Annotated in this window: 55 protein-coding genes and 1 pseudogene (2 of these 56 running past the window's edge); 28 read left to right on the top strand and 28 right to left on the bottom strand. The window is 71.0% G+C overall.

All coding sequences use genetic code 11. From position 1 onward, the window contains the following. Nucleotides 1-434: the start of a lipase gene (locus ABZ459_RS27590; RefSeq protein ID WP_357975884.1), read on the bottom strand. Its footprint begins 799 nt before the window's first position; the window shows 434 of its 1,233 coding nt (coding positions 1-434); its start codon is at nt 432-434; its stop codon lies beyond the left edge, outside the window. A 180-nt stretch (nt 435-614) separates the two neighbouring features. Here ABZ459_RS27590 and ABZ459_RS27585 point away from each other — a divergent pair, with 180 nt between their 5' ends. From ABZ459_RS27585 to ABZ459_RS27575, 3 genes are read left to right on the top strand one after another with little or no spacing between them, the layout of a single operon-like run. After that, nucleotides 615-746, top strand: a complete 132-nt coding sequence (locus tag ABZ459_RS27585) for a hypothetical protein (RefSeq protein WP_357975881.1) — start codon at nt 615-617, stop codon at nt 744-746. Nucleotides 747-781: 35 nt separating this feature from the next. After that, complete coding sequence (locus tag ABZ459_RS27580) at nt 782-2,029, top strand: histidine kinase (RefSeq protein WP_357975878.1); 1,248 nt, start codon at nt 782-784, stop codon at nt 2,027-2,029. Then, nucleotides 2,026-2,685 carry a response regulator transcription factor gene (locus tag ABZ459_RS27575; protein WP_357975875.1) on the top strand — a complete coding sequence of 220 codons (660 nt, stop codon included), beginning with the start codon at nt 2,026-2,028 and terminating at the stop codon, nt 2,683-2,685. Before ABZ459_RS27580 ends, ABZ459_RS27575 begins: the two co-directional genes overlap by 4 nt. Here the strand turns inward: ABZ459_RS27575 and ABZ459_RS27570 are convergent. Continuing rightward, nucleotides 2,682-3,587, bottom strand: coding sequence for an alpha/beta hydrolase (locus ABZ459_RS27570; RefSeq protein WP_357975872.1), 906 nt, complete (start codon nt 3,585-3,587; stop codon nt 2,682-2,684). The genes ABZ459_RS27575 and ABZ459_RS27570 overlap by 4 nt on opposite strands. 57 nt (nt 3,588-3,644) lie before the next feature. On the opposite strand from ABZ459_RS27570, the gene ABZ459_RS27565 reads away from it, so the two are divergent. Beyond that, nucleotides 3,645-5,891, top strand: a complete 2,247-nt coding sequence (locus ABZ459_RS27565; protein ID WP_357975869.1) for an excinuclease ABC subunit UvrA — start codon at nt 3,645-3,647, stop codon at nt 5,889-5,891. A gap of 61 nt (nt 5,892-5,952) precedes the next feature. On the opposite strand, the gene ABZ459_RS27560 is transcribed toward ABZ459_RS27565, so the two are convergent. Further along, nucleotides 5,953-7,443 carry an alpha/beta fold hydrolase gene (locus ABZ459_RS27560; protein ID WP_357975866.1) on the bottom strand — a complete coding sequence of 497 codons (1,491 nt, stop codon included), beginning with the start codon at nt 7,441-7,443 and terminating at the stop codon, nt 5,953-5,955. Nucleotides 7,444-7,701: 258 nt separating this feature from the next. Beyond that, a complete protein-coding gene (locus ABZ459_RS27555) occupies nt 7,702-9,156 on the bottom strand; it encodes an alpha/beta hydrolase (RefSeq protein WP_357975863.1) in 1,455 nt (484 codons plus the stop codon). A 185-nt stretch (nt 9,157-9,341) separates the two neighbouring features. Here ABZ459_RS27555 and ABZ459_RS27550 point away from each other — a divergent pair, with 185 nt between their 5' ends. Continuing rightward, a complete protein-coding gene (locus ABZ459_RS27550) occupies nt 9,342-10,676 on the top strand; it encodes a hypothetical protein (protein ID WP_357975860.1) in 1,335 nt (444 codons plus the stop codon). A 12-nt stretch (nt 10,677-10,688) separates the two neighbouring features. On the opposite strand, the gene ABZ459_RS27545 is transcribed toward ABZ459_RS27550, so the two are convergent. Next, nucleotides 10,689-11,483: a MerR family transcriptional regulator gene (locus tag ABZ459_RS27545; protein WP_357975858.1), complete on the bottom strand. Its 795-nt coding sequence runs from the start codon at nt 11,481-11,483 to the stop codon at nt 10,689-10,691. Between the two features lie 32 nt (nt 11,484-11,515). On the opposite strand from ABZ459_RS27545, the gene ABZ459_RS27540 reads away from it, so the two are divergent. Next, nucleotides 11,516-12,271 carry a MerR family transcriptional regulator gene (locus ABZ459_RS27540; RefSeq protein WP_357975855.1) on the top strand — a complete coding sequence of 252 codons (756 nt, stop codon included), beginning with the start codon at nt 11,516-11,518 and terminating at the stop codon, nt 12,269-12,271. A gap of 70 nt (nt 12,272-12,341) precedes the next feature. Here the strand turns inward: ABZ459_RS27540 and ABZ459_RS27535 are convergent, their stop codons facing one another. Next, nucleotides 12,342-13,268 (bottom strand): DUF4037 domain-containing protein, encoded by a 927-nt coding sequence (locus ABZ459_RS27535; RefSeq protein WP_357975852.1) that lies wholly within the window; start codon nt 13,266-13,268, stop codon nt 12,342-12,344. A gap of 216 nt (nt 13,269-13,484) precedes the next feature. Here ABZ459_RS27535 and ABZ459_RS27530 point away from each other — a divergent pair, with 216 nt between their 5' ends. After that, entirely contained in the window at nt 13,485-14,081 is a 597-nt protein-coding gene (locus ABZ459_RS27530; RefSeq protein ID WP_357975849.1) for a dihydrofolate reductase family protein, read from the top strand. A 29-nt stretch (nt 14,082-14,110) separates the two neighbouring features. Here the strand turns inward: ABZ459_RS27530 and ABZ459_RS27525 are convergent, their stop codons facing one another. Then, nucleotides 14,111-14,380 (bottom strand): GNAT family N-acetyltransferase, encoded by a 270-nt coding sequence (locus ABZ459_RS27525; protein ID WP_357975846.1) that lies wholly within the window; start codon nt 14,378-14,380, stop codon nt 14,111-14,113. Here ABZ459_RS27525 and ABZ459_RS27520 point away from each other — a divergent pair. Then, the gene (locus ABZ459_RS27520; RefSeq protein ID WP_357976059.1) at nt 14,296-14,643 is read left to right on the top strand and encodes a hypothetical protein; all 348 of its coding nucleotides are present in this window, start codon (nt 14,296-14,298) and stop codon (nt 14,641-14,643) included. The genes ABZ459_RS27525 and ABZ459_RS27520 overlap by 85 nt on opposite strands. A gap of 226 nt (nt 14,644-14,869) precedes the next feature. Here ABZ459_RS27520 and purB read toward each other — a convergent pair whose 3' ends face one another. Beyond that, nucleotides 14,870-16,300, bottom strand: a complete 1,431-nt coding sequence (gene purB / locus ABZ459_RS27515) for an adenylosuccinate lyase (protein WP_357975843.1) — start codon at nt 16,298-16,300, stop codon at nt 14,870-14,872. Between the two features lie 194 nt (nt 16,301-16,494). Between purB and ABZ459_RS27510 the strand changes: the two genes are divergently transcribed. Further along, nucleotides 16,495-16,689 carry a CsbD family protein gene (locus tag ABZ459_RS27510; protein WP_352350685.1) on the top strand — a complete coding sequence of 65 codons (195 nt, stop codon included), beginning with the start codon at nt 16,495-16,497 and terminating at the stop codon, nt 16,687-16,689. 151 nt (nt 16,690-16,840) lie between these two features. Here the strand turns inward: ABZ459_RS27510 and ABZ459_RS27505 are convergent, their stop codons facing one another. After that, entirely contained in the window at nt 16,841-17,236 is a 396-nt protein-coding gene (locus tag ABZ459_RS27505) for a hypothetical protein (RefSeq protein WP_357975840.1), read from the bottom strand. Nucleotides 17,237-17,496: 260 nt separating this feature from the next. Next, a complete protein-coding gene (locus ABZ459_RS27500) occupies nt 17,497-23,214 on the bottom strand; it encodes a LamG-like jellyroll fold domain-containing protein (RefSeq protein ID WP_357975837.1) in 5,718 nt (1,905 codons plus the stop codon). Between the two features lie 365 nt (nt 23,215-23,579). On the opposite strand from ABZ459_RS27500, the gene ABZ459_RS27495 reads away from it, so the two are divergent. Together ABZ459_RS27495 and ABZ459_RS27490 are read left to right on the top strand one after the other, a co-directional pair. After that, a complete protein-coding gene (locus tag ABZ459_RS27495) occupies nt 23,580-24,032 on the top strand; it encodes a hypothetical protein (RefSeq protein WP_357975834.1) in 453 nt (150 codons plus the stop codon). Between the two features lie 512 nt (nt 24,033-24,544). Beyond that, the gene (locus tag ABZ459_RS27490; RefSeq protein ID WP_357975831.1) at nt 24,545-24,958 is read left to right on the top strand and encodes a hypothetical protein; all 414 of its coding nucleotides are present in this window, start codon (nt 24,545-24,547) and stop codon (nt 24,956-24,958) included. A gap of 706 nt (nt 24,959-25,664) precedes the next feature. Here ABZ459_RS27490 and ABZ459_RS27485 read toward each other — a convergent pair. Next, nucleotides 25,665-25,850, bottom strand: coding sequence for a hypothetical protein (locus ABZ459_RS27485; RefSeq protein WP_357975828.1), 186 nt, complete (start codon nt 25,848-25,850; stop codon nt 25,665-25,667). Between the two features lie 1,380 nt (nt 25,851-27,230). Here ABZ459_RS27485 and ABZ459_RS27480 point away from each other — a divergent pair. Next, nucleotides 27,231-27,803, top strand: coding sequence for a hypothetical protein (locus tag ABZ459_RS27480; RefSeq protein WP_357975825.1), 573 nt, complete (start codon nt 27,231-27,233; stop codon nt 27,801-27,803). Between the two features lie 713 nt (nt 27,804-28,516). On the opposite strand, the gene ABZ459_RS27475 is transcribed toward ABZ459_RS27480, so the two are convergent. Next, on the bottom strand, nt 28,517-29,281 hold the full coding sequence (locus ABZ459_RS27475) for a hypothetical protein (protein ID WP_357975822.1): 765 nt from the start codon (nt 29,279-29,281) through the stop codon (nt 28,517-28,519). 1,026 nt (nt 29,282-30,307) lie between these two features. On the opposite strand from ABZ459_RS27475, the gene ABZ459_RS27470 reads away from it, so the two are divergent. Together ABZ459_RS27470 and ABZ459_RS27465 are read left to right on the top strand one after the other, a co-directional pair. Next, nucleotides 30,308-30,805 (top strand): hypothetical protein, encoded by a 498-nt coding sequence (locus ABZ459_RS27470; protein WP_357975819.1) that lies wholly within the window; start codon nt 30,308-30,310, stop codon nt 30,803-30,805. An 87-nt stretch (nt 30,806-30,892) separates the two neighbouring features. After that, complete coding sequence (locus ABZ459_RS27465) at nt 30,893-31,336, top strand: hypothetical protein (RefSeq protein ID WP_357975816.1); 444 nt, start codon at nt 30,893-30,895, stop codon at nt 31,334-31,336. 81 nt (nt 31,337-31,417) lie between these two features. On the opposite strand, the pseudogene ABZ459_RS27460 reads toward ABZ459_RS27465, so the two are convergent. From ABZ459_RS27460 to ABZ459_RS27450, 3 genes and pseudogenes are all read right to left on the bottom strand, one after another. Continuing rightward, nucleotides 31,418-31,570: pseudogene (locus ABZ459_RS27460) on the bottom strand (IS5/IS1182 family transposase); the annotation flags it as partial. A gap of 360 nt (nt 31,571-31,930) precedes the next feature. Continuing rightward, nucleotides 31,931-32,290, bottom strand: a complete 360-nt coding sequence (locus ABZ459_RS27455; protein WP_357976053.1) for a recombinase family protein — start codon at nt 32,288-32,290, stop codon at nt 31,931-31,933. Nucleotides 32,291-32,359: 69 nt separating this feature from the next. Next, the gene (locus ABZ459_RS27450) at nt 32,360-35,620 is read right to left on the bottom strand and encodes an efflux RND transporter permease subunit (protein ID WP_357975813.1); all 3,261 of its coding nucleotides are present in this window, start codon (nt 35,618-35,620) and stop codon (nt 32,360-32,362) included. Between the two features lie 103 nt (nt 35,621-35,723). On the opposite strand from ABZ459_RS27450, the gene ABZ459_RS27445 reads away from it, so the two are divergent. After that, nucleotides 35,724-36,170 carry a MarR family transcriptional regulator gene (locus ABZ459_RS27445; RefSeq protein ID WP_357975810.1) on the top strand — a complete coding sequence of 149 codons (447 nt, stop codon included), beginning with the start codon at nt 35,724-35,726 and terminating at the stop codon, nt 36,168-36,170. A 72-nt stretch (nt 36,171-36,242) separates the two neighbouring features. Here the strand turns inward: ABZ459_RS27445 and ABZ459_RS27440 are convergent, their stop codons facing one another. Beyond that, nucleotides 36,243-38,540 carry an ATP-binding domain-containing protein gene (locus ABZ459_RS27440; RefSeq protein ID WP_357975807.1) on the bottom strand — a complete coding sequence of 766 codons (2,298 nt, stop codon included), beginning with the start codon at nt 38,538-38,540 and terminating at the stop codon, nt 36,243-36,245. A 139-nt stretch (nt 38,541-38,679) separates the two neighbouring features. Between ABZ459_RS27440 and ABZ459_RS27435 the strand changes: the two genes are divergently transcribed. After that, the gene (locus ABZ459_RS27435; protein ID WP_357975804.1) at nt 38,680-39,441 is read left to right on the top strand and encodes an SDR family oxidoreductase; all 762 of its coding nucleotides are present in this window, start codon (nt 38,680-38,682) and stop codon (nt 39,439-39,441) included. Between the two features lie 45 nt (nt 39,442-39,486). Here the strand turns inward: ABZ459_RS27435 and ABZ459_RS27430 are convergent, their stop codons facing one another. Both ABZ459_RS27430 and ABZ459_RS27425 read right to left on the bottom strand, forming a co-directional pair. Then, the gene (locus ABZ459_RS27430; RefSeq protein ID WP_357975802.1) at nt 39,487-40,002 is read right to left on the bottom strand and encodes a CGNR zinc finger domain-containing protein; all 516 of its coding nucleotides are present in this window, start codon (nt 40,000-40,002) and stop codon (nt 39,487-39,489) included. A 104-nt stretch (nt 40,003-40,106) separates the two neighbouring features. After that, nucleotides 40,107-40,448, bottom strand: a complete 342-nt coding sequence (locus ABZ459_RS27425; protein WP_357975799.1) for a VOC family protein — start codon at nt 40,446-40,448, stop codon at nt 40,107-40,109. A 65-nt stretch (nt 40,449-40,513) separates the two neighbouring features. Between ABZ459_RS27425 and ABZ459_RS27420 the strand changes: the two genes are divergently transcribed. Continuing rightward, on the top strand, nt 40,514-40,849 hold the full coding sequence (locus ABZ459_RS27420; RefSeq protein ID WP_357976050.1) for a metalloregulator ArsR/SmtB family transcription factor: 336 nt from the start codon (nt 40,514-40,516) through the stop codon (nt 40,847-40,849). Continuing rightward, the gene (locus ABZ459_RS27415) at nt 40,846-41,271 is read left to right on the top strand and encodes an SRPBCC domain-containing protein (RefSeq protein ID WP_357975796.1); all 426 of its coding nucleotides are present in this window, start codon (nt 40,846-40,848) and stop codon (nt 41,269-41,271) included. The genes ABZ459_RS27420 and ABZ459_RS27415 overlap by 4 nt, the downstream gene beginning before the upstream one ends. Here ABZ459_RS27415 and ABZ459_RS27410 read toward each other — a convergent pair whose 3' ends face one another. Genes ABZ459_RS27410 through ABZ459_RS27400 form a run of 3 tightly spaced genes read right to left on the bottom strand, consistent with a single transcriptional unit; the run spans nt 41,272 to nt 43,169 of the window. After that, nucleotides 41,272-41,484 (bottom strand): hypothetical protein, encoded by a 213-nt coding sequence (locus ABZ459_RS27410; RefSeq protein ID WP_352328267.1) that lies wholly within the window; start codon nt 41,482-41,484, stop codon nt 41,272-41,274. A 41-nt stretch (nt 41,485-41,525) separates the two neighbouring features. Continuing rightward, on the bottom strand, nt 41,526-42,137 hold the full coding sequence (locus ABZ459_RS27405) for a LysE family translocator (RefSeq protein ID WP_357975793.1): 612 nt from the start codon (nt 42,135-42,137) through the stop codon (nt 41,526-41,528). A 60-nt stretch (nt 42,138-42,197) separates the two neighbouring features. After that, nucleotides 42,198-43,169, bottom strand: a complete 972-nt coding sequence (locus ABZ459_RS27400) for a YafY family protein (RefSeq protein ID WP_357975790.1) — start codon at nt 43,167-43,169, stop codon at nt 42,198-42,200. A 44-nt stretch (nt 43,170-43,213) separates the two neighbouring features. On the opposite strand from ABZ459_RS27400, the gene ABZ459_RS27395 reads away from it, so the two are divergent. Both ABZ459_RS27395 and ABZ459_RS27390 read left to right on the top strand, forming a co-directional pair. After that, nucleotides 43,214-43,966, top strand: coding sequence for a DeoR/GlpR family DNA-binding transcription regulator (locus ABZ459_RS27395; protein WP_357975787.1), 753 nt, complete (start codon nt 43,214-43,216; stop codon nt 43,964-43,966). After that, the gene (locus tag ABZ459_RS27390; protein WP_357975784.1) at nt 43,963-45,084 is read left to right on the top strand and encodes an MFS transporter; all 1,122 of its coding nucleotides are present in this window, start codon (nt 43,963-43,965) and stop codon (nt 45,082-45,084) included. The genes ABZ459_RS27395 and ABZ459_RS27390 overlap by 4 nt, the downstream gene beginning before the upstream one ends. Before the next feature lie 31 nt (nt 45,085-45,115). Here ABZ459_RS27390 and ABZ459_RS27385 read toward each other — a convergent pair whose 3' ends face one another. Together ABZ459_RS27385 and ABZ459_RS27380 are read right to left on the bottom strand one after the other, a co-directional pair. After that, nucleotides 45,116-45,877: a TSUP family transporter gene (locus tag ABZ459_RS27385; protein WP_357975781.1), complete on the bottom strand. Its 762-nt coding sequence runs from the start codon at nt 45,875-45,877 to the stop codon at nt 45,116-45,118. A 77-nt stretch (nt 45,878-45,954) separates the two neighbouring features. Continuing rightward, on the bottom strand, nt 45,955-46,992 hold the full coding sequence (locus tag ABZ459_RS27380; protein WP_357975778.1) for an FAD-dependent monooxygenase: 1,038 nt from the start codon (nt 46,990-46,992) through the stop codon (nt 45,955-45,957). An 80-nt stretch (nt 46,993-47,072) separates the two neighbouring features. Here ABZ459_RS27380 and ABZ459_RS27375 point away from each other — a divergent pair, with 80 nt between their 5' ends. Both ABZ459_RS27375 and ABZ459_RS27370 read left to right on the top strand, forming a co-directional pair. Continuing rightward, a complete protein-coding gene (locus ABZ459_RS27375; protein ID WP_357975775.1) occupies nt 47,073-47,687 on the top strand; it encodes a TetR family transcriptional regulator in 615 nt (204 codons plus the stop codon). 14 nt (nt 47,688-47,701) lie between these two features. Then, on the top strand, nt 47,702-48,130 hold the full coding sequence (locus ABZ459_RS27370; RefSeq protein WP_357975772.1) for a MarR family winged helix-turn-helix transcriptional regulator: 429 nt from the start codon (nt 47,702-47,704) through the stop codon (nt 48,128-48,130). 40 nt (nt 48,131-48,170) lie between these two features. Here the strand turns inward: ABZ459_RS27370 and ABZ459_RS27365 are convergent, their stop codons facing one another. Continuing rightward, nucleotides 48,171-48,344 (bottom strand): hypothetical protein, encoded by a 174-nt coding sequence (locus ABZ459_RS27365; protein ID WP_357975769.1) that lies wholly within the window; start codon nt 48,342-48,344, stop codon nt 48,171-48,173. Nucleotides 48,345-48,748: 404 nt separating this feature from the next. On the opposite strand from ABZ459_RS27365, the gene ABZ459_RS27360 reads away from it, so the two are divergent. Both ABZ459_RS27360 and ABZ459_RS27355 read left to right on the top strand, forming a co-directional pair. Further along, complete coding sequence (locus ABZ459_RS27360; RefSeq protein ID WP_357975766.1) at nt 48,749-49,279, top strand: hypothetical protein; 531 nt, start codon at nt 48,749-48,751, stop codon at nt 49,277-49,279. A 2-nt stretch (nt 49,280-49,281) separates the two neighbouring features. Further along, nucleotides 49,282-49,545, top strand: a complete 264-nt coding sequence (locus tag ABZ459_RS27355) for a hypothetical protein (RefSeq protein ID WP_357975763.1) — start codon at nt 49,282-49,284, stop codon at nt 49,543-49,545. A gap of 154 nt (nt 49,546-49,699) precedes the next feature. Here the strand turns inward: ABZ459_RS27355 and ABZ459_RS27350 are convergent, their stop codons facing one another. Next, a complete protein-coding gene (locus ABZ459_RS27350; protein WP_357975760.1) occupies nt 49,700-50,317 on the bottom strand; it encodes an ATP-dependent Clp protease proteolytic subunit in 618 nt (205 codons plus the stop codon). A 2-nt stretch (nt 50,318-50,319) separates the two neighbouring features. Further along, on the bottom strand, nt 50,320-50,883 hold the full coding sequence (locus ABZ459_RS27345) for an ATP-dependent Clp protease proteolytic subunit (RefSeq protein WP_357975757.1): 564 nt from the start codon (nt 50,881-50,883) through the stop codon (nt 50,320-50,322). A gap of 144 nt (nt 50,884-51,027) precedes the next feature. Here ABZ459_RS27345 and ABZ459_RS27340 point away from each other — a divergent pair, with 144 nt between their 5' ends. After that, on the top strand, nt 51,028-52,311 hold the full coding sequence (locus tag ABZ459_RS27340; RefSeq protein ID WP_357975754.1) for a histidine kinase: 1,284 nt from the start codon (nt 51,028-51,030) through the stop codon (nt 52,309-52,311). A 186-nt stretch (nt 52,312-52,497) separates the two neighbouring features. Beyond that, on the top strand, nt 52,498-53,136 hold the full coding sequence (locus ABZ459_RS27335; protein WP_357975750.1) for a response regulator transcription factor: 639 nt from the start codon (nt 52,498-52,500) through the stop codon (nt 53,134-53,136). Here the strand turns inward: ABZ459_RS27335 and ABZ459_RS27330 are convergent. Next, the gene (locus tag ABZ459_RS27330) at nt 53,106-53,978 is read right to left on the bottom strand and encodes a DUF2268 domain-containing putative Zn-dependent protease (protein ID WP_357975747.1); all 873 of its coding nucleotides are present in this window, start codon (nt 53,976-53,978) and stop codon (nt 53,106-53,108) included. The two genes, ABZ459_RS27335 and ABZ459_RS27330, sit on opposite strands and share 31 nt — an antisense overlap. Before the next feature lie 43 nt (nt 53,979-54,021). Then, nucleotides 54,022-54,783, bottom strand: a complete 762-nt coding sequence (locus ABZ459_RS27325) for a hypothetical protein (protein WP_357975744.1) — start codon at nt 54,781-54,783, stop codon at nt 54,022-54,024. 55 nt (nt 54,784-54,838) lie between these two features. Here ABZ459_RS27325 and ABZ459_RS27320 point away from each other — a divergent pair, with 55 nt between their 5' ends. Then, nucleotides 54,839-55,840, top strand: a complete 1,002-nt coding sequence (locus tag ABZ459_RS27320; RefSeq protein ID WP_357975741.1) for a MoxR family ATPase — start codon at nt 54,839-54,841, stop codon at nt 55,838-55,840. Then, on the top strand, nt 55,837-56,047 hold the start of the coding sequence (locus ABZ459_RS27315; RefSeq protein WP_357975738.1) for a DUF58 domain-containing protein. It continues 722 nt past the right edge of the window; 211 of the gene's 933 nt are visible here — the first part of the coding sequence; its start codon is at nt 55,837-55,839; its stop codon lies off the right edge, out of view. Before ABZ459_RS27320 ends, ABZ459_RS27315 begins: the two co-directional genes overlap by 4 nt.

Here is a 56,047-nt window from a genome sequence, read left to right as displayed (position 1 = left end):
CCGTCCCCGGAGCCGAACAGCACGACGGGCAGCCGGCCCGCGCCGCGCTCGACCGGCGCGCCGGAACGGGCGGCGGTGCGGGTGGCGGCCCAGTCGACGGCGCCCTTGGCGATGCCCATGGGCGGCGCGGAGCGGCGGTCCCAGTCGGCGGCGGCCAGGGGCGCCATGTGGGGGGCGAGCGGCTGGGTGCCGTCCTTGGCCGGGTACCACAGGCTGACCATCAGCTCCCGGTACGGCTTCGACCGCACCAGGGGGTCACGGCGGGAGCGGTCGACCAGGCGCAGGGCGACGGTTCCCACCGGGTGGGGACCACCGGGCGCGGGCAGGGCGACCGTCACCGCCTGCCGCGCCTGCTGGGCGTGCAGGGGGACGGTGGCGGGCGTGAGGGTAAGGGCGGCGACGGCCAGAGGGGCCGCGTACGTCTTCACGGGCATGCCGATGTTCTCCTCGAACGGGAAGGAAGGCGGGGGGTGTGGTCCGAGGCTGGCAGGCCGGCCCGCGGACGGGCCAGCGGCCACGGACTGACCTGCGGGTACGACTTTCGGATGAGGGGCTCCGATGTTCCTCCTTGCGGAGGATGGGGGGCGCCGCGGCGCGGCCCTTAGGGTGGGCGCATGACTCCGGCCGCCCGCCCGACCGCGACGATCGGCTCGACGGTCCGCTCAGCGGTCCGCTCGACGGTCCGCTCAGCGGTCCGCTCGACGATCGGCTCGGCCGTCCACCCGATGATCGGCTCGACTCTGTGATCGGCTCGACGATTGGTTCGACAGCCCGTTCGGTGATGGGCTCGGTGATGGGCTCGGTGCCGCCCGTGGCCGCAGACGCGCTGCTGGCCGCGGTGATCTTCGTGGTCACGCTGGGGCCGGGCCGGGTGGCCGAGGGTGGCCCGGCGGTGCTGGCCTTGCAGGTGGCTCTGGTGGTGCCGTTGGTGTGGCGGCGGCGCGCGCCGCTGCTGGCGCTGTGCGCGATCGGCGGGGCTGCCGCCCTGCAGTGGGCCGTGGGGGTGCAGCTTCCGGCCGACGCCGCGCTGCTGGTCGCGTTCTACACGGTGGCGTCCCGCCGCCCGTGGCAAGCGACGCTGGCCGCCGCGTTCGTACTGGAGGCCGGGGTGGTGGCGGCCGCGGCGCGGTGGGCGCCGCCGGGCCGGATGCCGTTGACGGTGGCGGCGCTGAGCGCGATGTCGGCCGCCGCCCTGGCCGCCGGCCTGTGGACGCGTACCCGGCGGGCCTACGTCGCCTCCCTGGAACGCGACCGCGACCAGCGGGCACGTCTGGCGGTGGCCGAGGAACGCGCCCGGATGACGCGCGACATGCATGACATCGTCACCCACAATCTGTCGGTCATGGTGGCGCTGGCCGACAGCGCCGCCTACGTCCACGACCGCGCGCCCGGTCAGGCTGTGGCCGCGATGGCGCAGATCGCCGACACCGGCCGCCAGGCACTGCGCGACATGCGCCGCTCCCTCAACGCCGACCAAGCCGCCGACCAGAGCGCTGGCCAAGCCCCCGGCCAGAGCGCCGGCCAGGCCGCTGACGAGAGCGTCGAGGAGGGCGTCGAGGAGGGCGTCGGCCAGGAGCAGGCGCCTGGCATCGCCCCGCTGCACCCGGCGCCCGGGATCGCCGACCTCGCCCCGCTGGCCGACCGGATGCGCGCCGCCGGCCTGCCGACCCGGCTGCACGTCGACGGCGACCCGGCCGACGTCCCGGCCGCCGCGCAGCTCACCCTCTACCGGCTGGCCCAGGAGGCGCTGACGAACACGCTGCGGCACGCCCCCGGCGCCCGCGCGCACGTCCAGGTGCGGCTGACCCGCAGGCGGGCCGACCTCGAGATCACCGACGACGGCGGCAGTGGCGGCGGCGGCCGCCCGGCGCCCCTGCGGCCCGACGGGCGGGGACTGGCCGGGATGCGCGAACGCGTCGCCGCCTACGACGGCACCCTGCACGCCGGCCCGGCCCCCGGCGGCGGCTGGCGGGTCGCGGCCGTCCTCGACCTGTCCGGCCCCCATCTGTCCGGCCCGGACGTGCCATGACCATCCGGCTGCTGATCGCCGACGACGAGGCGCTGCTGCGCATGGCCTTCCGCATGGTGCTGGACGCCGAACCCGACCTGCACGTCGCCGGCGAGGCCGCCGAAGGGGAACAGGCCGCCCTGCTGGCCCGGCGGCTGCGCCCCGACGTCGTGCTCATGGACGTCCGCATGCCCGGTCTGGACGGCATCGAGGCCACCCGCCGGATCGTCCGTGACTGTCCCGCCTCACGGGTGCTCATCCTGACCACCTTCGACCTCGACGAGTACGCCTTCGCCGGGCTCAAGGCCGGTGCCGCCGGGTTCCTGCCCAAGAACACCCCGCCCGCCGACCTGCTCAGCGCGATCCGCAGCGTCGCCGCGGGCGAGGCCGTCCTGTCGCCGCGTGTCACCCGCCGCCTGCTGGACAGGTTCGCCCCCCAGCTCACCCCCGCCCCCCGCGAGCAGCACCGGCTGCTGGGCCTGCTGACCGCCCGCGAGCACGACGTGCTCGTCCAGGTGGCGCGCGGCCTGTCCAACGCCGAGGTCGCCGCGGCGCTGCATCTGGCCGAGGCCACCGTCAAGACGCACCTGAGCCGCGTGCTGCTCAAACTGGGGCTGCGTCACCGCGCCCAGGTCGTGGTGTTCGCCTATGAGAGCGGCCTGATCCGCCCCTCCTAGTGACCCGTCCCGGCGGCCTGCCGTTCGGCCCGGTGGACCAGCGCGGCGATCCGGGCGCTCACCTGCCGCCACACCCCCGGCGGGAATCCGTGCCCCATCCCCTCGACCAGCAGGAACTCCGCGCCCGGGATCGCCTGCGCCGTGGCCCGCCCGCCGGCGGGGTCGGCGGCGGCGTCGGCCGCGCCGTGGATCACCAGCGCCGGCACCGCCAGCCCGGCCAGCGCCTCCCGCCGGTCGCCCGACCCGATCACCGAGGCCGCCTGCCGCAACATGCCGGCCAGCGACCAGCCGCGGTCCCACGCCCGCTCGGCCACGGCCCGCACCGCCTGCAGGTCGGCGGGCATGCCGCCGGCGCTCGCACCGGCCACCATGCGCGCCACGTACAGCTCACGGGTGGTCGGCGGCGGCCCCGGGACGCCGCGCGCGGCACCGGGGCGCGGCGGTGGCGGTGTCATGCGGTCGCCGTGCGTGGACATGATCGAGGTGAGCGACCTGACCCGCCCGGGGTGCCCGACGGCGACCGCCTGGGCGATCATGCCGCCCAGCGACGCGCCCACCAGGTGGACGCTGTCCAGGCCCAGGACGTCCAGCAGCCCCACGGTGTCGGCGACCAGATCGGCCAGCGTGTAGGCCAGCGAGGAAAGGTCACCGGCCAGCGCCGCGGCGAAGTCCGGCTCGCCCGCGCCGTCGAACCGGGTGGAGCGCCCGCAGTCACGGCCGTCGAACCGGATCAGCTGCAGGCCGTGCCCGACCAGCTCGGCGCACAACCCGTCAGGCCAGTTGATCAGCTGACCGCCCGCCCCCATGATCAGCAGCACGGGCGGCGCGGCCCGATCGCCCAGCCGCTCGTAGACGATGTCCACCCCGGCCGGCCCGACCCCGGACGCCGTCTCCTCGCCCACTTCCGCCCCCTCCTGGCATCGCCGGAATCTGTCGGCGCCCGCCGCTACCGTGACCGCATGGACGACAGCATCGTCATCACCGGCGCGCGCGTGAACAACCTCAAGAACCTGTCCCTGCGCATCCCCAAGAACCGGCTCGTCGTCTTCACCGGCGTGTCCGGCTCCGGCAAGTCCTCGGTCGTCTTCGACACCGTCGCCGTCGAGTCCCAGCGCCAGCTCAACGAAACCTACTCCTGGTTCATCCGCAACCGGCTGCCCAAACACGAAAAACCCGAAGCCGAGGCCATCGACAACCTCGGCGCCGCCATCGTCGTCGACCAGAAGCCGGTCGGCGGCAGCTCACGCTCCACCGTCGGCACCATGACCGACATCCTGCCCGTCCTGCGCGTGCTGTTCTCCCGCTACGGCACCCCCAGCGCCGGCTACTCCTACGCCTACTCCTTCAACGACCCCCACGGCATGTGCCCCGGCTGCGACGGCCTGGGCCGGGCCGTCCGCCTCGACCTCGACGCGCTGCTGGACACCAGCAGGTCCCTCGACGAGGGCGCCATCCGCTTCCCGCTGTTCGGGGTCGGCACCTGGCAGTGGCAGATCTACGCCCGCTCCGGCACCTTCGACCCCGCCAAGCCCCTCACCGGCTACACCGCCGAAGAGCGCCACCTGCTGCTGCACGGCGGCGGCTTCACCGTCGAGGTCCGCGGCAAGAACGGCACCCTGAACAAGGTCGACTACGAAGGCGTCGCCGACCGCTTCACCCGCCTCTACCTCAAACGTGACCTGTCGGGCCTGAGCGACAAGACCCGCGAGGCCGTGCTGGCCTTCGTCACCGAGGGCACCTGCCCCCAGTGCCAGGGCGCCCGCCTCAACCAGGCCGCGCTGGCCACCACCATCGGCCCCCACACCATCGCCGACCACGCCGCCATGGAGATCAGCGACCTCATCGCCGTCCTGACCGGGCTCGGCAACCCCGTCGCCGACACCGCGGCCGCCGCGCTGCGCCGTATCGACCAGATCGGCCTGGGCTATCTCACCCTCGACCGCGAGACCACCACCCTGTCCGGCGGCGAGAGCCAGCGCCTGAAGACCGTCCGCCACCTCGGCTCCAGCCTCACCGGCATGACCTACGTCTTCGACGAGCCCAGCGCCGGCCTCCACCCCGCCGACGTCGGCCGGCTCAACACGCTGCTCCAGGCCCTGCGTGACAAGGGCAACACCGTCCTGGTGGTCGAGCACGACCCCGACGTCATCGCCGTCGCCGACCACGTCATCGACCTCGGTCCCGGCGCCGGCCTGCACGGCGGCACCGTCGTCTACCAGGGCAGCGTCGAGGGGCTGGCCCGCTCCGGCACCCTCACCGGCCGTCACCTGCGCGCCCGCACCCCGCTCAAGACCGCCGTGCGCCGCCCGACCGGCCATCTCACCATCACCGACGCGGCCCTGCACAACCTCGACCACCTCACCCTCGACGTGCCCACCGGCGTCCTGACCTGCGTCACCGGCGTCGCCGGGTCCGGCAAGTCGACTCTCATCGGCGAGGTTTTCACCGCCCAGCACCCCGGTGCCGTCACCGTCGACCAGGGCGCGGTCGCCGTCTCGGCCCGCTCCAGCCCGGCCTCCTTCATCGGCGTCCTCGACCCCGTCCGCCGCCTGTTCGCCCGCGCCACCGGCACCCAGCCGGGCCTGTTCAGCTACAACTCCACCGGCGCCTGCCCGGCCTGCGAGGGCCGCGGCGTGATCCACACCGACCTGGCCTTCATGGACCCGGTCACCGCCGTGTGCGAGATGTGCGGCGGCACCCGCTACAACCCCGAGGCTCTGCGGCACCGCCTGCGCGGCCACACCATCGTCGACGTCCTGGCCCTGACCGCCGAACAGGCCGCCGCGTTCTTCACCGAACCGGCCATCCGCGACCGCGTCACCACCCTGGTCGACGTCGGCCTGGGCTATCTCACCCTCGGCCAGCCCACCTCCACGCTGTCCGGCGGCGAACGCCAGCGCATGAAACTGGCCGGCGAGCTCACCAAGACCGGCGCCGTCTACGTCCTGGACGAGCCCACCACCGGCCTGCACCTGTCCGACGTCGACACCCTCATCGACCTGCTCGACCGCATCGTCGACGCCGGCAACACGGTCATCGTCGTCGAACACCACACCCAGATGGTCAAACGGGCCGACTGGATCATCGATCTGGGGCCGGGCGGCGGCAAACACGGCGGCCGGCTGATGTTCCAGGGCACTCCCGAAGGTCTGCTGACGGCGTCCGGCTCGCTCACCGCCGCGCACCTGGCCGCCGCGCTTGCCTGACCGGCCGCGAACAGGCTGATCGTGCCGCTCCCGGCACGATCAGCCCTGGGTCGGCCCGGTGTCAGCCCTGGGGCTCCTCCGCCGGGCAGGCGATGCCCTTGGCGGGCAGGGCCGCCGAGATCAGGTAGCTGTCCATGGCGGCCGTGGTGCACGCGGTCATGCCGTAGACGCCGTGGCCCCAGCCCTCGTAGGTGAGCAGGGTGGCCTTGGGGCCGAGCTGGCGGGCCACGTTGGCCGACCACTCGTACGGCGTGTCGGGGTCGTGCTTGGAGGTGGCCACCAGCAGCGGCGTGCTGCCCTTGTACCGCAGCGGGTGCTGGGGGTTGTTGACCGGATGGCCCTGGCAGATCGGCATGTCGCCCATCGGCATCGGGTTGTAGCGCATGTCCGGCGCCACCGCGTTGGCGGCACGCATCACCTCGGCGTACTCGCCGTAGCCCCGCAGCGACAGGTTCCAGTCCTGGCACAGGATCGCGGTGGGCAGCTCGGCGTACGTGCCGTTCACCGGCCAGTTGCCGGGAGGGCCGGGCATGTCGTCCGGCACCGGGCCGCCCGCCAGCGCGAGCAGCACCTTGGCCTCCTGCCGCCAGGCGGGCGCCTCGTTGAGCACCACGCCCAGCCACTGCAGGTTGTGCGCGCTCACCGGGCGGCCGTCGCCCGGCCACAACAGCTGACCGCGGCCCGCCTTGGCCAGCAGCCCCTTCCACAACGCCCGGATGTCGCGGCCGCGCAGCACGCAGTCGCTGTCGCGCTCGCACCAGGCGATGAACTCCTCGAAGCTGTCCTGGACGGTGGCCGCCTCGCTCACCTGGAACGCCTTGACGTCCAGGCTGTGGTCCATGTTGCTGTCCAGCACCATGGCGCGGATCCGGCCCGGGAACAGCTCGGCGTACATCTGCTGGGCCAGCGTGCCGTAGGAGACGCCGTAGGAGGTCAGCTTGTCCTCGCCCAGTGCGGCGCGGATGGCGTCCATGTCACGGGCCACGTTGACCGAGTCGAGGTGGTCGTACAGGGGGCCGGTGAGCTTGCGGCAGTCGGCGCGCAGCCTCTTGTCGAAGGCGACCCAGGTCAGGTAGTCGGCCTGGCTGGTCATGACCGGGTAGGGCATCTGGTTGTACACCGAGGCCGAGCAGGTCACCGAGCGGCTGCGGGCGACGCCGCGGGGGTCGTAGCCGACGATGTCGAAGCGCCGCTGGATGTCCTGGCTGAAGCCGGAGGGGCGCAGGATGTCGTTCACGCCGGAGTTGCCGGGCCCGCCGGGGTTGCTCAGCAGGGAGCCGATCCGCGCGGACGGGGCGGTGGCCTTGCGGCGGGCCAGGGCCAGTGCGACGGTCGGCCCGTCGGGCTTGGACCAGTCGACGGGCACGGCCAGCGTGCCGCACTCGACGGTGGGTTCCTCCTCGCACGGCCCCCAGGTGATGCCGCGCTTGCCGACGGCATCCGTGACGTCCTGCCGGGTCACCGCCGCGCCGGCCGTCCCCGCCATCGGGACGGTCAACAGCGTCGCCACCGTCGTGAGGGTGGTGGCGAGCAGGGATGTTCTTCTCAGCACTTTGCTCCTATCGTCGATCGGCACGTCGATCGGCGGGCGGGGCTGCTCGCAGGGCGCATGTTCGGGCCCCCTGGCCTGGCCGTGGAGCATCCCTGTCCCTGCCTCAGCGGCCCGTGGCGGGGCCGTTGCCGTGCCTCTCCTTGATCACGACCCGGAATCTAACAGGCGAAGGTCGCGCCCGTGGACATTACGTCAGAATCTGGACAAATGCGGGTGCGGGACCGGCAGAGCCCGCCCGGCCGGAACCCCGCCGCCGAGTCAGCAGCTCAGGTCGCGCGCCGGCAGCCGGCCCGTGACGAGGAAGTCGGTGACGGCACGATCACCGCAGGCGTTGCCGTTGGCGCGATACACCCCGTGACCGCTGGAGTCCACGGCGACCATCCGGGCCCGCCGCCCCAACGCCTCGCGCATCTTCAGCGCCCCGCTGTAGGGCGTGGCCGGATCCCGCAGATTCTGGACCAGCAGGACGTTGGCCGGGCCCCGCGAACCGACCCGCGTGGCCCGCTCGGCAGGCCGGAACGGCCAGAACGCACACGGCCCCAGATTCACCGGCATGCCCGCGGTCAACGGGTGGGCGGCCCGGCTGCGCCGCACCTGCTGCTCGTGCCGGGCGATCGAGCTCGGCCACACGACGTCGTTGCACATCGTGGCACCGGCGTGCGCGGCGGTGTTCTGCAGAGCGGCCGGCGGCGGCTGGTTCGGCGCGGGCAGCTCGGCGCCGTTCAGCGCGGCCTTCAACAGCCCGGCCAGCATCGGGTAATTGGCCCTGGAGTACAGCGCGTTGAGCAGCGTCTCCCGCAGCAGGTTGCCGCTCAGCCGCTGCTCCGGCCCCGCGCCCGGCCAGGCGAGCGGCTCACGGTCCAGCCGGGCGGCCAGATCCAGGAACGTCCGGCGCACCGCGGCCACGTCGGCGCCCAGGCCGTACTCGCCGTCGCGGGCAGCCGCCCACGCGCCGAAGTCGGGGAAACCGTCCTCCACACCGACGGCGTAGTTGGCCAGCCACTGGCGCGCCACCCTGCGCGGATCGGGGTCGTCATTGCTGTCCAGGATCACCCGATCGGTGGTGCCGGGGAACATCGTGGCGTGCACGGCGCCGGCGTAGGTGCCGTACGAGACGCCCCAGTAGGAGATCTTGTCCTCGCCGAGCGCCACCCGGATGCGGTCGATGTCCCTGGCGTGGTTGCGGGTGCTGATGTGCCGGATCAGCGGCCCGCCGTTGCGGGCGCAGGCCTCGGCGATCCGGCGCGACCACGCCGCGTTCCCGGCGACGCCGCCGTCGGCGTCGGGGTAGGGCTTCATCCGCGTCAGCGACAGGTCCTCGGGCGCGAGCCCGCAGGAGACCGGCGAGCTCTTCCCCACGCCACGCGGGTCGAACCCGACGATGTCGAAGCGGTCGAGCACCTCCTTGGGCAGCTTCCTGACCAAGGTGCTGGGCCGGTTCAGACCCGGGCTGCCGGGACCACCCGGGATGATCAGCAACACGCCACGGCGGAGGTCGGGACGAGCCGTCCTGATCCGCGACACCGCCAGCGTGACCGACGGACCGCCAGAGGCGGAGTAGTCCATCGGCACCTCGATCGTCGTGCACTCCTGGCGGGGATCGACACCCTCGCCGGGCAGGCAGGCGTTCCACGGGGTGACGGCGGCGTGCGCCGGGGCCGCCAGCAGGGTGGCCGTCAGGGTGGCCGCGGACAACAGGGCAAGGGATTTCATCAGGGTCCTTTCGGTTCCGGTGGGGACGTCCACGACTCTGCCGGGTCGTTGATCGTCGAACCAGAGACCTCGTCACCGACCGCCCGTGACCTCATCACGAAACCGACAAAACCCCTGAAATCCGGAAACCTGGAACGGGATGGAACGCCCAGCCGACAAAGACCATCCACCAGAAAGAGACCAGCGTGAAACGCCCCCTGCTCGCAGCAACACTCCTCCTGACCACCGCCCTGCCCACACCCGCCGCCCACGCCGACACCACACCCATCGTCCACGCATGGGGCTACAACTTCTTCGGCCAAGTCGGCAACGGCACCAACGACACCCCCGTCACCCACCCCATCCCCATGGTCTCCACCGGCGGCCACAACGTCACCCAGACCAGCGGCGTCTACCTCGAAAGCTACGCCCTCCACACCGACGGAACCCTCTGGACCTGGGGCAACGGAACCCAGCAAATCCCCCGCCCCGTCCCCGGCCTCCCCCCGATCAAACAGATCAGCAGCGGCACCGGCCACAACCTCGCCGTCGGACGCGACGGCTCACTGTGGGCATGGGGCAGCAACGACTTCGGCGAACTCGGCGACGGCACCACCACCCGCACCCCCACCCCCAAAAAAGCCCCCATCACCGGCATCGTCCAAGCCGCCGCCGGAACCGGCTTCACCCTCGCCCTCAAATCCAACGGCGAAGCATTCGCCTGGGGACTCAACCGCTTCGGACAACTCGGCGACGGCACCACCACCCAGCGCACCACCCCGGTCCGCGTCAAAGTCCCCTACGGCATCACCCAGATCTCCGCCACCGGCGAATTCGGCATGGCACTGCGCAACGACGGCTCCCTCTGGTCCTGGGGAACCAACTCCTCCGGCGAACTCGGCGACGGCACCACCACCGACCACCCCACCCCCATCCGCGTGGACCGCCACGTCTCCGGCATCACCACCGTCTCCGCAGGCATCGCCCACACCCTCGCACGCGCCGCCGACGGCACCATCTGGACCTGGGGCAGAAACTGGACCGGCCAACTCGGCGACGGCACCACCACCGACCACGCCACCCCCGTCCACCTCCCCCTGACCGGCATCACCCACGTCAGCGCCGGCACAGGAGAAAGCCTGGCCATCGACACCACCGGCACACTGCGCTACTGGGGCGACAACACCTACGGCCAAGCCGGCAACGGCACCGCCGGCCCCGACCACCCCGTCCTCACCCCCACCCCGGTCAACGGCCTGACCGGCGTGGTCACCGCCAGCGCCGGCCTCGTCCCCCTCGCCGTCGCGGCACCCGGACCCGTCGTCGTACCCGACCTGACCGCAACGCTCGGAGTCCTGGTAAACCGGCCACTCCTCGCCGTCGGCCTCCTCCCCGGCACCACGACCACCACCCCCGACAGCCGCCTGTGCAACCACCTCGGCGAGATCGTCAGCCAGAACCCCCAACCCGGCCACACCGCGACCGCAGGCTCCACCGTCGACATCGTCGTCGCCGTCCGGCCCGCCAACGGCTGCCTCTGACGACGACACCCCTCACGAAACCCCGTCCACCACCGGAACCAGCACGTGCGTCACCAACTCCCCGGCCGGCGTACACCCCGGATCCGACACATACACCTCCCGCACCGCACCTCTCACCACCAAACGCCGCTCAGCACACCACGCCAGAACAGCGTGCACCGTCAACGCAATCTGGTCATAAGGCCCCACATGAGTGGCCCGCGCGAACACCCCACCCGGCAACACCCCCACCTCGAAACCCTGACCGACCTCCCTCTCGTCGTCCAGCAACAACGCCACCCGGACGTCCACCACCTCACCCACATCAACCGGAAACAACCCCACCAACCGCACCGGCCCGAACCCCTCCGGCACCCCCGCCACCAACCGCGCCACCGCCGCAGACGTAGCCCGCCCCACATCCTCCGGCCCCGCCGCCCGCTCACCCACGAACGCCGCCCGCCCCCCAGGCTCCCGCACCAACCCCACCTCAGCCGCCGGCAACCCCACAGCCAGCACCCGCTCCAACGACGCCAACGTCCGCCGCCGCCGCGCCAACTCCACCTCCAACGACACCCGAACCGACTCCAGCGCCCCCACCTCGCCCGACAACACCCGCCCCACCACCGCCAACGGCACGTCCAACGACCGCAACAACCCGATCGACAACGCCTCCCGCGCCTGGCCGGCCCGGTAATACCGATAACCCGTCACCGCATCCACATACGCCGGACGCAACAACCCCAACTCGTCGTAATGCCGCAACTGCTTCACACTCAACCGACCAAGCCGCGCAAACTGCCCAATCGGCAGCAACTCCTCATCCACCAACACACCCACCCTCACGTAACGTCAGACCCATGACCCTGTCCATCGGCCAAGTCGCCCGACTCGCCGGAATCACCGTACGAACCCTCCACCACTACGACGAAATCGCCCTCCTCACCCCCAGCCAACGCACCACCGCCGGCTACCGCCGCTACACCGACGACGACCTCCTCCGCCTCCAGCAAATCCTCCTCTACCGCGAACTCGGCTTCCCCCTCGAACAGATCACCGACATCCTCGACCACCCCCACACCGACGACCTCACCCACCTCCACCGCCAACACGAACTCCTCACCCGCAAAGCCCAACGCCTCCACCAGGTCATCACCAACGTCGAACGCGCCATCCAAGCCCACACCCACCGCATCCCCCTCACTCCCCAAGAACGCCTCGACGTCTTCGGCGACTTCACCCCCGAAGACCACCAGGCCGAAGTCCAACGCCGCTGGGGCCACACCGACACCTACGCCGAAAGCCGCCGCCGCGTCGCCTCCTACACCAAGACCGACTGGCTCCAGCTCACCACCGAAGCCACCGCCGTCGACGACGACATGCGCGCCGCCCACACCCGCGGACTCGCCCCCGACGACCCCCAGGTCATGGACATCGCAGAACGCCACCGCGCGCACATCACCCGCTGGTTCTACGACTGCACGCCCGAGATCCACCGCGGCCTCGGCGACCTGTACGCCACCGACCCCCGCTTCACCGCCACCTACGACGACCGCGCCCCCGGCCTGGCCGCGTACTACCGCCAGGCCATCCACGCCAACGCCCGCCGCCTCTGACCTGGATGAGGGGTTTTGTGTTCGAAAAACTGGATCATGTCCAGACCCAGCACCTTTACAATGTAGATTTCTAAGCTGGGAGGTCCAGCGCGGCGGCCGTCAGCGCGCGCGCCCGCCGGGGAGAGGTCACCAGCTCCACCGTGTCCGACAACTGGTCCACGCACCCTGCCACCGGCAGCCCCCTGACCACCGGATCCGTCACCGACGCCAGCAACGCCCGTGCGAACCGCTCCCCGCCGATCACCCGGAACGGCCGGTCGTAGAACCCCCGCACCCCCTCCTCCAGCCGCTCGGTCAGCGCCATCCGGTTCTGCAGCGCCGCCAGCCGTCCGTACGCCGCCGTCAGGCCCTCCTCCCGCTCGCGCCACGACCGCGCCGCCACCGCCACCGCCAGCGCCTCACCCAGCTCGGCCGAGCCCGGCAGCCGGGCCAGCGCGCTGCCCAGCCATTTGGCGTACGGCGGGTAACGGCGCCGCAGCAGCAACGCCAGCCGCATCACCTCCCGCGCCAGCCGCGCCCCCACCACGGCCGACCCCAGCTCGTCCCCCACCTCCCCGCACCGCCCAGGAAACGGCTCCTCCTGGCCGATGCGCTGCCACTGGCAGGCCAGCACGTACCGCCACACGTCCTGCGGATACCAGCGCAACGCCTGCCGGGCCGCCTCCAGCCCCGCACCCGGCAACCCGTCGCAGAAGACCTCACCGCCCGTCACCTCGGCCAGCGCCTGCCACGGCACGGACAACCAGTCCAGCAGGGACACACCCGCACGCGGATCGAACCCGAGCCGCCCGACCAGCCACTCCCCCAGCTCGGCGACCACGACCCCCGGCTGCCGCACCCCGTGGTACTCGAACACCGTGTCAAAACCGCCGAACCGGTCGGGCAGCCCCGCCGTCACCCGCTCCCGTACCGGCTCCACCTGACCGGCGGGCACGAACAACAGGACCCGCGGCCCCCAGTCGTGGTCGGCCGAGCGGGCCGTGTCGAACGCGAGCACCTCAGACCCCGGCCCGATCAACGCGGCGCTGTGCCGCACCCCGGGAAGGAGCGGCGCGACGACTTCGCCGTAGAAGGCACGAGAAAGCTCAATACCAGGCACAAAGTTGGACATCACGCCGTCAACTCTGCACGAGCACCGCCCGAACCTCACCCGGTTTTCCCGCCGCCGATGACAGCGTGGTGACCGACCGGACACGCCAGGGGGAGGGACCCGTTGAGCAAGGTCGTCGCCGACATCTCCGTATCGCTGGACGGCTACGTCACCGGCCCCGACCCCGGCCTCGAACACGGCCTCGGCACCGGCGGCGAACTGCTGCACGCCTGGGCCCGCCAGCCCACCGACGTCGACGCGCGCGTCCTGGGCGGCGCCGTCCGCGCCACCGGCGCGGTCATCATGGGACGGCGCACCTTCGACGTGGTCGACGGCCCCTACGGCTGGGGCGACCCGCTCGGCTACGGCTCGGCCCGCGACCGCCCGCAGGCGACGCCCGTGTTCGTCGTCACCCACAACGCGCCCTCAGCGGTACGCCGCCCCGAACTGTTCACCTTCGTCACCGACGGCCCGGCCGCGGCCGTCGAGCACGCCCGCACCGTGGCCGGGGACGGCGACATCGTCATCATGGGCGGCGCCGACCTGATCGGCCAGGCCACCGACGAAGGGCTGCTCGACGAGCTGCGCCTGCACCTGGTGCCACTGCTGCTCGGCGCGGGCACCCGGCTGTTCGCACAGGTGCGCCCCCGCCAGTGGGAGCCGGTCGAGACGCACTTCTCCCCCCTGGCCACCCACCTGGTCTACCGCGCCATCACCTGACCCACCCCGCCGGATGGGCCGCGCGGGGTTCACTCGGCGACGTGGCAGGCCAGCACCAGGCGCCGGCGGTAGCCGATCCGCTCGTACACCTTGATCGCCGCGGCGTTGACGTCGTCCACCATCAGCGCCGCGCGGCCGTGCGTGGCCACGAGCTGGGACGACATCCAGCCGCACACCCGCTCGGCCAGCCCCCCGCCCGCGGAAGCGGGCGGCCGTGGCGACCCCGGCCAGCAACCCCACCGACGGGGCCGACCACGCGTCGGCCGCCACCGCCGCCAACTCGCGCCCCACCCGCACACCCGCCCAGCGCCGCACCCCGGCCACGCCCGGCACCGCGTACGACGAGGGCGCGTCCCCGGCCAGCAGCGCGGTGATCTCCTGCTCGTCCTCACCCGCCAGCCAGCCGACCATCGAAGGCAGCCCCGCAGCCTGGCCGGGCAGGCCGTCCCGGGCGCGGGGCGGCCCCGGCAGGCTCATCCAGGAGAACGCGCCGCTCTCCCGCACGCCCGCCAGCCTGGCCGCCACCCGCCGCATCAGCTCCCGCTCGCCCAGCGGCCGGTAGGTGGGGCCCAGCTCGGCCAGCGCGTGCCGGACCAGCTCGGCCGCGTCGTCCGGGTCGCCCCACACCGCCAGCCGGTCGTGCCGGGCGATGCGCGGGGCGGCGGCCACCACCGCCTCCCGTAACGCCCAGGCGCGGGCCTGGCCGCGCAGGTCCTGGGCCGTCCACATGACCAGGTCGTCGTCGCCGCACGCGGCGCGCAGCGCGCCCGGGTCGCCGAGCCGGTGGATCACAAGATCTCGCCCGGCCGGTACGCGGCGGCCTCCGGGTGCTCGGCCACGACCTGCCCCACCTGCCGCACCACCTCGGCCACCTGCGCGGCGGCCGCGCCGGTGAAGGAGACCCGGTCGGCCAGCAGCGCCTCCAGCTCGCCGCGGTCCAGCGGGAACCGCTCGTCGCCGCCCAGCAGGTCCAGCAGCTCGTTGGACGCGCCCCGCGACCGCATCGCCAGCGCCGCCGCCACCGCGTGCTCCTTGATCAGCTCGTGGGCCTGCTCGCGGCCCATGCCGGCGCGCACGGCGGCCATCAGCATCTTCGTCGTGCCCAGGAACGGCAGGTAGCGGCCCAGCTCGGCCGAGATCACCGCCGGGAACGCGCCGAACTCCTCCAGCACGGTCAGCATCGTCTCCACCAGCCCGTCGAAGGCGAAGAACGCGTCCGGCAGCGCCACCCTGCGCACCACCGAGCAGGACACGTCGCCCTCGTTCCACTGGTCGCCGGCCAGCTCGCCCACCATGGAGGCGTAGCCGCGCAGCACCACGGTCAGGCCGTTGACGCGTTCGCAGGAGCGGGTGTTCATCTTGTGGGGCATCGCCGAGGAGCCGACCTGCCCCTCCTTGAACCCCTCGGTGACCAGCTCGTGCCCGGCCATCAGCCGGATCGTCTTGGCCAGCGAGGACGGCGCGGCGGCCAGCTGCACCAGCGCCGAGACCACCTCGAAGTCCAGGGACCGCGGGTAGACCTGGCCGACGCTGGTCAGCCGCCGGGAGAACCCCAGGTGGGCGGTGACCTTCTCCTCCAGCTCGGCCAGCCTGTCCTGGCGGCCGCCCAGCAGGTCGAGCATGTCCTGGGAGGTGCCGACCGGGCCCTTGACGCCGCGCAGCGGGTAGCGGCCGATCAGGTCCTCCAGCCGGTGGTAGCCGGCCAGCAGCTCGTCGGCGGCCGAGGCGAACCGCTTGCCCAGCGTCGTCGCCTGCGCCGCCACGTTGTGGGAACGCCCGGCCATGACGGTGGACGTGTGCTCCTCGGCCAGGGAGGCCAGGCGGGCCAGCAGCGCCACGACGCGGTCGCGGACCAGCAGCAGGCTGTCGCGGATCTGCAGCTGCTCGACGTTCTCGGTCAGGTCGCGCGAGGTCATGCCCTTGTGCACCTGCTCGTGCCCGGCCAGCGCGTTGAACTCCTCGATGCGCGCCTTGACGTCGTGGCGGGTGACGCGCTCGCGCGCCGCGATCGACTCCAGGTCGACCTGCTCGACCACCTTCTCGTAGTCGGCGACCGCGCCCTCGGGCACCGCCACCCCGAGCTCGGCCTGCGCCCGCAGCACCGCCAGCCACAACCGCCGCTCAGCGATGATCTTGTACTCGGGAGACCACAGGCGGGCCAGCCCGGGTGAGGCGTAGCGGGCGGCCAGGACGTTCGGGATGCGCGGCTTGGAAGTCACGTTGGACAAGTCTATTCACACCCCGTCACCCGCACCGCATCCAGCCCGCGCGGGCTTCCCGGCGGGCCCGTTCGTCCGCCCGGACGGGCGCTGACCAGGGCCGTCACGCGTCCGGCCGGGCGGAGGTCATGTTTCCGCCTGTCCTGGCCGGAAAGTACAGGAAGTCGCGAGGAACCGACCAGAAAGGCATGAACATGAGCACCGACGACAAGATCCGCAACAAGGCCCAGGAGCTCAAGGGACGCGCCAAGGAGAACATCGGCGACGCCACCGACAACGAGAGCCTTCAGGCCGAAGGCCGCGCCGACCAGACCGAAGGCGGCCTGAAGCAGGCGGGCGAGAAGGTCAAGGACGCCGGCAAGAAGGTCAAGGACGCCTTCAAGAAGTGACCGCCGGGCCGTCCGGCGGGGACTGCGAGCTTGGGGGGCGGTGCGGCGGGTCGACTCGACCCCGCACCGCACCGCCTCCCCCGCTTCCCGGTCCCCGGCCCCTGCTACCGGACCGGCCGGACCGTCATCGGAAGCGTGTGCCGCACGCCGGCTAGCTGTTGCACTCCCGCGACAGGACCTTGCCGGTCTTGGCGTCCGTGCAGGTCTTGCACGTACGGTCCGGGCTCCCCGTGATCGGTTCCTTGGTGGTCTTGCACTCGCGCTCGGTCGACTGCTCCGGCTGTTTGGTCTTCTGCTCGCAGTACTGCTTCTTGTACCCGCTGCCCTTCTTGTCGCGGCAGTAGTAGCACCGCTTGTTGCCTTCCTCCAGATATTTGCACTTGGGCGCGCCACTGGCGGCGCCTCCCGCGGCACATTCGGCAAGCGCGGCCGAGGTGACGGGCGTAGCGGTGGTGGCGTGGACTTTCTCCCCCAGCGCCTGCGAGGCCATCGAAGGGGCGAGGGCGGCAGCGACAAGGGCGCTGACAGCGCATGCTTCCTTGAGCACGTTTCCTCCCACAGGACATCTTCCTCTGGCCCCTCCATCGTGGCCCGCCATTACCGGGAAACGTCAAGACATCCGCCCTGAATTTATTTTCCGCCGCCGCACGCATTTCTTCCCCCGAAACGTTTTGTCGCGCAGCCATTACTTCTCGAAGCATTACTCGGAGAACACCCTTTGCCTTTTCCGGGCGTTCTTTCCCGGACATGAGGCGGCGGGGTGCCGGTCGTCGTGACGACCGGCACCCCGCCTGGCGCTGCCTGTCGTCAGAGCGGCTTCTTCTTGCCGAGCGTGGAACGCGCCTGGCAGCCGACTCCGTCATAACGCACGCTGTTCCAGTTGACCGGGAACAGGTTTCCGTAGTTCCGGTCGACCTTGCACCACAGATCATGCATGACCGGCGTCGTGGAGTACCGCTGCTCCACCGGGTGCCCCATGCCGTTGTCGGTCGTGTACTTGAAGTCGAAGGAGTACTGCGTGTGCAGGTAGTGCTTGTAGCGCACCACCCAGCAGTCGTCCCCGCTGCCCACGTGGCACTCCGACTCGACCAGAGCCTGCGGAAGGATCACCTTGTGCCGCGAGGTCGCCTCGGGGCTCCCGTGGTAGGCCGAGCACTTCTCGCCGGCGTCGCTGGAGAAGGAGTACCCCCAGCTCGCCCCCACCGTCGCGGGATCCACCGAGGTGCCCACCGAGGTCGAGGTCTTGACGTACTTGCTGACGAAGCAGGCTCCGCCGGTCTGCTTCAGCTTGAAGTTCTTCACCAGCGTCTTGCCGAACAAGGTGCCGTAGCCCCAGAAGCTCCAGGTGGGCTGGAGGATCGAGACGTTCTCGTAGGAGTCCAGCAGCCAGCGCTGGTACCTGCCGGTGTTCCCCTCACCGGTGTCGGCCGGCCAGTGCGACTTGAAGAAGGAGCGGACGATCCACCCCTTCGACCCCAGACGGTCACGGACCTCACAGGCGATGATGCGCTTGTCCACCTGCTTGCCACAGGGAACCACGACCGGCTCGCTGCCCCCGACGCTCCCGCCGCCGCTTCCACTGGGGATGTCGGCGTGATCGCTGGAGTCCTCGTTAACCTCGATGGGGGCGTCGATGATGGTGATGTTGCCGCACCGGTCGAAGACGAAGATCGAGATCGTCGCCTCGCTGGGTTCGACCGTGCCCGCCGGACCCGCCGGAGCGGTTGAGGCACGTGCCTGTCCGGACGCCGATGCCGTGGTCTCGGTCCACTTGCGGGTGACCTCGACGGTGACGCGGACACTGCCGTCGGGCATGGCCTGCACGACGGGACCGGCCAGCTGGACGGAGGAGCCCGACCGCGTCGTCCCGTTCCCGGTCAGGGTGTCCCGCTCCTGCAACAGGCCCGGGTTCAGCAGCGACAGCTTGGCCGTGCTGGGAGTGCTCGCACTCACGCCGGGGGCATCCCATACGGCGTCGGCACGGCCTTCGAGCACGGCGTCCTGCGCCTGGTAGTAGGCCTTGACGCGGTCGAGGTACTCCTGAGCGCCCGAGTCTGCCGCGGCTGCGCTCTTGACGGAGGGCGGTGTGTCCAGGAAGGGCACACAGGCGGTACCCGGCTGGGGAACCGCCGGCGGCGGCACCGCCTTGGTGGTCGCGGTGGTGCTCTGCCACCCGCTGACGCCGAACGCCGTCCTGGCCCTGACCTTGACGGTGAAGGTCTGACCGTTGGCGAGGCCGCCGACGGCCGCGTACGGCTCACTCACCTGCACGGTTTTGACGGTGTCGCCACCGTTGTCGGCCACCTCGACGTCATAGCCGTCGAGCATGGCCATGCTGCCGTTGGACGTGGGCAGTCCCCAGCTGGCCAGCACACCGCCGTCGCCGCCGGAGGCCGTGAGGTTGAGCACGTCGCTCGGCGGCCCGGCCGGCAGGTAGCTGACGGCCAGCGAGGGTTGCTCGGCCGCACCCGGCTCGCCGAAGGTGATCACCTCGTCCTTGTCGGAGGTGACCAGGAGCCAGGCGAAGGCACCGTCGCCGATGTCACCCTGCGGAGCCGACAGCGGCACCGTGACGGGCTTCAGGTCGGGATCGGCGTCCGCCGCCAGCGCGGAACCCTTGGACTCACCGGTGACGGGGCTCTTCAGCGGGGTCACCGTGATCACCGCGTCGCTCGGGCAGGCGCCTGCCGGGCACACGGCCGTGCCGAGCTTGAGCAGCCCTTCCGACACCCCGGCGCCGTCGGGCAGCTCATCGAGCTTGATGCCGATCACGGCGGCGGTCTTGTCGGTGCCGGTGCCGCCGATCCTCATCACCGTGTCATCGGTCACCGTGCACGGCGAACCGTCGCAGGCCGCCGGGTCGGTCTTGGCCGACTTGATGACGAAGTTGTCCTTGCCCAGGGTCAGATGCCGCACGTCCTCCACCGGGGGCGGCGGGGGCGTGCCCGGGGTGGTGAAGGAGACCGGGGCGGTCTTGGAGGTGCAGACCTCCGGGCCGTTGACGACCTCCTGAGCCCCGGTCACCGCCGGCGCGAGCCCCACCTGGGCGGGGGTGGCGTACAGGGCGGCGATCTCGGCGGCGGTCAGCGCCTTCTGGTAGAGGCGGACCTCGTCGATGGTGCCCTTGAGGTAGTTGCTGATCGTCCCGTTGGCCTTGGTGCGGCCGAGCTGGACGTTGCCGGTGGCGTCCCAGCCGCTGGTGAAGGCGGTCTCGGCGTTGAGGACGCCGTCCACGTACAGCCTGATCCTGCCCGCGGCGGCGTCATAGACGCCCACCAGATGGGTCCACTGACCGGCCACGGCGTTGGCGGTCGACAGGGCGCGCAGCGGGGTGGCGCCGCTGGTGTCGGCCTGGTACGTGACCATGCGCCACTTCTTGTCGCCCGGGGAGTAGGCAAGCTTGAAGGCGCTGTTGACGGCGCCGTCCTGACTGACCACCGCGTGGTCGGCGGTGACGTTGTCGATCTTGGCCCAGGCCGAGACCGTGTAGCCGGCGTTGGTGTGGATCGCCGGCCCGCTGACCACGCCGTAACTGGCGGAGGTTCCTCCGAGCTGCAGGCCCAGCTGGTCCTTGCCGGTTCCCCACGTCGTCCCCGTCAGGGTCGCGGGGTGGTTGTTGCCCGAGGAGTCGGCCGCGGTGGTGCCCCTGCCCTCGTCGAAGGACCAGCGCGCCTTCAGGTCAGCGGCCGGGCTCGGCGTCGGCGTAGGCGTCGGGGTCGGCTCGGGGTCGGGCGAGCTGCTCACCTGGCCCACGCAGGCCGCCATCTGCCAGGTGTAGGTGCTTCCCGGCTGCACGGTGTTCGCCGGCAGCTGGAACGAGGCCCGCTCACCGCCGTTCACGCTCCGCGTGCCCAGCGGGGCCGCGCCGACGGGGGCGCCGGCGTTGTCGTAGAGGTAGTACTTGGCCGTCACCGCGCCACCGGACGGGCGGTTGACCATGCCCGACAGGATCGGCCGCGTCGGGTCGGCCATGCCCGTCTCGGTGTCGGACGGCAGCACCGGCGCGTCCGAGGTGAGCCGGTAGGCCGCGCTCTCGTTGCAGGAGGGCGGGGTGACGCCGCTGCGGCACGCCTTGACCACGAACTTCAGGCTCGCCGGGTTGTGCAGCTGGAAGGTCTGCTCGATGACCTGACCGGACGGCTTGGCGTTGTAGCTGGTCGCCGCGACCTCGCCGTACAGGTCCTTGATCTCCTTCACGGTCAACGCGCGCTGGTAGAGACGCATGTCGTCGACCGAGCCCTGCAGGTTGTGGATCGAGGCGGCCGCCTCACGCGTGCCGATACGGAACCGGCCGCTGGTCACCGTGCCGGTGGGCTGGTAGTCCGTCTCGCCCGAGAGCACGCCGTCGACGTACAGCCGGATCTTGCCCGCGCTCGCGTCGTACATGGCCACCAGGTGGGACCAGGTGTCGGCCTTGACGAGTTTCTGGGAGTCGACCCAGACGCCGGTGCCGACCGTGCCACCGGAGCCGGAGACCTGCAACCGCCACTTCTGCCAACTGCTGCCCAGGTAGTAGATGCTCAGCCCGAACGGGCTGCCGTCCTGGCTGGCCACGTACTGGATGGCCTCGCTGTCGTGCAGCTTGACCCAGGTGCTGATGGAGAAGCTGGAGTTCTGGTTGAGCACCGCCTTGCTGGTGGAGGCGTAGCTGTCGGGCACGCAGCAGCCGTTGCTGCCGGTCATGTCGTTGAGCTGGATGCCGGAGCCGAGCTTGCCGGTGACGGTCTTGCGCCTGCTGCCGGTGTAGGTGGCGGTGTAGCCGTTGCCGCCGGCGTCGGCCGCGCTGGCCGCGCCGTCGGCCTCGTCGAACTTCCAGTGCGCGACGTGACCGGTGGGGAAGGCCGGCGGCGGGGCCATGGTGGAGTCGTTGACGGTGACGGTGTAGTCCAGCTTCGTCGCCTCCGGGACGCTGGACTTGAAGCCGACCTTCACGCTCTGGCTGCGCGCGATGGCGTCGTTGCCGTTCATGACGTCGATCGACTCGGCGGTCACCGTGGGGATCTCCGGCGGCAGCCAGTACGACACCGTCAGCTTCGGCGGCTTGCCCCCCACCCGCTCGGCCGAATGGTAGTAGATCCAGAAGCCGTTGCCCTGGGAGGGCTGGTGATCGAAGTCGGTGTAGGCCGAGACCTGCACACCCTCGCTCTGCGCCCCGGACGCCCAGGCGTTGGCGATCGCGGTGACGTCCCACGTGATGGTGCGCGGGATCCAGTTGCCGTTGTCATCGATCGACGACGTGCTCGGGCAGATCTGCACGGAGGATCCGAAACTGGTCACCGACGGCCTCGTGCTCCAGCCCACGCCGTCGGCGTTCCACCCGGAGGTGACCCGCTTGACCTCCACCCCACCCGGGCCGTACCAGCGGCAGGCGACATCCTGCTCGGCGTACATCTCCAGCCGGGCGTTGCCCACCGAACGGCCGGTCAGCGCGGAGGTGTCGAACTTCAGCAGCGAGTTGACGTTGGTCAGGTGACCGTCGGTGTAGGTGCGGGCGAGACTCGTCTCCAGCTTCGGGGAGGTCGCCGAGGTGTTGTCGTTGAGGTCGTTGCTGATGACCACGTCGCTGAGCAGCGGCAACGTCGTGGTGGGGTCGACGGTCAGGGGGTAGCGCGTGGCCGGGTCGGCCAGGAACGCCGCATCCGGCCGCAGCACCAGCACCTGGCGGCCCTTCTCGGTCACCACCTCGGTGTCGATCTTCCCCGTACGAGGGGGGACCACCTTCCCGGCCTTGGCCTCAGCCGCGCTGGGACCGGCGTCGACGGCCACGGGCTCGGCGGCCGAGGCCACCTGCCTGCCCTTGGCGTCCGTCAGCGTCAGACCCTTGCCCTTCTTGCCCTCGCCCAGGGTCAGGCCCTCGGTGGTGACCGGGATGCGCAGCTCGAGCGGACCGGCGGGACGCTGCCGCAGCACCACGTCGTGCCGGAACCCCGTCGGCAACGCCGTCACCACCAGGTCCGCGCCGGCCCCCGCCGCATCGGCGTAACGGGCGACGTTGCCGCTGACCTCGGGCTTCGGCAGCTCCGTCGGCCAGGACAGCGCGAGCCGCTGCCCCTTCCCGCGCTCCATCGAGGCGAACGGCGTGCCACCGCCCAGCGAGAACGCGATGTCCGCCTTGGACAGCCTGGGTTTGAGCACACCGTTCCGCTCGACCAGGTCGGTGTCGATCCACGCCCAGGAGCCGTCGGCCTGCTTGAGCTGCGACGGGCCCGCATAGGACTGCAGGGTCAGATGCCCGTCGGGATAGGCCCAGGTACGCGACGTCTCGGTGAAGACCGCCTCCACCGGGACGGGCTTGTTCAGTTGCCTGGCGGTCTCGACGGCGGCTCTGAGCGGAGCGTCCGGATCTTCTGGGCGGGGGAACGCCGTGACCGTGGGAGCAGAGGGGCGGGTGGGCTCCGGCTCGGCCTGGGCCGGCGGGACGGCCCCTGCGACCAGCAGCGATGCCGCCACCGTGAGCGCCGCGGCGACGGCGAGGCGCTGAGACGGTCTCCCGCTCAACCTGGCCCGGCTGACTAACTTGTTCACTGACACCACAATCTGTCGTGAGCTGAAATAGCAAACAAGCTTTACCGGGCGTCAAGATCTTGCGGCAACATGGCAAAGATCACAACGAATAAAAAGCCGATTCCGGTAACACCGAACGCCCTTCGGACGATTAATCTGACCGAACCAAGTGGTAATTGCCATTCTCGCAATGCGCGCGGTGGCGGGCCGGTCACCAGGAGCCGCCACCGCGGAGCCCGTGTCCCCCAAAACCACCACAGCCCGAGCCCGCCGTGGATCCAATGAACACGTTGCCGCCCGCGGACCACAGAAATTACACATGAAGCACCTGGCCTTCGCGCCAGAACACGCAATTCCACGGAACGGTTCGACGAAGGGAACGGCGCATGCCCCATGCCGACGGAACACACCGCGACCGCAGCAATCTCCGCCGGACGGCAGCAGTGCTCGGCGCGCTCCTGATGAGCGCCTCTGTCGTGGCCGGCGCCACGACTCCGGCCCAGGCGGCCGGCGGATGCGCCGACAGGTCGCAGAACGGCTGGACCATCCGGCTCTGCGCCAGCAAGAACGGGCTCGACCTGATCTCCGACATCTACATCGTCGCCAAGGGAGAGACCGGCAACGGCTGCAGAGGCGAAGGCCGCGCCTACTCATCCGACCAGCCCATGGGGTACGCCGACCTCACCGGCTGCGCCAACATCGCCGTCAACGCCCACTACGTCATCGCCTCGCAATGGGCGGTCGGCGGCGCGCAGGTGACCACCCGCGCCGTCATCTTCGAAAGCCTCTACCCCTTCCGGACCCTGTTCGACCAGAGCGCCTCCTTCAACGACGTGTGACGCCCGGGGGGACGCGGAAGATCCCATGATGGAGAGCACCACTGGTTGTCTCCGCCGAGCGCGCCCGCGTCCTGTGGTCGCTCTGCTTCGGCAGCCAGGAACGGCCCCCGCGTTCCGGACAGGGGCAGCATTCCGGGGGCCGTCACCATCCTTGTCTGCGATCTTCCGCAGGCCGCCGTGCCGTCGAAAGTACGAGCGAGACGCGTGACGTCGAGCCGGTTCCAGCACCTGGCCCTCCGCAAAAGCGGTCCAGGCATCCGAAGATCGAGCACCTACGCGCTGAGGCAGCAGCCGGCGGCTAGATGACCACCTCGTCACCACGACGGCCGAGCTTCAGGACGCCCGCACCGGGCGACCATCCGCGCCACTTCTGCGGCCACTATGAGCTCTTGGAGAGGGCGAGCTTGTCGGTTTGCACGGCCAGGCCAGATTCCAGGCAAAAAGCTCCGCCAAACCGCCACCTCAATCCTATACTCGGGGCAGCAACGCTTTCGGGTGACGGAGACAAATAGGTGAGCGACGGTTCTGATAAGCCGAAATTCGCTGCGGTCCTGGGGATCGCGGTGTCCGTAATCACCATCTTGGCGTTCTTCGGCATCAAGAGTTTCGATGACCTATTGAACAACAAGGACTCTGCACGGTCCAAAGCTTGCGCCCTGGCAGTCGCTGCTCGCAATGCCCAGACGATCACTGTGACGCCAGAGGAATGGCAAGTGAATGCCCTGGCATATGCCGAAAGGCTGCTCACTGCTGCGGAGGCAACCGATGATCCGAAGCTCCGCGGGAGCTTGCGCGAGTCGGTATACGCCCACCAGGACTGGGCGGCCGCGCTACGAAGAGAGCAGAACAGCCAAGCAGAGCTGGAGAGGCTGCAGGAGGCTGAGCGAAAGTGGGCGGCACTCTGCAAGGTCTCCCCACCGGAGTGAGATTGGGCGTTCACCGCACTCCGGAAGTGGCTCGCCCTGCCCGAGGATGAATCTCTGACGGAGCCAGTGGTTGGGCGCGTCGGGATTCGTCGTGCAGAAGATCGTCGAGCCGGGCACGCCACACCGGCGAGGAGCTGGTCCCAGAACGTCTCAGGGGTCAAGGTCGCTTCGTCAACGTAAGCTCCGGCGCAGGTCATTCCCGTGAGTCGTGACTCAGCGCGCCAGTGAATCTGGTGGGCTACGGGTGGTGGAACACCAACATCTTCTTCAACCACGCCACTCTCATCGGCCAAGCCGCGCTTCAGCGCTTGTCATCGATATCAGTGACAATGCCTCGAGGTTCTCGCCAAGCGTAGGAGGACGATCGCTGCGCGCTGGACGCGTATGTCCCTCACGCAAGCGAATGGCACATGAGCGCGCGGACGTGCCACCCCTCGTCGACGCCACGCGGCTCGGGCAGTTCTCCTCGGGCTGGTGGTCGTCGGCCATGACTCCTCGATCGAACGGCGGATGGCAGGTATGTCGTGCTCCTTGGGGTTGCGGTCCGCGCGCGGGATCGCGTGCAGGCGCATGTGCTCGATGCGCTGGCCACGCACATCCGCCACGACAACGGCCCTCCCTCGCAGCGTCCCCAAGACGCGAGACCAATCCCCTCAGCCATTCGGAGGCGTCGGCAGCCGAACCCCCGATTACACCTCCCCGCCCGCTATCCGAACATGGCAGACTGGGCAACACAGCACCACACACCAAGGGCCATCGCCGTCCCTTCCAGAACCTGGAAGGGACGCGCATGCTCTCTGCCGTTCAGGCCACCCGCGAGACCATCGACCAGCTCATGCTGCTCATCATTGCCCTCGGCGGTCTCATCGCACTCACCCTCGTCATCACCCACCTGACGATCGGCACCTACCGCGCCCTCTTCCCCACCGGCCGCACACCCCGATCGCACCGCCGCGCCCGCACCGGGAGCTCCACCTGCAACAACCGGTCAGCACGCACCACCCGCCGGCCATCACCCCGCAACATCGTGGTCGGCCCCGCGGCATCCGGTCCAAACTTTCCTTCCCCCACCCACCGCCGAACCGACACCCCACACCGGCCCGCAGCCGCAACAAGATCCCCCCGCACACCACCAGCATGAACCAAGAACCCGGACACCAACCGCAGGCGGCCGTCAGGCCGGCTGTCGGCGGGGTGGGGGGCTCGCCGACACGCGAAAAGCCGCGCGGCCTCCGGTTGGCTACAGCTGATCGGCGTAGCGCTTCACGCGTTGAACGCTGCGCTGTTGTGTGATCCCCTCGCGGCGAACGGCAAGCCGTACGAGCGCGCCGACGATGAGGGTCAGATCGGACGTCAACGTGCCGTCCTCGCAACAGCGACGTCACGCGCATGCGAACAGGCGCTCGGCGAGGTCGGGCGGTTCTCCCCACAAGGTTCCGCGGTGGTTGGCCTCATGGAGGTGTTTGAGCAGCGAGAGCGCGCCGGGCGTGAACAGATGCCTGACGCGGCTCGGCGCCTGCCGGAGGTCGCAGCCGGACGGCAAGTCCCGAGATGCCAGGAGGGCGACCGCGATGCAGGCGTACGGCTCCCGCTCCTTGAGGGCCGGAAGGCGCCGGTGCGGCGGGGACGCTGCGCAGCGATCAACGCGAGCGCACGGATGAGCGCCCCGTGAGGTTCTTCCCGGGGCGTTGGCGACGCAGTGGCGGGCCGTCAGGCGGTACGGCGTCCGACACGAATGCTTCTCCCTTCGAGGGCGGGGATGAGGGGTGCGGCGGTTGGCGAGGGGGGCGGGATCGGCTGACAGGGGTGCGTGCATGAGCGCGAGGGCGGGCAGGTCGTGCCCGTGTCCTCCATGCGCTCTGCGAGGAAGCGGCATGCGGTCGACCCGGTTCGCGCGGATGGTGATGATGAGGCCCCAGGACGAACCCCGAATAGGTGCCGGTGACCTGCTGGACCGCCTGCTCGGCCGGCCCCTGTCGGGCGGGCGGGCGTAGAGGGCAGGCGTGCCGCCCGGGTCGGGTTGCCGCGTCCGCGCCCGGTACATGCGAGCCCGGAGCTCACTCGCCACGTCTGGGACGATTTGCCCAAATATGCACGCTCGCCCCTATTTGCTGCTACATGATTGCTTTTTATTTGTCTTTCGATACTCCTTGCCTTCTACAGAAAGACTTGCGCGCTTTATCGCTTCACTGGAGGGGTACCTCAAATTTGCAACCATTTAGGGGCATCTATTGACCCCGTTCGTACAAACTGGCATCTACAGGGGAAACACGTGGCTCAACACCAGAGCGGGCGCGCTTCGCACCCACTCGGCATCACACGTACGCTGGCGTTTGCTCTAGCCGCTACGGCAACCAGCGCACTCACGGCTCTTTCACTTCCAGCCTCAGCATTTGCCGGCGTCCAGGCGACATCGGTCGTCAGCGCTCACGGCCTCGCGGATGCCAAGGTCGTGAAGGCGAACAATCGCTCCTTCCCCGTCGGGATGGACGACGACAACGCTGTCGCGATCGACTCGGCCTTCCAGGGGGACCCAGAGGACGAGGAGAGGCCGCCGACCAAGTTCGTAGGGGTCATTCGGGAGCACAAGGTATTCATCAGGGACCCGCGGACGACGCCACGATGGCACGACCTGTCCTCGCGACTGCCCAGGAATTTCGGCCACCTGGTCGACATCACTCTGGCTGCGCCCGACGAGGGGACGACAGTGCACGTCACCGTGCTCAACGCACACTCCCGCATAGCGCAGAGCACGTGCACCGTCTTCCCGCCTCCGGGCACCATGGCGACGCGGCCCTGGCCTGCCAACTGCAGCCCCTTCGCCGACATCACGCCGCCCGCCTGAGTCGACCGGGTCTGATCCGCTGACGCCGCTTGCCGTGCCCTGAACTTACGGGGCACGGCATTCGCGTTGATCGCGACCGTTTTCGGCCCCTATCGGGCCATTGGTCAGGGGGCATTGTGCTGTGTCGCCGTCCAGGCAGTGGACTCGTACTCATGGTGGATGCCACGTGAGTGACCGGCATGTTGCCGAGGAGCTCAGGAGAACCAGCGGCCTGACCGTTGACCACCAGGCGTCCCTGGGTTTCCGGCCAGAAACACGCCGCCCTCGGCGGCGCTCGCCGCCGCTGGCCGCGCCCTCGCCCAGGCGCGAGCCCGGCGAGACGCCTTCTCCCCCGAAGTGGCCGCGCGCGCCGCCTTCACGCGAGGCGGACCTTCGATCGAGGAGCTCCCCGCCCTGATTCGCAAGCAGAGAGCCTTGGTCATGGCTGAGGTTTCTGCAGCCTGAAGTGTTGATTCACAACAGTTTCCCGCCCTTTACAAAGTAGATCAATTTAGCGAGCCTCCTGCCGCCTCGGCCTGACCAGCGCTCGCGACTCTCGCCGACCCACGGGTTCGGCAGGCAGCGACCGGCCCTGCCGATCATCACCATGACCACCTCTGGCTGTAGCCCAAGCGGCCACCAAGCCGGTTCTGGTCAGCCTGCTCGTACGCCTCGCGGCGGGCACGCTGCTCGGTGAGCAGTGCGGCATGCTCGGCCATCCGCCGCTGAACCGGTCACGGGGCGACGAGCTGCTCGTCCCGTGCGATCCACACTGACAAGAGGTGCTGCACCCATCGGGGCACCCAGCGCGGGGTACTGGTGTGAATCCATGCGCTGCCGTCTGGCCGGTGGTCGAGCGCGTGCCGGATGTCGCTGACGGTCGCGCCGAGGTCGAACGCGGTCCGCAGCAACGAGCGGAGATGTCGCACTGACAGCTTCCGGAGCGGGGGCAGCTCCTCCCGCAATCGCTCGCACGCGGCGAGTCGGTCCCCCGGGGTGACGGTCGCCGGCCACCCACCGTCCGGCGTCGTGCGTATGGCCGGACGCGCTTCGCGCGCGTGGGGGAGAGTCATCACCTTCAGGAGTGGGTGGGGGTGGGGGTGAACGATCTTTCCACAGGGGTTTGAGGTGCGGGAATGCCGGGCTGGGGGGCGGGTCGGGACCGTCTGGCACGGCCAGGGCACCTCATCCTCGCCGGCCGGGGCCACTGTCGCTGATGCCAAATCGTCGTCGTCCTCGGCCTCCAGGATCGCCTCCGGGATGATTAGCAAGTACTGCGCGGCTTGGTTGCCGCGCCCATCGTCGTCCAGCCCGCATCGGGTGCCCTTGCGGTAGCGGGCGGTCGTGCCGGGCACGGCGCGAGCCAGCAGGCCGGCGTCGATGAACCACGCGTACAGCTTGGCAACGGTCCGCTGCGACAGGCCGAGCTCGGCGGCCAGGTGCCGCCAGGTGGCTCCCTTCTTCGGCGCGGTCAGCATCGCCCAGGTCGACCGGCGCATGACCTGCCAGGCGGACCGCAGAGCGTTGCGTGTTCAGTCAGCGCGCCGGTTCGCCTGGCAGGTCATGCCAGAGGGGGTGCGCGGGCGCGACGATGTGCCCGGCGGGGACGAGCGGTGCCACTCCCCCGTCCATCGCGTCGGTGGGGGCTGGTGAGGACGCGGCTGCCTCGCACGCCGCGGATTCGGTTTCCGGGCATGCCGAGATGGCCGCTTGGCGGCGTGCTGTGGTCGGCTCCAAGCGTCACGATTTTGGCGCGCGAAAGGCCCCGCAACGGCTCGGGCCGCCGCGTGAGAGCACCGTCAGGCGCGATGTGATGTTCTGGAGGCCGAAACGGCGACTCGGCTGCTCAGCTCGCGTAGGTTGACCGCCTGCAGCTGAGCGATCTGGTCGCGGGTCTCGACCTCGGGAAGGCCGCGCACTGCGCGGCCTTCCTCACTTTCGGACCCGCTCCCCCCACTGGGCCGAGGTCGGTGACGTGGCTGGTCGACAAGCACGCCTGGCACTCGCCCTCGACGGCACACGGTCGTCTCCACCCCAAGAACGACAAGCGTCGGGTGGAGCTAGGCCAATTGCGTACCGCCTCACCTGGGGATACGCAGGCGGCCATCAGGTCAGCGAGGCAGAGGCGATGGACCTGGTGGTCATAGAGGCGAACGTCTGACATCGGCCAAAAGCGCGGCCATAGCGAAATTAAAGCGCGACTGGCTTCGATAGCTCCAGGTCAGTTTATCTCGATCGGTTTCTACTCCGGGAGGAATTCCTCCATGACCAGCGAAGCGAGCGCCCGTGGGCCAGACCTTCGGCGCAAACGGGCCCCGACGGGATGAACTTGCTCTGTCGCATCGGTAGCACGATCAAGTGTTGTCCAGGCGGTGAATCGGCGTTCCGGACAATCCCGCAGTCGCCCCGGCTGAGAGCCGCCGCCGTGATGCTGCGCGACGTCACCGGTAATTACCACTCGAACGAAGGAGAGATCCGTGCGGAAATCAAAAACACTCCGGCCGAGGAAGGGAAGCATGCCTCGCATGCTGGCCAGCGTCCTCGCGGTCGTCGGGCTCACGATCGTCGGGCTGTCGAGCAGCCCCGCCCAAGCCTCCGCCGATCCAATCGTCAGAATCTTCAGCCGGGGAACCGGCGACTGCATAGACGCTGGTACGGGCGACGTCCACACCAGGGCATGCAACAAAGAGGCAGGAAAGCCGGAAGAGGGGTGGCAGCTCTGGAGAATCCACTCCTGGGCTCTCGACGTCTACTCGCTGGAGAGCGTCAGGTTCCCTGGCCGTTGTCTGGCTGGAAGAAGCGAAGCCAGCAACGGGGTGGTGCTCGCCGGGTGCTCAGCGGCCGACTCCTCGCAGCTGTGGTTCACGACGGCTTATCGCTTCCCAGAAGTATTCACAAGTATTAAAAACTACTTCCATAAGTGCGACCTCTACGACGAAGCGGGCACGCTCGACCTCCGTATGCACTGTGGGCCGATAGACCCGGTGAAGAACGCACAGTGGACGGTCCGAATCTGGCGCTGACCCATTCGCGCACCGCGCAGAGACGTCAGTCGGCAAGCCGGCCTTTCACCGCCCTGGGCCGGCCCAGGCAACTAACGAGGAGAACTGATGCTGAGAAGATTCATCCCGGCAGCCGTCGCCGCCATCTCTCTGACAGGGCTGACGTTCGCGTCGCCTGCGAGCGCAGACAGCCTTTCCTCTTCCACCCAGTACGGCTGCGCGGCTGGAGACTTCTGTGTGTATTCGACAGAGGTCATCTCCCCAGGAACGAAGATCGGTATCGGCCGCGGCGAAAACTGGCCAGCGGGCGGCGGATACTCCACCGTGGCCGCCAGCCCGTACAAGAACGTCCGATCCTTCTTCAACAACGGCAGGCAAGAAACCTATGACCACGTCTGGGTCACCTACATCTATGGGGACGGCACCGGCGCGGCGAGATGCATTCACCGCGCCGTGGACGGTGACCTCGGGCAGGGACACGAGTACACCGATCTCCGAATCCCCGCGACCGTCGTCCGGATCGAGTGGAGGAAGGAAGACTGCGTGAAGTAGACCGCGTCCGCCGGTGATCCGGCGGTCCGGTGCCGTGCGTCCGGGACCGGTCGAGTCGGTCCCGGACGCCTCCAGAATCCACTAGAGCGTGTCCGACAATTCGGCTTGCCGGAGCCAGAGCATGAGTGAGGCGATGGTGACGCCGGCCAGGTAGCGGCTGGCCGGCTTGTCGAAGCGGGTGGCGATGGCGCGCCATTGCTTGAGCTTGCCGATGCAGCGTTCGGCCAGGTTGCGGTGCTTGTAGGTGAGCGCGTCGAAGGCGCGCGGGCGGCCTCCTCGGCTGCCCTTGCGCTTGCGGTTGGCGATCTGGTCACGCCGCCATTTCAGGTTGGCGTCCGGCCGCGCGGGTTCCGGTTCGGCCGTGCACATTTCGGCGGCGGCCTCGATCTCGGGCGCCCACTCCGCCACCAGCCGCAGCAGAGCGTCGTCCACGGCCGTCAACAGCGCGAACCGTGACCCGCACACCACCTCGTCGTGCCGGGCACGGGACCCGCAGATGAAACCCTTCTGGTGGCTGTTCAGGTACATCCCGCCGCCGCAATGCCGGCAGGTGATGAAACCGGTGAACCGGTGCGCGGAAATGCGACGGCCGCGTCACCCTGGCTTCTCGCAGCCGCAGGTACCGCTTCCACAGCTCGTTACTGATGAGAGCATCATGCGCCCCGGGCCGGAACACCCTCCGGTGGCAGCGCGACGCCTTCCCGCACAAGCAGTCCGGGTCATGAAGGTGAACTTGCCGACTGCGGTCTTCCCGTCCACTTCCTCGGTGGCCGAGACCAGTTCGCCGCCCGCTGTTTCCAGCCGGGCGAGGTTGAGCTGGTTGCCCATCCGGTTGCGGCCGAACCGGGAGTACTTGCACACGAGGATCGCCTTGGCAGCACCCTTCGCCGCTTGGGAGATGGCCGCCATGATCGTCCGCTGGAAGTTCCTCCCGGACACGTCAAGATCTTCGATCCAGCCGCCGTCCGGCCAAGCGCCCGGCGAGATGTAGTAACCCCGCCGGGCGGCTGACGCCTTATGGCATCACGCCGGATTGCCGGCGAGATCTTTTCCTCCAGCATCATCGACACTCTCACGGAGGCGATGGCTGGAATCAGCGTGGCGCGGTCCTCGATCACGCTTCCGAGTCACGGCGACATAGAGGGTGGGCACCAGCACCAGCGTCAGAAGCGTCGAGGTCACCAGGCCGCCGATCACCACGATCGCCAGCGGCTGCGAGATGAACCCGCCCGACCCGGTCACGCCCAGCGCCATCGGCGTCAGCGCGCAGATCGTGGCCACCGCCGTCATCAGGATCGGCCGCAACCTGCGCCGGCCGCCCTCGATCACCGCCTCGACCACGCCCATCCCCTGATCCCGGTACTGGTTGATCAGGTCGATCAGCACGATCGCGTTCGTCACCACGATGCCGATCAGCATCAGCATGCCGATCAGCGCCGGCACGCCCATCGCGGTGTCGGTCGCCACCAGCAGCCCCACCGCGCCGGTCGCCGCGAACGGGATCGACACCAGCAGGATCAGCGGCTGGACGAAGCTCCGGAACGTCGCCACCATGATCATGAACACGATCGCGATCGCCGCCAGCATCGCCATGCCCAGGTCGGAGAACGCGTCCGCCTGGTCGGCCGAGGCGCCGCCGATCTCGTACCGGGCACCGGCGCCCAGCGCCACCGACTCCAGCTTCGTCGTCAGCTCCTGCGTGACAGTGCCCAGATCCGACGCCTCCACCTTGCCCGACACCGTCGCGGAACGCTCACCGTCGATCCTGGTCACCTGCGTCGGACCGGCCACCTGCTCCACCTTGGCCACCGACGACAACTTCACCAGCCCCGCCGCCGTCGGCAGCTTCAGGTCCTCGATCGCCTTGACGTCTTCGGGCGCCTCGCCCCCGCGCAGCACCAGGTCGCTGCTGCGGCCGTCCAGGGTGATCTGGCCCAGCGGCGCGCCGCGGAACGCCTGCGCCACCGCCTGGCCGACCTGCCCCTCCGACAGCCCCTTGGCTGCCGCCTTCTCCCGGTCCACCGCGACCTCGATGCGCGGCGCGCTGGCCTCCAGGTTCGACGACAGGTCACGCAGACCCTTCACCTGGCCCATCGCGCCCTTGACCGCGTCGGTCGCGGTGCGCAGCGACTCGGCGTCGGGCGCCTGCACGATCACGCTCACCGTGTCGGAGGAGAACCCGCCCCCGCCGGCACCGCCGACGGTGACCTCGCCGACCCCGGACAGGCCCGTGATCTTCTCGCGGAGCTGCTGCTCCACGGTCGCCGGCTCGGCGCCGTCCTTGACCGTCACCGAGAACGACGCCCGGTCCGCGCCACCGCCCACGCCGCCCTGCATGGCGTTGCCGCCACCCACGTTGACCTGGTACGTCTCCACACCGGCCAGCCCCGACAGCACGCCCTCGACCTTCTTGGCGGCCTTGTCCGTCGTGGCCAGATCGGTGCCGACCGGCATCTTCTGCGTCAGCGAGATCGTGTTCTGCCCGGAGGAGTCCAGGAAGTTCGTCCGCAGACCGCCCGCCAGGCCCATCGTCCCGACGAACACCGCCACCCCGATCAGCACCGTCACCAGCTTGTACCGCGTGGCGAACCGCAACACCGGCAGGTACGCCCGCTGCAACGGGCTGCGCAGCTCCTTGGCCTCGGCCTCCTCACGCTGGGCCCGCGCCTGCTCCGGCGACAACGCCGGCGCCTTGAGGAACCAGTACGCCAGCACCGGCACCACCGTCAGCGACACCACCAGCGAGGCCAGCAACGCCACCGCCACCGTCACCGCGAACGGCCGGAACAGCTCGCCGACCATGCCGCCCACGATCGCGATCGGCGCGAACACCGCCACCGTCGTCAGCGTCGAGGCCGTCACCGCCCCCGACACCTCCCGCACCGCGGTCAGGATCGCCTGCAGCTTGGCCTCGCCGTAACCCAGATGGCGCTTGATGTTCTCCAGCACCACGATCGAGTCGTCGACCACCCGGCCCACCGCGATCGTCAGCGCGCCCAGCGTCAGCATGTTGAGCGAGTAGTCACCCGCCCACAGCGCCAGCAGCGCGATCACCACCGACAGCGGGATCGACACCGCCGTCACCAGCGTCGAACGCACCGACAGCAGGAACACCAGGATGACCAGCACCGCGAACGCCAGCCCCAGCAGGCCCTCGGTGGTCAGGTTCTCGATCGACTCCTCCACGTACGGCGCCTGGTCGAACACCACCGACACCTGCGTGTCGGAGGAGTCGCCCAGCGACCGCGTCAGCTCCGGCAGCTTCTCGCGGATCTCGTGGGAGATCGTCACCGCGTTGCCGTCGGGCGTCATCGTCACCGACACGCCGAGGCTGGTCTTGCCGTCGGTACGGGTGATCGTCGAGGCGTCGGCCAGGCCGCGCTTGATCTCGGCCACGTCACCGAGCTTGACCGGCTTGAGCGGCTTGGGCCGCGCCACCTGCTGCGGCACGGCCGCCCGGCCCGTCTGGGCCGGCTGACCGGCCTGCGGGCGGTCCTGCGCCTGCCCCGGAGTCTGGGCCGGGGTCTGGGCCTGCTGCTGGGCGGGCTGCGCGGGGGTCAGGTAGAGGTTCTTCAGCTTCTCCAGCGAGTCGACCCGCGCCCCCACCTGCACGGTCAGCGACCTGCCGTCGGAGGTCAGCGACCCGGCCGGGATCGGCGTGCCGTTCGCCTTGAGCACCTCGGGGATCTGCGCCGCCGACACCCCGGCCAGCGCCATCTTCTTGACGTCCGGCTCGATCGTGACGACCTCGTCACGGGTGCCGGTGACCGCGGCCTCGCGCACCCCCTCGACGCTCTGCAGCTCCGGCACCATGATGCGGCGCAGCTTGTCGGCCATCGCCCGCTCGTCGCCGCCGTCGCCCACCGCCAGCACCAGCACCGGGATGTCGTCGGTGTTGCCCGCCACCACCTGCGGATCGACGCCCTGCGGGAGCGTGATCCTGGCGACGGCCTGCTGCATCTTGTTCAGTGAGGCCTCGACGTCGGTGCCGTACTCGAAGGCCACCTGGATCTGGGCCATGCCCTCCTTCGACGTGGAGGTCATCTGCTCCATGCCGGGGATCCCCTGGAAGGAGTCCTCGATCGGCTTCGTCACCTGGTCTTCGACGATCTCCGGCGAGGCGCCCGGGAAGGGCGCGATGACGAACGCGCCCGGGAACGCCAACGACGGCAGGAGCTGCTGCTTCAACTGCGGAATCGTGAACGCGCCGAACGCGGTGATCACGACCGCTACCAAGATGACAAGACTGCGGTTGAGCAGACTCAACCGGGCGAAAGCGGTCATAGGCTCCCCTCCAAAGTTCGCCCCAGACTAACACTTTGCCTAATACGAATATTTAGCCTGATGCAGCTTTCCTGATAACCTTCTCAGGAAGCGAGAGGTGAGCGTGAGCGACGACCGCGAAGACCTGATCCGCCGGATCACCGAGACACAGCGCGACCTGGGAAGACTGTTCACCCGGCAACAGTCCCCCCTGTTCAGCTCCAATCTCACCATCCGGCAGCTCCGCGTCGTCATGCAGCTGTCGACGCAGGGCTCCGCCTCGGGTCAGGACCTCGCCCACACCCTCGGCGTCAGCCTGGCCACCGTCACCGGCATCGTCGACCGCCTGGTCGCCCAGGGCCTGGTCAGTCGGCACGAAGACCCCAACGACCGCCGGGTGCGCCGGGTCGAGCTCACCCCCGCCGGCGCCACCCTGATCGCCGAGATCAACGACGCGGGCCTCAGACACTACAAGTGCATCATGTCCCACCTGGACACCGAGACCCTGCGCGCCCTCGACCACGCCACCCGCCGCATCCACGAAGTCGCGGACAAGCTCTACAACGAGTGACCCGCCCGGCGCGCTCCCGATCGTGGCTGCTTTTTCGGTGAATTCCGGATGAATATCACCGCGCCGACGGCTTTACATTGTAGATTTCAGGCGGGACAACATCGCCGGCAGCTCGCCCTCGTGGGCCACCGTCAGCCGCCGCGTCGCCCGCGTCACCGCCACGTACAGGTCGTGGCCGCCCATCGGCGACTGCTCCAGGATCCCCGCCGGGTCGACCACCACCACCCCGTCGAACTCCAGGCCCTTGGCCTGCGTCACCGTCAGCACCGCCACCGGCGCGTCCAGGTCGTCCGCCCCCGGGAACAGGGCCGCCACCCGCGCGTGCAGCCCGTCGGGCGTGATGATCCCCAACCGGCCGCCCTCGCCCCGCGCGCCCAGCTCGGCCAGCTCCGCCGCCACCAGCGCCGGCAGCTCCTCCACCGCCGCCCGCACCGCGCGCGGCTCGTCGCCGCCGTCCCGCACCGACTCCGGCGGCTCCTGCCACGGCGCCACCGCCGCCAGCACGTCGGCCGCCACCCGCATGATCGCCACCGGCGTGCGGTAGTTGACCAGCAGCCGCTCCTCCCGCCAGCGCCCCTCCAGGTACGGGTCGAGCACCTGCGCCCACGAGCGCGCCCCCGCCGCCGACCCCGTCTGGGCCAGGTCGCCCACCACGGTCAGCGACCGCGCCGGGACCCGCCGCACCACCGTCCGCCAGGCCATCGGCGACAGCTCCTGCGCCTCGTCCACGATCACGTGCCCGTACGCCCACGTGCGGTCGGCCGCCGCCCGCTGGGCCGTGGTCAGCCCCGCGCCGTCGTCGGCCTGCCGCTCGGCCAGCACGTCGGCCCGGTCGAAGACGCCCTCCTCCAGCAGGCCGGTGGTCTCCAGCACCTCGCGCGCGTACAGCTCCTGCTCGGCCCACTCCTCCCCCGCGCGCCGCGCCGCCGTCCGGTCGGCCGAGTCGTCGTGGCCCAGCAGCTCGGCCGCCTCGTCCAGCAGCGGCACGTCGCCGACCGTCCACGGCGACTCGCGGGGCCGTACCAGCGGACTCCAGTCCAGGCCCGGCGGGCACACCGACCACAACGTGTCCGGCGCGGACAGCAGATCGGCGACCAGCTCCTGCGGCGTCAGCTCCGGCCACAGCTCGGCCACCGCGCGCCGCACCGGCTCCTCCCCCCACAGCCGCTCGGCCGCCAGCGCGATGTCCGTCTCGTCCAGGTCGCCCTCCAGGTCCAGCGGCTCGGCCAGCTCCGGGTCGTCGACCGCCAGCTCCTCCAGGTGCAGCGACTCCTCCAGCGCCCGCGCCTCCGCCCTGGCCAGCTCCTTCAGCAGCTCGGTGACGTACAGCTTGCGAGCCATGTTGTGCGGCAGGCGCACCGCCCGCGCCCGCTCGCGCAGCCGCACGCACACCGCGTGCGGCACGCGCAGCCGCAGGCCGTCGAGCTCCACCTGCAGATCCCCCGCGGGCACCCGCTGCCGGTCGGCCACCGCCGCGGCCACCACCTCGGCCATCCGCAGGTCGCCCTTGACCACCGCGGCCGCCGGCGGATCGGCGGCCACCGCCCGCACCCCGGGGAACAGCTCGCCCACCGTGGCCATCACCACCTGCGTCTCCCCCAGCGCCGGCAGCACCTGCCCGATGTAGCGCAGGAACATCGGGTTGGGCCCCACCACCAGCACCCCGCGCCGCTCCAGCGTGTCGCGGTGGGTGTAGAGCAGGTAGGCGGCCCGGTGCAGGGCCGCGACGGTCTTGCCGGTGCCCGGCCCGCCCTGCACCACCAGCGCCCCCTGCAGGCCCGCCCTGATCACCCGGTCCTGCTCGATCTGGATCGTGGCCACCACGTCGCCCATCCGGCCGGTACGGCCGCGCCGCAGCGCCGCCAGCAGCGCCGCCTCCCCCACCAGCGTGCGCCGGTCGCCGTCGGACATGCCGTCCAGGTCGAAGACCTCGTCGTCGATGCCGACCACCGTGCGGTCCTTCAGATGCAGATGCCTGCGCCGCACCAGGCCGCCCGAGTCGGTGGCGGTGGCCACGTAGAACGGGCGCGCGGCCGGGGCCCGCCAGTCGATCAGCACCGACTCGTGGTCCTCGTCGCGCAGCCCGATCCGGCCGACGTACGTGCTGACGCCGCCGGAGTCGTCGATCCGGCCGAAGCACAGGCCGCGCTCGACCGCGTTGAGCTGGGCCAGCCGCCGCGCCTGCTCGGAGGCGGTCACCTCGCGCTCGACCCGCGCCTGCCGGCTGCCCAGCGCGCCGCCGCCGGCGTACACCTGGCGCAGCGTCGCCTGCGCCCGCTCCCTGGCCGCGTCGAGCCGGGCGTACAGCCACCGGACCGTACGCTGCTCGTTGTCAAGAGCTTCCGCGAGACCATCTTGACGATTAGCCATTCCCTGCTATACTCCTTTACGGGAGCTCTGTGGAGCCGCTTATCGTATTGCCGAGCTCACGAGCTTAGCCCTCCTTCGCCTTCCCGGCAACCGACGCCGCCCGTCCGCCTTGCCGTGGCTGGTGCTAACTTGAGCGGTCGTGTCGGACTATCTGCGTGACCTGTTCTCCCTGCACGGCCGCCGCGCGCTCGTCACCGGTGGCAGCTCCGGCATCGGCCTGGCCATGGCCGAGGCGATCGGCCGGGCCGGAGCCGAGGTCGTCCTCGCCGCCCGCAGGCCCGCCGAGCTCGACCGGGCCGCCGAACGGCTGCGCGCCCACGGCGTCACCACCTCCGCCGTCAGCGCCGACCTGCACGACCGGGACGACCTCGCCCGCCTGTGCGCCGCCGCCGGAGAGATCGACATCCTGGTCAACGCCGCCGGCAACAACATCCGCAAGCCCATGGCCGAGCTCACCCCCGGCGACTACGAGCAGACCATCGCCGTGCACCTGACCGCCCCCTACCTGCTCGGCCAGCACTTCGGCCCGCGCATGGCCGCCCGCGGCCGGGGCCGCATCATCAACATCGGCTCCCAGCAGTCCATCAGCGCCTTCGGCCACAGCGGCGTCTACGGCGCGGCCAAGGCCGCCGTCACCGGCCTCACCCGCTCGCAGGCCGAGGCGTGGTCGGCCCACGGCGTCTGCGTCAACACGATCATCCCCGGATTCGTGCTCACCCCGCTCACCGAGCCCGCCCAGGCCGTCCCCGGGCGCGTCGAGGAGCTGGCCGCCCGGCACATGACCGGCCGCAACGGCCTGCCCGGCGACTTCGCGGGCGCGGCGGTGTTCCTGGCGGGGGACGCCTCGGCGTTCGTCACCGGCCAGCTGCTCTTCGTCGACGGCGGTTTCTCCGTGCACTGACGGTGGCGGCCGTTCCGGCCCGACGCCTTTACGTTGTAGATCACATCAGGCGCGGCGGCGGGCGCGGTAGGCGCTGGCCTTGGCGCGGTTCTGGCACGACAGGCCGCAGAACCGGCGCGAGGCGTTGCGGGTGGCGTCGAAGAAGACCAGCTCGCAGGCCGCCGCCTCGCACGTGCGCAGCCGTACCCCCTGGCCGACGCCGATCACCATGGCCAGGGCGGTGGCCGTGTCGGCCGCCCACGCGTCCACCAGGCCGGCGGCGGGGCCGTGGAAGGCCAGGACGGGCGGGTCGCCGTGCAGGTTGGGCACGGCGCCGTGCCGCAGCAGGGCCCGGTTCAGCGCGGCCGGCGCGGCGGGGCCGGCGGTGAAGGCGGGCCACAGCTCGTCGGCCACTCCGGCCAGCCGGTCGGCGTCGGCGCTGGTCAGCGCCCGGCTGGGCGTCCATCCGTACCGGACGAAGGCGGCGTCGAGTGCGGCGCGCCGGTCGGCGGGCGGCTCGGCGGGACGGCCGCGCGCCTGGGTGACGGCCAGTTCGTTGACCAGCAGGACGGCCAGATCCACCCATCTTCCGACATAACTGTCTATTTGGGATTGGCCGGTGATGCGCCACGCGTCTGTCGTCACCGGCGGAGCTTACCCAGACAGCGAGCCCGGCCGGGTCAGGGTCACTCGAAGCCGGGGGCGGGCTGCCACAGGCTGATCTCGGTCCCCTGGTCGTCGGTGCAGGAGCAGCCGCGGCCGGACTTGCTCTCGTAGACCTCGCCGGTCGTGCCGCCGAGCTCGCGCACCCGCTCGACGGCGGCGTCGATGTCCTCGACGTGGTAGTAGAGGTTGGGCTGCGCGGACGGGCCGGCGGCGTGCAGGCCCATCGGCACGTCGGTGTTGGTGACGTGCAGGTAGCGCTCGTGCTCGCGCCTGAACTCCCAGCCGAACAGCGGCCCGTAGAAGGCCGCCGCCCGCTCCAGGTCCTCGACCGACAGGGTGTAGTAACCCAGCTGGACACTCATGCACGTCTCCCCGCAACAATTGCCGTTATCGTTAAGCACCAACACCATAACGGAAGCAGGCAAAGATTAACAGAGACGTTAACGATCTGGACGCCACGCTGGCCGCCCTCGCCGACCCCACCCGGCGCAAGGTGATCGACCTGCTGCGCGAGGGCCCGCGCCCGGCCGGCGAGCTGGCCCAGGCGGTGCGGATGAGCGCCCCCGCGCTCAGCAGGCACCTGCGCGTGTTGCGGGCCGGCGGCCTGGTGCGGGCGGAGGCGGGCGGCGACGACGCCCGGCTGCGGCTCTACACCCTGCGCCAGGAGCCGTTCGCGGCGCTGCAGGCGTGGCTGGACCAGGTGCAGGCGTTCTGGGCCGAGCAGCTCGGCTCGTTCAAGGACCACGTGGAGCGCGGGCGGTGAACGCGGTGCGGGCGGAGGTCGTCGTGCCGGTCGATCCGGCGACCGCGTTCCGGATGTTCACCGACGAGATCGACCAGTGGTACGTGCGCGGCCGCCACAGCTGGGTCGACCCCGCCCGCGCGGTGGCCATCCGCTTCCAGGACGGCTACCTGCGCGAGCTGTGGGACGACGGCGGCCACGCCGACATGGGCCGGATCGTGCGCTGGGAGCCGCCCCGCCGCCTGGTCTGGGCCGACCTGCTCAACCCGGGCGGCCGGATGGAGATCGAGGTGGCCTTCACCCCGGTCGAGGACGGCACGCAGGTGCTGCTCGAACACCGCGGCCTGGACACCCTGCCCCCGGACGTGGCCGGGCGCATCCGCCGCGGCTACTCCTGGAACATCGTCCTGGGCTGGTTCGCCGCCCGATGGACGCGAGCGTGATCAGCGGCGGCCGTACTTCTTGTGCACGGCCTGCTTGCTGACGCCGATCGCGTCGGCGATCTGCGCCCAGGGCAGGCCCGCCACCCTGGCCCGGCGCACCTGGACGGCCTCCAGGCGCTCGATCTCGCGCCGCAGCGCGGTGGTGGCGTGCAGGGCCAGCAGCGGATCGTCGTCCTGCGCCTGCCTCATCAGGGACGCCAGGTCGTTGGTCATGCCCCTAAAGGTAGTCCACGATCTCCCGCCGGCTCAGCGGGTCATCGCGCGTCCAGGACCAGACGGACGCCGAGGCCGATGAGCACGACGCCGGAGATCTGCTCCAGGCGGCGCCTGACGGCCGGGCGGCCGAGGAGGTCCCTGGCCTTGGCGACGGTCCAGATGAGCAGGCCGTACCAGACGGTGTCCACCAGCACCCACACGACGGCGAGGGTGACCAGCGTCAGCGGCACGTTCTGCCCGGCCGGCACGAACGGCGGCAGGAACGACATCGCGAACACCGCGGCCTTGGGGTTGGCCAGGCAGGTGCCGAGCCCCGACAGGTAGGACCTGCGCAGCCCGGCCACCGCCTCGCCCTCCACCGGCGGGGTTCCCCTGCGTGAGTTCCACAGCGCCTGCGCGCCCATCACCACCAGTACGACCGCGCCCGTGACGCGCATGATGTCGTAGGCGACCTGCGAGGCCACCAGCAGCGCCGACAGCCCGAACGCGGCGGCCAGCCCCCACAGCAGGATGCCGGTCTCGTTGCCCAGCGTGGCCGCCAGGCCGGAGCCGCGGCCGGAGCGGAGCGTCTGACGCAGGATGATGGCGGTGCTCACGCCGGGGACCATGGCCACCAGGAAGCATGCGCCCACGAAAGCCAGAAGGTACATGCTGGGCATGCTGACAGAGAAAGCGGCCTTTTTTCTCGCGATTTATCCGGACAAGTTGATCTAGAGGTACAGCTTGCCGAGGCCGGCCACCGCCTCGGCCATAAGAGCCCGCAACTCGGCCGGCTCCAGCACCTCGACGTCGGCGCCCATGCGCAGCAGCAGCCAGCGGGCGTGGGTGAGCGACTCGACCGGCACGGTGATCGTGCGCCAGCCCTCGGGGTCGGGCTCGCCCGCCGCGGCCAGCGCCGCGGCGACCACGTCGGACCCCATCGTGTACGCCAGCAGGTCCTCCCGGCCGGGCGCCAGCCTGATGACGGCCTCGGCGGTGTACATGCGCTCGCGGAACTCCTTGGCGTACTCCCGCCAGAACGCCGCCAGCTCGAACCCCTCCGGCCTGCGGAAACGGCCGGGAAGCTGCTCGACGGTGAGGATGCGCGAGACCCGGTAGGTGCGCGGTGCGCCCTCGGGCGGGGCGGCGACCAGGTACCAGGAGCCGCCCTTGAGCACCAGCCCGTACGGGTGGATCACCCGGTCGACCTCCCGCCGGCCCCACCGGCGGTAGGTCATGTGCAGCGGCCGCTGCTCCCACACCGCTTCGGCCACGTCGCTCAGGTGCGGCACGTCGTCGGCCGAGCGGTACCAGCCGGGCACGTCCAGCAGGAAGCGTTCGCGCATGCGCGAGGCGTGCGAGCGCGGCTCGGGCGGCAGCGCGGCCAGCAGCTTCAGCTCCGCGGTCGCCGCGACCTCGGCCAGCCCGAGCTCGGCGGCCGGTCCCGGCAGCCCGGCCAGGAACAGCGAGGACGCCTCCTCGGCCGTCAGCCCGGTCAGGCGGGTGCGGTAGCCGTCCAGGAGCTGGTAGCCGCCCGCCGGTCCGCGGTCGGCGTAGACCGGGACGCCGGCCGCCGACAGGGCCTCGACGTCCCGGTAGACCGTGCGGATCGACACCTCCAGCTCGGCGGCCAGCTCGGGCGCGGTCATGCGGCCTCGCGTCTGCAGGAGCAGGAGGAGGGAGAGCAGACGGCTGGCACGCATATTCGTCATTGTATTGCGCACATTTTCAGTGTTTGTATGAACAGATGGAACGTTTGACCGCCATCATGAACGCCCTTCGCGCCCAGGACAGCGTCTCGGTGACCGAGCTCGCCGAGCGGCACGGCGTGTCGGAGATGACGATCCGGCGCGACCTGGACGACCTGGCCCAGCAGGGCGTGGTCCGCCGGGTCAGGGGCGGGGCGCTGTCCCTGCTGCTGCGCGGCGAGGAGCCGCCGTTCGGGGTGCGCGAGCGGGAGGCGGTGGAGGCCAAGAGGCGCATCGGCGTCCAGGTCGCGGCGCTGATCGCCGACGGGGAGGCGGTCGTGCTGGACGGCGGCACCACTGTGCTGGAGGTGGCCCGCGCCCTGGTCGGACGGCGGCTGACCGTGCTGCCGCTGGCGTTGCAGGCCGTCTCGGTGCTGGCCGCCGCGCCCCGGGTGCGCCTGGTGCTGCCCGGCGGCGAGGTCCGCAAGGGCGAGCTGAACGTCACCGGCCCGCTCGCCGAGAGCTCGATCGCGGCGCTGCGCTTCGACACCGCGGTGATCGGTTGTTGCGGCCTGTCGGCCGAGCACGGCCTGACCGCGCACGACCTGCCCGAGGTCGCGGTCAAACGGGCGGCCATCGCCGCCGCCCGGCGGGTGGTCGTGGCCTGCGACTCGGGCAAGTTCTCCCGTACCGCCTTCGGCGCGGTCTGCCCGATCTCCCGCCTGGACGTCGTGGTGACCGACGAGGGCGTGCCGCCCGAGCAGCGTGACGCGCTCGTCGCGGCCGGGGTGGACGTCAAGGAGGCCGGATGAGACGCGAACGGACGGCCGTCTACCTGCTGTTCTTCCTGGCCGGCCTGGCCATCGGCACGTGGACGGCCCGCATCCCCGCCATCAAGGAGGGCCTCGGGCTCGACGCGGGACGGCTCAGCCTGGCGCTGCTGGCCATCGCCGCGGGCGCCGTCGCGGGCATGACGACCGTCGGCCGCCTGGTGGACCGCTACGGCAGCAGCCGCGTCATGATCCCGGCGGCCCTGCTGCAGGGCGTGGTGCTGGTGCCACCCGCCTTCGCCCCGAACCTGGGCGCGCTGGCCGCCGCGCTGCTGGTCTTCGGGATCGTCCACGGCGTCCTGGACGTGTCCATGAACGCCAACGCCGTCGAGGTGGAACGCGCCCACGGGCGGCCGGTGATGTCGTCCTTCCACGCCGTCTACAGCATCGGCGGGTTCGCCGGGGCGACGACGGGCGGGGTGTTCGCGCAGGCCGGGCTGCCGCCGTCGGTGACGTTCGGGTGCGTGGGGGCGGTGATCGCCGTGCTGGCGGTGTGGGCCGGGCGGTGGGCGCTGCGCTCGGTGCCCGCTCCCCTTCCGGTCGGCGGCCCGGGGGCCGGGCGGCCCAAGGGCATCCTGTTCCTCGGCGTGCTGGCCTTCTGCTGCCTGGTGGGCGAGGGGGCGGCGGCCGACTGGAGCTCGGTCTACCTGCGCGAGAACCTGGCCTCCTCGGCGGGGTTCGCCGCCGCCGGGTACGCCGCGTTCTCGATCGCGATGACCGCGGGGCGGCTGGCGGGTGACCGGCTGGCGGCCCGGTTCGGGCCGGTGGCGCTGGTGCGGTGCTGCGGGCTGCTGGCGGCGGCGGGGCTCGGGCTGGCGCTGCTCGGCGGGGGGCCGGTGGCCGGGGTGGTGGGGTTCGGCTGCTTCGGGGCGGGGTTGTCGTGCATCGTGCCGCAGGTGTTCTCGGCCGCGGGGCACCGGGACCCGGCCTTCGCCGGGCGGGCGCTGGCGCGGGTGGCGTCCGTGGGGTACCTGGGGTTCCTGTCGGGGCCGGTGATCATCGGGGCGGTGGCCCAGGTCGCCGGGTTGCCGCGGGCGCTGGCCGTACCGGCGCTGATGGCGGCCTTCGTCGCCCTGACGGCCCCCGCGCTGCGCCCTTAGGCGTTCGATCGCGAGGGCGGCGTGCCGGGGGTCAGCCGAACTGCTGCCAGCCGAGCCTGATCACCATCGCCACCACCACGCACAGCAGCACGACCCGGACGAACGCCGTACCGCGCCTGATCGCCATCCTGGCGCCGAGCTGGGCGCCGGCCACGTTGCACAGCGCCATGCCGAGCCCGAGCGCCCACTGGACGTGGCCCTGCAGCCCGAACACCGCCAGCGCCCCGAGGTTGGTGCCCACGTTGATGATCTTCGCGGAGGCGGAGGCGGCGACGAAGTCCAGGCCGAGGATGGTGGTGAAGGCGATGATGAGGAACGTGCCGGTGCCCGGCCCCATGATGCCGTCGTAGAAGGCGATGCCCACGCCCGCCGCGGCCACCGCCGCCACCACCCGGGCGTCGGTCCGCAGGTGCGGCTGCGGCACGGCGCCCATCGAGGGGCGCAAGGTGACGAACGCCGCCACGCCGAGCAGCACCACCATCACGACCGGGCGCAGCACGTCGGCCGAGATCGCCGCGGCCGCCCACGCGCCCAGCCCGGCGCTCACCACGGCCAGCGCCGCACCCGGTAACGCCACCTGACGGTCGATCTTGGTGGAACGCGCGTACGCCACGGCGGCCGAGGCCGTGCCGAACACCGAGGAGAACTTGTTGGTCGCCATGGCCTGGACGGGCGGCATGCCGGTCATCAGCAGGGCGGGCAGCTGCACCAGCCCGCCGCCGCCCACGACCGCGTCGACCCATCCGGCACCGGCCGCGGCCGCCAGCAACACCACAACCTGCTCCAGCGGCACGCCGCTCCCCCACTCCCCCAGGAAACGCCCAGAAGACTACAGCCCCCCTCCAACCACCCACCCCTCCGGTGCTGGAGTCAGGCGGCGAGGAGTCGGAGCAGCAGGTTGCGGGGGCCTTGCAGGTGGTGCCCGGCCAGGCGGGTCATGAGGCGCGACATGGTGACCACGCGTTGCGCCGGTCTCCTGCGCGAGGCGTCGTAGCGACGCAGCGCGGACGTCACGTCCCCGGCCTCCCGCAGGCAGGTGGTGAGGGTGTCGGCGTCCAGGAGAGCCTGGCAGGCGCCCTGGCCCAGCGAGGGCGTCATGGCATGCGCGGCATCCCCCACCAGGACGGCGTTCCCGCTGGCGAACGAGCGCAGGCGCGGCCACAGGTCGTGGATCTCGTGCCGGAGCACGTTGTCCTCGTCGGCCTCGGCCAGAACGCGGATGACGGAGGTGTGCCAGCCGGAGAAGCGGGCCCGCAGGTCGTCCAGCGATTCGCGATGCCCCTCGGGGGTGGCGACGGCGGCGTACCAGTTGGTCGAGCCGGGCTCCTGCGGCGTGATGCCGAACACCTGGCCGGCCCCCCACGTCTCGCCATGGACGGGCGGCTCGAACGCCGCGACGCCGCGCCAGGCCACGATGCCGGTGTAGCGCGGCCTGGCGGTGGTGTCGAAGAACGCCCGGCGGACCGTGCTGCGCAGCCCGTCGGCCCCCACGACCAGGTCGTACCGGGTGCGCAGGTCCGCGGGATCGCTGATCTCCGCGCCCGTCCGGACGGTCGCCTCACCGGCGGCGTCGAGCAGCATCTCCATCAGCGACACCCTGGACAACATCAGCACGGGCGTGCCCCCCTTGCGCTCGATGCGTTCCAAGGGCAGGTCGGCCAGCCGGCGCCCGTCCGGCGCCAGGATCTGCGCCGAACGGTACGGCACCGTGCGACGCCGCAGCTCCGCCCCCAACCCGAGCCGGTCGAGGGCGGCCTGGGCGGCCGGACGCATGCCCAGGGCCGTGCCCTCCGGACGGATCTCGGGCCAGCGTTCGAGCACGGTCACCTCCCATCCGGCCCTCCGCAGGCCGACGGCCGTCGCAAGACCGCCGATCCCGGCACCGACGATCACCGCGGCCCCCTTCATGGCAGTACCTCCCTGTTCTCGTTCACCACAACTGTGGTACCACTATTGTGGTGGTCAGGGCAACTGCGAGGATGGAGGCCATGGCGGAGAACCGGAACCGGCGCGACCAGCTGCGCGACGCCGCGATCGAGGTGCTGGCCCAGGAGGGCGGCAGGGGCCTGACCCACCGGGCGATCGACCGCGCGGCCGGCCTGCCGGAGGGCACGGCCAAGAACTACTTCGCCACCCGCGACGCCCTCCTGCGGGCCGCCGCCGAACGTTGCGTCGAGCGTTATTGGGCCGACCTGCAAGTGGCTCCGGCCGAGGAGATCCAGGGGCGCGACGGGCTGGCCGCGTTCCTGCGCCGCCTGGTCGACCACGCGGTCACGGCCAACAGGTCGAGGGTCCTGGCCTACCTCGAACTGCACGCCGAGGCCGCACGCCGACCGGAGCTGCGCGCGACGCTGGCCGAGCTCACCCGCGCCGACCTGGCCCTGCACCTGCGCGCCCACGAGGCGGCCGGCCTGCCGGCGACCCGGCGTACCGCCGCGACGGTCACGATGTGCCTCAACACCGCCCTGACCTACCTGCTCACCCAACCGGCCGAGACGCTGGCCGACTACGGCCTCGACGACCTCGACGCCTTCCTGCGCGACCTCCTGCACACCGTCTACCCGGCACCGGGGCGACCGGCGGGCGCCGTCCCGGCCGGGTAGGCGAGACTGGACCGGTGACGATCGAGAACGGACCGCCCGTGTCGAGCACCTCCATCGTGGTGCTGACGCTGGCGCGGCGGGTCGAGACGGAGCTCTCCGCCGAGCTGGCGCCGCTTGAGCTGACGATCAGCCGCCTGGGGCTGCTGGGACACATCTCCGGGGTGCCGGGCGCGTCCTTCAGCGATCTGGCCCGCATGTCGGGCATCTCGGTGCAGAGCGTGCACACGGCTGTCAAGGGGCTGGTCCAGGCGGGGCTGGTACGCGACCGTACGGCGCGGGCGGGGTCGGCCTCGACCATCGAGCTCACCCCCGAGGGACAACGCCTCCTTCGGGAGGCCGCCCAGGCCATCACCAAGGTCGACGAACGCCTCTTCGGCCCCGACGCCGACCCCGTTCAGCAACAGGTGGGCGAAGCGATCCGCACCGCCTTCCCCACCCCCTGACCCCACCGCCTCCCAGCCCTGTTTTCTCCCCTCCGCGGACTCAGCGGTAGACCCCTGCGGCCACCGCCGGCACCTGGTTGCGGGCGGTGACGCCGGTGACCACGTAGGCGGACAGCCCTTCGGCCAGCGCCACCAGGGCGAGCGCCGTGTCGAACGGGTCGAGGCTGGTGGGGATGCGGCCGGTCTGCTGGTCGCGGGTGACGAAGTCGGCCATCTGGTGGCGGAAGTCGGTGTACAGGACGCGCAGCCGGGCCGTCCTGTACGCGATCAGCGTCGCCGGGGCGTCAGGCGGGAGTCAGCTGCAGCAGCGTCCGCAACCGCGACAACGCCGCGGTGCGCCTTGATCACATCTGGCTTCTTCACCTCCGCGCTACCGGCAATCCCCCTGGTCCAGCCTCGAACGGCAACCGCAGTCGAGGCCAGGGCGGCGAACTTCCGCCGTCCAGGGCTGAGAGTGGCGGGCGCCGGTCAGGACGTGCCGCCGGTCAGCCGGCCGGCGCGCCGCCGCCAGTGAGGACCGAGGCGAAGGCTGCGCCGCCGTCCCAAATGACAGGCTGGCTTTCAGCGTGGCTGAAGGTTTCGCTAGGCTTCAGTCATCCTGAAGGTTGGAGGCGATCCATGAATCATGTCCTGTTGTCCATCCACGTGCTGGCGGGGATCGTGTTCGTCGGCGGCTCGGCGGTCGCGTCGAGCTTGTTCCCCCGTTACGCCCCCGTCGCCGCCGCGACCCCCACCGCGACCCCCACCGCGACCCCCGGCGCCACCACCGGCGCCACCACCGGCGCCGCCACCGGCGCCGCCACCAAGGTCGCCGGTGCGGAGCGCAGCGCCGCCGTAGCAGTCGCGCTTCACCGCATCACCGGCGGCTATGCCGCGTTCGGGCTGATCGTCCCGCTGGCCGGGATCGTGCTGGCCAGTGTGCAGGGACGCATGGGGCAGACCTGGATCATCGTGTCGATGGTCCTCACCGCCGGCGCGGGCGCCCTGCTGGCCACCCAGATCCACCCCCGCCAGCGCCAGGCCCTCGACGCTCCCGACGACGGCCGCCGGTTGCGCACGCTGACGATGCTCACCGGCGTCTACAACCTGCTGTGGGCGGCCGTCGTCGTGCTCATGATCGTCCGCCCCGGCGAGCAGACGGGGGCCTGAGCGTGCTGACCCTGCGTATCGCCGCCGCCGCCGAGGCCGCCACGCTGGCGGTTCTGCTGACCAACCTGCTCACCGTGCACGCCCAGGCGGTCACGACGTACGCCGGCCCGCTGCACGGCATGTCCTACCTCGTCGTCATCGCCACGGCGGCCATGACACCCAGGGCGCAAGGGACGCCCGGGGCGCGCTGGAGCGCGTTCGTCCCCGGGGTCGGCGGTCTGCTGGCCCTGCGACGCCTGCGCGCCGTACAAGACGAGCGGGCGTGATGATCCCGCGGCCCCGGGGAGGGGCCCCGGGGCCCAAGGAGGCCAGCGGGCCGGGCCCCAGCCACACCGGCCCGCAGAGGCCGGGGAGACCAGCGGGCAGGCCAGCCCCAGGCAGACCAGCCACAGGGGCCCAGGGCAGGTTTGGGTGGGCAGGTCAGCGGGTGGCGGCCAGGGCGCGCTTCCTGGAGGCGTAGATGTCGTCGATCAGCTGGTAGCTGCGCGCCTGCTCGGCGGTGAAGATGCGGTCGCGCTCGATGTCCTTCCTGATCTCCAGCACCCCGCGCCCGGTGTGCCGGGCCAGGATCTCCTCCTGCTGGTCACGCATCCGCACGATCTCCCTGGCGTGGATCTCCAGGTCGCTCGACTGCCCCCGGCTGCCCTCCGTGGCCGGCTGGTGGAGCAGGACGCGCGCATGCGGCAGGGCCGCCCGCTTGCCCGGCGCGCCCGCCGCGAGCAGGACGGCCGCCGCCGAGGACGCCTCCCCGATGCAGACCGTGTGGATCTCCGGCCGGACGAACTGCATCGTGTCGTAGATGGCCGTCATCGCCGTGAACGACCCGCCCGGCGAGTTGATGTACATGTTGATGTCCTGGTCGGGATCGAGCGACTCCAGCGTGAGGAGCTGGGCCATGACGTCGTTGGCCACCGTGTCGTCGATCGGGGCGCCGATGAACACCACCCGGTCCTCGAACAGCTTGTTGTACGGGTTCATCTCCCGCACCCCGTAGGAGGTGCGCTCGGTGAAGGAGGGCAGCACGTAACGACCGCTCATGGTCAGTTCATCCCTTCGGCGATGTGGTCGACGAACCCGTACTCCAGCGCCTGCTGGGCGGTGAACCACCGGTCGCGGTCGGAGTCGGCCTGGATGCGCTCGAGCGGCTGGCCCGTGTGGTGGGCGATGATCTCCGCCATCCTGCGCTTGGTGTAGAGCATGTTGTCGGCCTGGATCTGGATGTCGCTGGCCGAGCCGCCGATGCCGCCCAGCGGCTGGTGCATGACGATGCGGGCGTTGGGCAGGGCGTAACGCTTGCCCGGCGCGCCGGCGGTCAGCAGCAGTTGCCCCATGGAGGCGGCGAAGCCCATCGCCACCGTCGCCACGTCGCACGGGACGAACTGCATCATGTCGTAGAGCGCCATGCCGGCCGTCACCGAGCCGCCCGGAGAATTGATGTAGAGCGTTATGTCCCGGTTGGGGTCTTCGGCCGCCAGCAAAAGCAGCTCGCCGCAGAGCCGGTTGCAAATCTCGTCGTCGACCTCCTGGCCGAGGACCACGATGCGCTCCTTCAGCAGGCGCTGACTGAGCTGGTCAGGCCAGGCCGCGCGCTGGGTCTCCGTCATTGACGTCACCTTTCTGCCGAAACTAATTCTGCGAAAAACGCTAGACCCGGCGGCGGTGAATTCCGGCCCATTTTCGCTGGGGGCGCATTTCACTCAAGGCGCATTACTCCCAGCGCGAAAAAGTATCGACATACAATCCCGGATGTGAGAAGGAACCTCCCCCGCCGTTGGGCGTGCCTCATCCTGGGCGGGGCGCTGCTGATGCCGTACATGATGGCCGGGGTGCTGGTCGCCGGGCTGTGGCGCGGTGTGTCGTCCGAGCTGCTGATGCCGATCCAGGTCGGGGTGTTCGTCGCGGTGCTGCCGGTGGTGGCGGTGACCGGGCTGTTCCTGCCGGTGCGCGCGCTGGAGGTGAACGCCGCCCAGGGGCTGCTCGGGGCCCGCGTGGAGACCCCGCCGCGGCAGGCCCGGCGGTCGTGGCAGGAGCGGCGGCGCACCGCCGCGTGGTTCACGCTGCATCTGGCGGTGGGCGGCGTGGTGAGCGGGTTCACGCTGGCGGTGGTGCCGTTCACGGGGTTCACGCTGGCGCTGCCGTTCATCGGGAAGCCGATGCCGGTGCTGGGACTCACGGCCGAGCCGGGGTGGCCGGCCCTGCTGTGGGCGGCGGCGGGCGTGGGGGCGCTGGTGCTGCTGGTGGCGGGCGCGGCGGGCGCGGGCGCGTTGCTGGCCGCCCTGGCTCCCCCGCTGCTCGGCCCCACCCCCGCCGAACGGCTCGCCGCCGCCGAGGAGCACGCCCGTACGCTGGCCGAACGCAACCGGCTGGCCCGCGAGCTGCACGACTCGGTCGGGCACGCGCTCAGCGTCGTCACCTTGCAGGCCGCCGCGGCCGGACGCGTCCTCGACCGCGACCCGGCCACCGCCAGGACCGCCCTGGCGGCCATCGAGCAGTCGGCCCGCGCCGCGCTGGAGGACCTCGACCACGTGCTCGGCGTCCTGCGCGAGGACGCACGCGAGGACAGGCGCAAGAACGCACGCGAGAACGGGCGCGAGGACGCAGGCGAGGACGGGCGCGAGAGCCACCGGGAGGGCAGCGAGGAGGGGCGACGGGCGCCGCAGGCGACGCTGGCCGACCTCGGGGCGCTGGTGGCGGGCTCCGGCGCCGAGGTGCGGCAGGACGTGGGCGACCTGTCCGGCGTGCCCGCCGTGGTCTCCAGGGAGGCGTACCGCATCCTGCAGGAGGCGCTGACCAACGCGATCCGGCACGGCGGCGGCACGGTCCGGCTGGCCGCCGCCGTCCAGGGCGACGACCTGCGGCTGGAGGTCAGCAACCCCGGTGGGAGGCGCGGTGGGGGCTGTGGGCGGGGCGGCGGCCGGGGAGTGGCGGGCATGCGCGAACGCGTCCGCCTGCTCCGCGGCGACCTGCGCGCCGGCCCCGACGAGGACGGCTGGACGGTCTCGGTCCGCCTCCCCCTGCGCCCGAGCCCATGACCCCGCCCCCTCCGCCCCCCCGGCCAGGATCACCTCCGCGACGACCCACCTGCCGCCAAAGTCGGTCCCGTGAACCCCGGAACCCTCCCACCACAGTCAGTCCCGAAAACCCCGGAACCTTTCCCCCACCGTCAGCCCCATGACGCCCGGAACGTTCCCCGCCCGGGTGCCGCTACGGTCGGGGGCATGACACTCAAGGTCGTGATCGCCGACGACGAGGACCTCATCCGCGCCGGGCTGCGCGTCATCATCGACGCCGAGCCCGGCCTGAGCGTGGTCGGCGAGGCCGGGGACGGCGCCGCGGTCCTGCCGGTCGTCCGCCGCGAGCGCCCCGACGTCGTGCTGATGGACGTCCGCATGCCCGCCATGGACGGCATCCAGGCCACCCGCCGGCTGGTGGCGCTCGACGACCCGCCCAAGGTCCTGGTCGTGACCACGTTCGAGAACGACGACCACGTCTACGACGCCCTGCGCGCCGGCGCGAGCGGCTTCCTGCTCAAACGCACCAGACCGGACGACCTGCTCCAGGCGATCAGGCTGGTGGCGGCCGGCGAGTCGCTGCTGTTCCCGGCCGCGATCCGCACCCTGGCCGGCCGCCGCCCGCGCGCCCACGTGCCGGGGATCGACCGGCTCACCGGCCGCGAGGGGGACGTGCTGCGGCTGATGACCAAGGGCATGTCCAACACCGAGATCGCCGCCGAGCTGGTCGTCAGCCAGGAGACCGTCAAGACGCACGTCGGCAACGTCCTGGCCAAGCTGGGCGCGCGCGACCGCACCCAGGCCGTGATCGCCGCCTACGAGTCCGGGTTCGTCTCCCCCGGCTGATCGAGCAGCTGCGCGGCCGGCAGCAGGGTGGCCTCGGCGGCGCTCAGCCCCTTCTCGGCCAGGGCCCGGTCCACCAGCCGCAGCCCCACCGCGTAGCCCGCCATGTCGGGAATGCCGCGGGGCTCCTGGCCGAAGCGTCGCATGGCGCTGTCGCCCAGCACGTACGCCGGGGTGTTCCCCATGCCCTCCAGGTCGAACGCGTCCATGATCAGCTCGTGGGCGCGTTCCAGCTCCTCCCCCGTCACCATCCGCGACCAGGGCCCCATGGCCTCCGGGCCGGACAGCTCCCGGACGAACGCCTCGGCCAGCCCCTCGGCCACCACGTGCTCGCCCACGGTGACCTTCCGGGGGTCCCATTCGACGTTGGTGTAGCGCACGTTGTGGTGGAACTCGTGCACCGCGCAGTGCGCGATCCGGCCGATGACCTCCTCCGACGGCCAGCCCAGCAGGTACAGCCAGCCGGGCGAGCCGCCCATCCCGTAGTAGCCGCCGCTGATCTTCATCAGGTGCTCGTTGTCGGGGTCGCCGAGCACGAACATCACCTGCAGCGAGGAAGCCTGCCTGGCCTCCTTCAGCGCGTGGGAGGCGAGCTCCAGCTCCCTGCGCACCTGGCCGAGCACGTCGGCCTCGATCATGGCCCGGACGGCGGGCAGGTAACGGGCGTCGTCGGCGTCGACGCGGAAGCCGCCGCCCTGGTGGTGGATCTCGACGATGTCGCCGGGCACCGGGATCGCCGGCCGGATCGGCGCCAGCATCTCCCGCAGCGCCTCGGGCCGGTCGGCGAGCGGCCGGGCGAGCAGGTCCGCCATGGCCGTGAGCGTGTCGTGAACGATGAACTCCATGCCGCGGACGCTAAAGCCTCACGTAACGTGAGGCTCAAACGCATTAAAGCGGCGACTCGCCCAGCTCGTCCCCCGGCGACTGCCCCGGCGTGCCGGGACCGGTGCGCGTCGGCGACGGCGACTGCGACGGCGAGGGCTCCGGCACCGGCGTGGCGGGCGTGGGCGGCGGCGTGGGCACGAACACCGTCGGCGGGAGCTGCCGGGGCATCGGCTCGCTGTCGCGCCTGCCGAACAGCAGCAACAGCAGGATCGTCGCGACCAGCACCAGCAGCAGCGCCAGCGCCAGCGCGGCCAGCAGCACCCGCCGGCGCGTCTCGGTCAGCGGCAGCCGCCGCGCCAGCGGCCCCGGCAGCGCGGGCGCGCGGTCGGTCAGCCAGTACGGCACGAAGTCCGGCCCGTGCGCCTGCCCGATGAACGTCCCGCCCACCATGACCGGGTCCAGGAACCGTTCGGCCCCCGGCTGCCCCGGCGCGTACGGCACCGCGACCCACGGCGCCGGCCCGTCCTGCACGTCGAGCACCTCGGGCGTCCCGTCGAGCACCGAGGCGCGCGCCCGGCCGAGCCCCAGCCACCCACGCCCGCCGGAACGCCCCGACGCCTCCTTGATCGCGGTCAGGAACCGGTCGCGCGCCGCCGCGTCGAGGGCGGCGCCCCGCGTGAGCACGGCCAGCGACACCGCGCGTCCGTCGGGGCCCTGTCCCAGGTAGACGAACCCGGCCGGAGCCGTGTGCAGGCGGGCCTGCACGACGTAGCGCCCCAGCTGGGGCGGATCACCGTACTGCAGGGGACTTGCCACGTTTGCCATGAAAGCACAGACGTGGCGTCGTGCACGTTCGCGGCGCGTTTGGTGGAATGGCGTCATGAGCGTCGCCGAAGAGTTGCCGGACGGAAACGACGCGGCACTGCTGCGTCGAAGTCTCGACGAGGTCCGGCGTGTCATCGTGGGACAGGAGCACATGGTCGAGCGGCTGGTCGTGGCCCTGCTGGCCCGCGGTCACTGCCTGCTCGAAGGTGTGCCGGGAGTCGCCAAGACCCTCGCCGCCTCCACTCTGGCCACCGTCGTGGGCGGCACGTTCGCCCGGATCCAGTTCACCCCCGACCTCGTGCCGAGCGACATCGTCGGCACCCGCGTCTTCCACCCCTCCAACGAGAAGTTCGACGTCGAACTGGGTCCGGTGTTCGTCAACTTCCTGCTGGCCGACGAGATCAACCGCGCCCCCGCCAAGGTGCAGTCCGCGCTGCTGGAGGTGATGGCCGAGCGCCAGGTCACGCTGGCCGGCGTCACCCATCCGCTGCCCAGGCCGTTCATCGTGCTGGCCACCCAGAACCCGATCGAGTCCGAGGGCGTCTACCCGCTGCCCGAGGTGCAGCGCGACCGCTTCCTGTTCCGCGTACGGGTGCCGCACCCCAGCGCGCACGAGGAGCTGGAGATCCTCCACCGCATGAGCGTCACGCCGCCCGTGCCCGACCGCGTGCTCGACCCGGCCAGGCTGCTGGCCCTGCAGCAGGCCGCCGAGCAGGTCTCGGTGCACCAGCTCGTGGCCGACTACGTGGTGCGCCTGGTCATGTCCACCCGCGCGCCCGCCGACTACGGGCTGGGCGACCTGGCCGAGACGATCGAGATCGGCGTCAGCCCCCGCGCCACGCTCGGGCTGGTCTCGGCCGGGCGCGCGCTGGCCCTGCTGCGCGGCCGCGACTACCTGCTGCCCGACGACGTGCGCGACGTGGCGGTCGACGTCATGTCCCACCGGCTCATGCTGACCTTCGACGCCCTGGCCGACGGCGTCGATCCCGAGCAGGTCGTCAAGCAGATCCTGCACGCCGTGCCGCCGCCCCTGGTCGTCTGGAACCAGAACCGTTGAACACCGCCGAGCAGGCGCTGCGACGGCTGGAGCTGACCGTCACGCGGCGGCTCGACGGCCTGCTGCACGGCGCCCACCAGGGGCTGCTGCCCGGCACCGGCAGCGAGACCGGCGACAGCCGCCTGTACGTGCCCGGCGAGGACGACGTGCGCCGCATGGACTGGGCCGTCACCGCCCGCACGACCGTCCCCCACGTCCGCGACCTGA

It is taken from the genome of Nonomuraea sp. NPDC005692, from assembly GCF_040631115.1.
In the GTDB taxonomy this organism is placed as follows: Bacteria; Actinomycetota; Actinomycetes; order Streptosporangiales; family Streptosporangiaceae; genus Nonomuraea.
The sequence above is the reverse complement of the archived record's forward strand: the minus strand, read 5'-3'. Positions and strand labels throughout refer to the sequence as shown.

What these genes read in the sequence shown, in the direction of transcription:
- ABZ459_RS27470 (WP_357975819.1), top strand. Translation starts at nt 30,308, where the DNA reads ATGCTGGCCAGCGTCCTCGCGGTCGTCGGGCTCACGATCGTCGGGCTG.
- ABZ459_RS27495 (WP_357975834.1), top strand. Translation starts at nt 23,580, where the DNA reads ATGCCCCATGCCGACGGAACACACCGCGACCGCAGCAATCTCCGCCGG.
- ABZ459_RS27565 (WP_357975869.1), top strand. Translation starts at nt 3,645, where the DNA reads ATGGACGACAGCATCGTCATCACCGGCGCGCGCGTGAACAACCTCAAG.
- ABZ459_RS27365 (WP_357975769.1), bottom strand. Translation starts at nt 48,344, where the DNA reads ATGGCCGACTTCGTCACCCGCGACCAGCAGACCGGCCGCATCCCCACC.
- ABZ459_RS27325 (WP_357975744.1), bottom strand. Translation starts at nt 54,783, where the DNA reads ATGGCAAACGTGGCAAGTCCCCTGCAGTACGGTGATCCGCCCCAGCTG.
- ABZ459_RS27320 (WP_357975741.1), top strand. Translation starts at nt 54,839, where the DNA reads ATGAGCGTCGCCGAAGAGTTGCCGGACGGAAACGACGCGGCACTGCTG.
- ABZ459_RS27475 (WP_357975822.1), bottom strand. Translation starts at nt 29,281, where the DNA reads ATGCGCCGGTCGACCTGGGCGATGCTGACCGCGCCGAAGAAGGGAGCC.
- ABZ459_RS27400 (WP_357975790.1), bottom strand. Translation starts at nt 43,169, where the DNA reads ATGCGTGCCAGCCGTCTGCTCTCCCTCCTCCTGCTCCTGCAGACGCGA.
- ABZ459_RS27425 (WP_357975799.1), bottom strand. Translation starts at nt 40,448, where the DNA reads ATGAGTGTCCAGCTGGGTTACTACACCCTGTCGGTCGAGGACCTGGAG.
- ABZ459_RS27390 (WP_357975784.1), top strand. Translation starts at nt 43,963, where the DNA reads ATGAGACGCGAACGGACGGCCGTCTACCTGCTGTTCTTCCTGGCCGGC.
- ABZ459_RS27555 (WP_357975863.1), bottom strand. Translation starts at nt 9,156, where the DNA reads ATGAAATCCCTTGCCCTGTTGTCCGCGGCCACCCTGACGGCCACCCTG.
- ABZ459_RS27375 (WP_357975775.1), top strand. Translation starts at nt 47,073, where the DNA reads ATGGCGGAGAACCGGAACCGGCGCGACCAGCTGCGCGACGCCGCGATC.
- ABZ459_RS27410 (WP_352328267.1), bottom strand. Translation starts at nt 41,484, where the DNA reads ATGACCAACGACCTGGCGTCCCTGATGAGGCAGGCGCAGGACGACGAT.
- ABZ459_RS27380 (WP_357975778.1), bottom strand. Translation starts at nt 46,992, where the DNA reads ATGAAGGGGGCCGCGGTGATCGTCGGTGCCGGGATCGGCGGTCTTGCG.
- ABZ459_RS27585 (WP_357975881.1), top strand. Translation starts at nt 615, where the DNA reads ATGACTCCGGCCGCCCGCCCGACCGCGACGATCGGCTCGACGGTCCGC.
- ABZ459_RS27575 (WP_357975875.1), top strand. Translation starts at nt 2,026, where the DNA reads ATGACCATCCGGCTGCTGATCGCCGACGACGAGGCGCTGCTGCGCATG.
- ABZ459_RS27405 (WP_357975793.1), bottom strand. Translation starts at nt 42,137, where the DNA reads ATGTACCTTCTGGCTTTCGTGGGCGCATGCTTCCTGGTGGCCATGGTC.
- ABZ459_RS27465 (WP_357975816.1), top strand. Translation starts at nt 30,893, where the DNA reads ATGCTGAGAAGATTCATCCCGGCAGCCGTCGCCGCCATCTCTCTGACA.
- ABZ459_RS27330 (WP_357975747.1), bottom strand. Translation starts at nt 53,978, where the DNA reads ATGGAGTTCATCGTTCACGACACGCTCACGGCCATGGCGGACCTGCTC.
- ABZ459_RS27345 (WP_357975757.1), bottom strand. Translation starts at nt 50,883, where the DNA reads ATGACGGAGACCCAGCGCGCGGCCTGGCCTGACCAGCTCAGTCAGCGC.
- ABZ459_RS27335 (WP_357975750.1), top strand. Translation starts at nt 52,498, where the DNA reads ATGACACTCAAGGTCGTGATCGCCGACGACGAGGACCTCATCCGCGCC.
- ABZ459_RS27450 (WP_357975813.1), bottom strand. Translation starts at nt 35,620, where the DNA reads ATGACCGCTTTCGCCCGGTTGAGTCTGCTCAACCGCAGTCTTGTCATC.
- ABZ459_RS27510 (WP_352350685.1), top strand. Translation starts at nt 16,495, where the DNA reads ATGAGCACCGACGACAAGATCCGCAACAAGGCCCAGGAGCTCAAGGGA.
- ABZ459_RS27540 (WP_357975855.1), top strand. Translation starts at nt 11,516, where the DNA reads ATGACCCTGTCCATCGGCCAAGTCGCCCGACTCGCCGGAATCACCGTA.
- ABZ459_RS27580 (WP_357975878.1), top strand. Translation starts at nt 782, where the DNA reads ATGGGCTCGGTGATGGGCTCGGTGCCGCCCGTGGCCGCAGACGCGCTG.
- ABZ459_RS27440 (WP_357975807.1), bottom strand. Translation starts at nt 38,540, where the DNA reads ATGGCTAATCGTCAAGATGGTCTCGCGGAAGCTCTTGACAACGAGCAG.
- ABZ459_RS27350 (WP_357975760.1), bottom strand. Translation starts at nt 50,317, where the DNA reads ATGAGCGGTCGTTACGTGCTGCCCTCCTTCACCGAGCGCACCTCCTAC.
- ABZ459_RS27395 (WP_357975787.1), top strand. Translation starts at nt 43,214, where the DNA reads ATGGAACGTTTGACCGCCATCATGAACGCCCTTCGCGCCCAGGACAGC.
- ABZ459_RS27360 (WP_357975766.1), top strand. Translation starts at nt 48,749, where the DNA reads ATGAATCATGTCCTGTTGTCCATCCACGTGCTGGCGGGGATCGTGTTC.